We start from the raw sequence: 45,926 nt of genomic DNA, 5'->3' as shown, positions 1-45,926 counted from the left end.
CCATAGATTGTTGTTGTTGAATCATTTGACTCACCTGCTCCCTTTAATACCTTTATTATACAGGAAAAAAGGTACAGCCTCCTCAGTTTTCTTGAGGGTCTATACCTTTTTAAGTATTAAAGGGACTTCTTCAGTGGCCTCGTCGGATACCGGGGTGCTTTTTCGGGAATTGCCAGCATCAATGTTTCAGACAGCAATCCCTATCAATTAAAAAGACACATTGTTTTGCAACCAAAATTGGGCTTGTGGGGATTTAAACTTCTGCTGCTAAAAGTAGTTTTGCTGACCAAATTAGAACGCCTGTACATTTCTGTGCAAAATAACTTTCACATCAATGGTATACTAGTACCGAAATAAACCGGACAAAATCTCAGCAAGATTTTGTCCGGTTTTTCGTTATCATATAACCTCTGGCAGGGAACTTCTGCATTCCTGAATTCTGGTGACGGTAACCTCGTCCACATCCCGTTTTACGCGTAGCGCGTATAAGAAAAGTAGCACGTAGGGTAGTGGATTTTCCGGCCAAAAGCAATTGAAGAGCCGGAACATTGGACGAGTATTTCGCATTCTGTATGCATTCTATGGGATAATTTCTGAAGGTCCCGGTGCGGGCAGCTAGCCCCCGAGTATTCGCCTAAAATTATTTATTAGAAGCTCCAAACCAAACCGGAGGCGAAATTTTTATCAGCGCCTGTCCGTCCGTCCGCTTTTAAGTTCATATAGACAGCATGGAAGGATAGATTGTCCCTGATGGTACGGTTATAGGCGTAGGTAAAGCCCGAATATTTGGTATCACCGGTCCAAAGGTTGTTGGTGCTGTACGAATAGGCATAGGGGCTGATATTGCCGGCAACTTTGTCAACGCTGTTGTTTTCCACGTTGTTGTATTGTACGGTAAAACTATTCTTGTCCCAGCTATAGGTACTAGCCACAAAGTAGGCTGCATTATTAGTATCCGCATTAGAGCGGGTGTACTCGCCGCTAATGCCGATATTGGGCGTAGCCTGAATATTAGTATTTACAGAAAAGTATTTGCGGGAATCAGTAGCGGCATTATCCTGTTTGGCGGACGCAAAAGCAAAACCTGCTTGAACCTTTTTGCTCAATTGTTTACTGACGTCAAAACCATACCATTGCGCTGCGCCAGAATCGGGAATGTAGGTTAATACATTCATAGTTTTTCCACCAATTACATTGACGTTGTAGTCACCGAGTTTCTTGGTAAGGATGACACCATCAAAACGGTTGGTAACACCAGAGGCATCGGCACCAGTTCCTAAGATGGACCCTTGCCCGAGAGTTACAGCTTGACGACCGAGGCTGTAGTTCCAGTCATCCAGCTTACCTTTGATGCCATACCAGTCAAACTCAGTAGTCTTGGTGGAATCATTTGCCGACAAGGCAGGAGAACCAAAATTGCTACGGTTGCTGATCCGCCCGAAGAAAGCAGTATCCTTATCTAACTGGCCATTGAACATCAAACGGGCTCGAAACTGAAAAAAAGATCTTTTGTCTGTGACCGCTCCGTTTCCACTGGTCGTATCGTCATAGACACGGCCTTGTAAACGAAAGTCGCCAGTGAAATCAAGAGGCATCGCCATCGCTGTTCCGGCGGATAGAGCAAACATAGCCGCCAGAGCTAAAGTAATTATTTTTTTACTCATGTTTTCCTCCTAGGTTTTTAGTTTGTATTACAAGCTATAGTGGAGGGATAAGTGGCTTATATTTCCTTATCCGTTATACAGCTTGTCATCAAGAGTTTCGTGCAGTTAGGCAACCTAAGATTGCACCTCCTTCCCAGCCTAACAGTGTTTAAACTCATAAATGCGTATCACTACTTATAAACCCAACAATCATTGCTTGCTAATTCATAGTGCGAGCATACGATTCGGAGAAATTTATCTTTAATATTACCAAGTTATTATGAATAACTTATGAATAAGTTGTGAATAAATTATGTTTTTTTTATGAAGATAGGTGAAGCTTGGTGTCATTATTAATTTTTTCTGTTGGATCGAGACGGAAACGATATGTAGTATCTTCAGTTGAATTCCCATGTTTTTCAGTAGAAAATAAGTCTATCGAAAATTATCGCTAAGTAAAACGAGTGCTTTTTATTGAAAATCATAAGTTTTACACATTTCTTTCATAAGATTTACACATTTTTCTTTTATAATTAAGCATGAGAAACAAGATTAGTTTTGGCCGTAAATCTTAATGAAAGTGAGGTTACTAAAAATGAATATTTCCCTTGAGTCATCAGCGCGTAGCTATATTGTAAAGAAAAGTCCGGATAAAGCAATCACCCTCGGTGTTGGCAAGCGAGAAGGATCAAATTGCGGGTGTAGTGTAGGGGCAGGAGTATACCCAACTGTGAAACTAGGTGTAAGTCCTTTTGATATTAATATATATAACAAAAGAGACATCGACGGCATCGAAGTTTATTATCCAGATACTGTTTCAGATACGTTTAAAGCTGTTACAGTGAAAGTAGAAGGAGTATTTTTTTATAAACAACTATTGGCCCTGGGGATTTGATCTGCCCACCTTAAGACTCTATTTAGCATTGTTCCACCGGCAATTTTTACAGGCTGGGCGATCATATAGGTAGCCAAATTCCGGAATTTTTTTGTCTATTAAAATACCGAGACTATAAGTATCCTTAGAGGTCTTATATCTCTGAAAAAACACCATAACCTCAAATAAAGAAAGGACAAGCGCCTACACGTTTGTCCTTTCTTGCATTCCAGCTATGCCAATAGAGTAACTATTTCTGATTTTACTTTCCCCCTGCCGCATGTGTTCCCTTTTTGACAACGACTCCATCAACTGCGGTGTAAACTACGTCGTCTTTAATCCAGCCCTCGATGGTATGTCCATCAACTACCTGTTTGTTATATCCAGTAGGATTATGGTCGATCACGGCATATTGAGGACCGTTTTTACCGCTGCCCTGCCTGACCATGACTGTTTCGAGGTCCTTATTGATGCGATACGCCTTAGTTGTGACTCCGTCAATGGCGGTGTAAGCTACACTGTCTTTGATCCAGCCCTCAATGGTTTGGCCACCAGTTACCTTTTTGCTATATCCCGTAGGGTTACGGTCGATCTCAGCATATTGAGGACTGTTTTTACTGCTGCCTTGCTTGACCATGACTGTTTCGATGTTCCCATTAATGCGATAAGCCTTAGTAGGGACTCCGTCAATTGCGGTGTATGCTACACCGTCTTTGATCCAGCCTTCAATGGTTTGGCCGCCAACTACCTGTTTGTTATATCCAGTAGGATTACGATCGATCACGGCATATTGAGGACCGTTTTTTCCGCTGCCTTGCTTCACCATGACTGTTTGAATATCTGATTTAATTTTATTTGTTTCCGGGATAAACTCGTTGGCCGAAGCCACACCCGCTACCATCATGCTCATCAGTAAAGATGCGGTTATAAAAGTCTTTTTCATTTTCATTACCTCCTTGATTTCTTTATCCATATTATACCTAGCACGTCTTCGAGAACCACCTGTTCGATCCGCTCAAAATATTCTTTAGTTATTTACATATTGATTAAGCGGTGCCTGGTCGCTTTTTTTATCTACATAAAGCGTGCCGTCGGGATTTATAGTGGCTAACGTTACTTCATTTAAATCAGTTACCCCCTGTGATTGTAACCGGCTCTCCAACCACGGTCGGGTTAACCCGCTTTCCGTTAAGTTCTTTTCGATTACTGTTCCGTCAACCACCAGTTCCTTACCAACAAATTGGCTTGCTGCCGCGCCTTGAGAAGATAGATTTAAGTCCTTCGCCGTAACGGGTTGAAATTGAGCCTTCTTCAATATACTTAAGTGTCCGTTGGATTCCATTATGCCGACTTCTATTTCATTAGGGTCGAATACACCGCGCATTCTCAGTTGCTTTAAGAGATGGTGCACATTAAAATATCTAGTGCCCAGATTATCTTCCAGTATCTTACCGTTATGGATTACCATTATCGGCTCCGAATCAATCAGTTTTCTGGCAGGAACACTCCTTAACGTAATAAAATTGATAATCATAATCCATACAGTCCAAACCCCCAGACTTACTACGCCTGCTACGATGCCGATGCTGCTGTCAACCGCCATCGCTGCGGCGATAGAACCGATCGTAATACCATTGACATAGTCGAAAAAGGTTAATTGGGAAACTGCTTTTCGCCCTGCTATGTGTGTTAGTACAAATAATATTACAAAGCTTAGAGACGTTCGTATACCAATATCAACAATGTTTTCCACCTGAGTTCCCCCCCTTATGAAAAAAGAAAGGTAGTTGTTCTACCTCTCTTCTCTCCGTTTGACGTATCCGATTATTGTGTTTACCCTTGCCCCATCATGGTTTGAATTTCCTGCTGTAATTGCGAGAGGTTTTGCATTTTTGCATCTCGGAGTTGTGTAAAAAGCTGCCGTACTTCGGGATTGCTAATATCCATCATGTTCTTATTGTACATGGACTGCATCATTTTTTCATCTTGCATGACATCAGTTAAATAGTCAACAGTATTCATTTTATCCCTCCGTTCCTTTTATACAATACCAAGCTTGGACATGGCCTGTGAAAGCGTACTGTAGTGATTGCGAGCGCCCTGCTCCATCCCCTTGAGCATCGGCTGGAGTTTGGGATCGGTAATTTGCTGGGAAAGATCCGCATACTTCTTGGCCATACTCTCCTCATGAGCCAGCATTTCTTTCAATGCGTTATTCATTATTTCCTGTTCGGTGAGCATGATGATGATAACCTCCTTAGCCTTGGTTTTTTACTGAATAGTATAATTCACCGGCGGCATCTATCAGCGCAACATAAACATCCTTGATGTTGGTGATGCCTTTTTTCAGCAGCTGCTCATTTAACCATTTTTCATCATAGCCTAATTCATGCAGGTTTTCTGCTAAAACCTTTCCCTCAGTAATTAGAATGGTCGGCAGACCACCTCCCATGGTTTTCCTGTTTAAGTCCTTGGGTGTTACCGGCTGATAATCGGATTTTTTTAGAACGCTGACATGACCGCTGGTTTCCAGCACCGCTACCTCTACCTCATTAAGATTCGGAGCGTCTACTGTCCGCAGGTCTGATAACAAAAGTTCCAAGGGAAAGAAAGTTTTGGCCATATTCTCGCGTAGAATTTTTCCTCCCGCAATCAATGGCACCGCTTGCCCCAATACAACCTTGGCAAAAGTCCTGTTTTTTACGGCTATGTAGGAGATGAGATAGTGCATAAGATAAATCACTGTTACTACCGCAACCGTATTAATGATACTTATCTTGGGTTCAAACAAAGGAGCGGCGGTAAGTCCGCCCATCATCCAGAAAAAAGCGAAATCATAACCGGCAAATTGACCGCCCGACCGGTGGGGCAAGACTTTACCTTCCACATACAGCATGATTCCCACCACAAGAGTCCGTAAAACAAAAATAAACGGGCTGATTTTCTCAGCAGTTCCGAATACATCTTGTAATAGTTCCAAATTCATCCCTTCTTTACACACTTATATAGACTGTACCCTGCGCCTCCAGCATGGCCAGAAACACATCTTTCGGATTAGTAATACCTTTTTCGCCTAATTTTTTTAATAGCCACACATGATCTAACCCCAACTGATGAAGATTTACCTCGTCGATGACTCCATCATAGATAAGAATAGTAGGCAGTGCTACCGGCTTCGGCGGCAGGTTCATTTGCTTTCTGGTAACAGGTAATGCCTCGGGTTTCTTAACAACGCTGATTTTGCCGTAAGGCTCTAAAACAATGGTATCAATTTCTGAAAGATTATGTGCTCCTTTAAGCCTTAATTGCCCTAACAGATTGTCCAGTGTCACATGACAATCCAGCAAATTTGCTTTGAGCAAGCGTCCGCCTTGCATCAGGACGGTGGCCTGCCGGTCGATGCCTTTCGGCCATTTTATATCCAAATAGGATAACAAAACGTTGACGCCAGCGTAAACAAAAACAATTACCAAGCCAGCAGTGAGCGAAGATTCCGGGGAAACCATGCGGACAGCAGCCAAGCTCACGATGCCGGCTGCTACCAGATAATTGTGGCCTGATAAAATGCCGACCTGGCGGTGCCCCATCATTCGGGTGGCAGCAATCAAGGCAATATAAAGGATAATAGCCCGGATAACCAAGGCTAAGGTAGATATATCCTTACTTCCTTCCCAAAAGGACTTCCATTCCAAAGTATTTCCTCCTAAATCAGCAAACGTGATTCATCAACTTTTTTCCAGTAATGCTGACAGAATAACCGCCAGAATGACAATGAGAACACCGGCATATAAATGAATTTTTGACAAATTGGTGGCTGAATTGGAGACTCGCGTCATTTGCATTTGGTTTTCTTGGTTTTGCGGTGTCGACGGGTTAATCAGACTGCTCATTTTGGGGCCTATACTAAAAACCTGGATTAGTAAAATGCCAATCATGATTGCTACCAGAATTAGTTTGATCGTCAAAACAATACCTGACGGTTCTTCAAGCAGTGGAGTAAGTTCCTTTTTCTTATCCAGGGTCGCATAACTGCCGGTAAGGATAAGAATGATAAGGCTGGTCCAAGTGAGTGTGGAAAAATTTTTCATAGCCATGCCATTAACCGCATGGGCCTTCATATCGGGCAACGGTTTTAATGCCGGCTTAACAGCAAACTCGCTGTATATCATGCTGCCGATCCAGGTAACGGCGGCCAGGATATGTAATGCGCCGGATATTGTGTGTAAGAGCTCTTTTCCTTCCATAGGATAAACCTCCCCTTGAAATATCCATCATTTGGCTTAAGATATCAAACCTGACTTTTGAACAGCTTCCTAAGCTATCTAATAATATCGATTTTTGTTCTCGAAATAGTGTAAACAATTACTATGCCAAGTACCAGATGAGAAAATAAGTTTATAACAAAACTTCCTATCCCCATCGACCAAGTAGGAGTAGCTATTCCTGACACAATAAAGAAAATATTCATAAGTGCCCAGAGAACTATACCTAAAATGAGTCCTGATGAAAAATAGGAAACTAAGTATTCTTGAGATATCAGCCTAGCTGCAAGCCATCCGGCAAACCCAGTGACTATTACGTAAATAAACCACCCCATGCCGGATTGTACGAATAATAAATTAGAAACTGTGCCTATTGTATCTACACTCGAAATTCCACTAGCAAAGGCTAGCTGATCCACCACCAATTTGACAGCCCCACCAATCACGCCACCGATAAGGACAGCTATATTTCTTTCCACAGGCCAGTTCCCTCCTTAAGATTTCAGTTATTTTCACACTATATTGTTTATCTTTTACACATAAGTTATACGGGTTTGCTACCCACTGTCAGACCCCTATGGATGTACCAATGGTACAAGACAACTTTCAGTTGGTATATACATGCTCAAACATTAACGGTAAGTTATTGTTAAGCCCTTTAGAAAACAGCAATTGATGATATTGAACAAGCCAGTGCTTTTTCAAGACTGGCTTGTTTAACTTTAAGTTATACCATAGCTGGGGTCTGAAGCTGACTTAACGAATATTGACATTCCTCGATGCACAGATCAAGATGATGCGCTCCTTCGTTCAACATCATCTTTACCTGTGTATTGTTCTCCTGAGTTGCCATTGAACGAAGCTGCCCGGCTGTTTGCTGGCATTGCTGCACACATTGTTGGATGTCATTAGCAGGATTAGCTGCCATACATGGTTCACCTCTTTCTTTAACGATTGTATCTTATTGGGCTTGCATGGATGCATGTTCACACTGGCGAATACACATTTCAACATGAGTTGCGCCGAATGTAACCATTTCCCTCACACCGGCGTTAGGAACAGCGTTAGCCGCTGTTCGCAGCATATTGGCCGTGTTGGTACAATTGGTGATACATTGTTGGATCTGCTGTTTGCTTGCCATGATCTCACCTCCCATCCAGGTATAATATAACCATTTCGGTTGCATTTAAGCCTAGATGTCGTTTAAAAAAAGAACAGCCAGCAACGCCTACTTCCGGTAGGAACTGCTAGCTGCTTGTGCTTAATCGCTTTCCTTAGGCAAAGGTTCCTGAGTAATGTCGAACATGGCTTTGGTAAGCTCGGCCACATGTTCTTTTTCCTCATTCATCAGGTGACAAAAAAGGTGCTGATTATGAACGTTTTCTGACTTTTCCATATAGCATTGGTATTTATTGATCGCATGAAACTCGGAGGCTAACGCCTTGGTCAGATAACAAACTTCCTCCATCTCTTCAGCATCGAGCGGCGACACCGCTATATCTTCCGGTTCGGGCGTGACAGGCTTTTTCATCCATTTTGCCCGCTTTTTTTTCATCATGCCGCTCATAGTCAGTTCGTCAAGTCCCTCTTCTTTGAGCTTTTCGGCCTGCACAGGGTCAAGCATGCTGATATGATGCATAACCATTACATAATGCTGCATCTCATCTTCAGCTATATCCAGAAATAGATCAGTCATACACGTTTGCCGAGCTGCCTGAAAATACATGGCAATGGCTTCCCTCTCATCAGCCGCCGCATCCCGCAACAGAATTAAGTCTGGATGATTCGGACACTCCAACTCTTCCATATCCATCATCATCGAATTACAGCCCATCATATTGGAACCACCCATTTTTTTGCTCATCATCCCTTTCGGTGCCATCAGTTACTCCCTCCCATAAACTAGTTATGTCATACTACTATACTCTATTCAGTCTGGCTACTTATTGAAACTTGTCTTCTTGGCAAGTTATTGTATTGAGTAGCATATACTGTGGAAAACCGAAAGGAGCTACTGGCATGCTTATCGCTAACTGTGCTTAATCCTAATTTTCAGAGGTTCAACTTTCTGGATATTCCCCAATCCCTTTGTTGTACGCGACATAAGAGGTGCTTTTTTTCTTTCTGCCCCATTTCAAAGTGTCCTTTCCTCCACCTCGCTTTTCTACATGAATGCCAATTACCGGGATTATATTCTAATAAGCGACTAGATTATCTAGGTATCTTTTTTTTTGCTTTTGGCGATAGCATATACCCCAAGTAGAAATGCGAAACCAGATTCACAAAAAAACAATATATGTCTTCCCAATTAATTATTTTGAAATAGAGCAATAGAGCTATTTTTTTACCTGCCGAAAAATTTTTAAAAACAGATATACCGTTGCCCCTAATGAGACCAGCAGGAGATAATAACCGGTATTGTGTATCTGCCACTGAATCGGTCCTTCGCCGGAATGCATCATAATCGCCGAAGTCAGGAGCATACTGGCAATAATCAGACTGTAGGCAATGCGGTTGATGGACTTGTCCAGCTTGTCCCCGATAAAGTCCATACCACTGATGGCCAACGGAATTTTTTTGTCTCCCCGGGTTAAACCGGAAAGAAACATAGGCAGTTCGCTAAACACAACCCGTAAATTTTTCTTAATGTTCAGAATGTTAGACAGGACGGTCGCTTCACTGATCTCTGGAATGATATTTTTACTCAGATACTCCTCAATTATCGGCCTTGCTATCTCCAGGAAGTTCACCTCCGGGTCGATTTTCCGGGCGTTGCCCTCGGCAATGGTGAAAGCCTTCCCAAGGAGCAACAATCTCATCGGCATCCTGATGCCGTGTTTTTGGGATATCTGCATCATACCGAAAATCATTTGTCCAATCTCCACTTTACCCTGGGCCATACCCTGAGACACAAACATGAGTTCCGCCATATCCTCATAATAATTTTGCCAATTGGTCTGTCCTGTGGATTGCCCCATCTCCAACGCCACATTCATTAGCGCTTCCACATCCGTGTTCTTGATGGCAATGAAATTCTCCACCAGACGTTCCGTCATGCGCGGGTCGATGCGTCCGACGATACCGAAATCAAAATATACGATTTCACCCGAATTGGTCAGTCGAATATTACCGGAATGGGGATCACCGTGAAACACGCCATAGAGTAATACTTGGCGTAAAAAGCTTTCTAAAAACTTACGGGCCAGTTTCCGCCGGACTGCTAAATCGCTTTTCTCAGCCGCAGCCTCAATGCTTATCCCCTCAATGTATTCCATCGTCAGCACATTCGCGTTGCTCAATTCCCATTCCACCCGGGGAGTGCGGGCCAATCCCGAACCGGCCAGCAAACGGCTAAAAAGCTGAATATTACCGGCCTCTACGGTATAGTCAATTTCCTTACGTAACGAGTGAGCAAAAATGGCAAAACTGTTTTCGATATCCATTAGCCTACTCACTTCCGGTTGATCGGCCAAAAAATTCACCATTTTTTGCAGCACCATCAGGTCCAGTTCGATTTGATTGATAACCTCCGGCTTGCGAATTTTCAAAACCACCTTGCGTCCATCCCGCAAGGTCGCAACGTGAGTCTGGGCAATGGAGGCCACCCCTAACGGTTCCGGGTCAATGAAGGAAAATACGTCCTGCCAGCCGGGCAGTGCCTCGGCAAATTGCTTCTGAATCTCTGCAAAGGGCGTGGGCGTCACTTGTTCCTGTAATCGTTTTAATGCATCTGTCACGAAGACCGGCACTATATCCGGCCTGCTGCTCAAAAACTGACCCAGTTTGATAAACGTCGGCCCCAATTCTTCCAGCATTCCCGGCAACCGCTCTGCCAACCGCCGGAATTCCTCACTTTTAAGCGCCTTTTCCAGACCGTCGGCTCCTACCCATGAACCAAAGCTAAGAAACTGCCGTAGACCTAAGTCTTTCACCAAAAAGCCAAATCCATGCCGCATAAATACGGCGGCGATGTGGCGAGCCCTTTCCCTCACCGCGTCTTCTCGCTGCCAAATTGCCATCCAATCTCCTCCCACAGCAGATGTTGAGCCTTAATCCCACTAATCGGTTTTGCCCTGCGGTATCACCGGCGGCTCAGTTGATGGTATCCCAAAATAAGCGTCCAGCACTTTACGAACGACCGGCGCCGCAGCGACCGAACCTTCACCACCGTCTTCGACAAAGGCGGCCACTACAACTTCGGGGTTCTCTGCCGGCGCGTAGCAAGCAAACCAGGAATGCGTCGCCCGTCGTCCGGTTTCGGCTGACCCGGTTTTACCAGCCACCGTTTTGGGAAAACCGGCAAAGACTTTTGACGCCGTCCCCTTGGTTGTTACCCCCACAAGCCCCTGGCGTATGGTGTCCCATATCTCCGGTTTTAGATAAACGGTACGCAAAACTTCAGGCTCAAATTTTTCTAGCGTGGCACCATCAGGGGAAACTATTTTATCCACCAGCATGGGCCGGTACACAATACCGCCATTGGCTACCGCCATGAACGCTAGCGCATGCTGAATCGGCGTGACGAGATAATAACCCTGGCCGATAGCCGCGATCAGCGTCTCACCTGGGTACCACTGTTCGCCGAACGTCTTCTGCTTCCACTCCTCAGTCGGTACGTTGCCATGCTCTTCACCGATAAGTTTAATTTCGGAGAGTTTTCCGAAGCCGAAGGTTAGCGCATAGGAAGCCAGAGTATCTACTCCCATCCGATTGCCCATTTCATAAAAGAATGGATCGCTAGACCAGACCAGGGCATCCACAATGGTGAGACGGCCTAAACCTTTCGGTTCCCAACCGTAAAAGGGCCAATTGCCTAACATGTACACGCCTTTATCTTCAAATACCTCAGTTGGGGTGGTAAACCCGCCGTCCAGCGCGGCCGCGGCTGTGACGATCTTAAATACCGATGCCGGTGGATAGGCGCTCTGGATTGCCCGGTTGGCCAAAGGATTGTTCGGATTGGCTATCAGGTTGTTCCAGTCCTTACTGCTAATTTCACTGGCAAATAAGTTCGGATCGAAAGCCGGCAGACTGGCCATTGTCAATACGCCGCCGGTTTTTACGTTCAAAACAACGACCGCGCCGCCTTTCGCCGGTTCACCGATTTTTTTACTTGTTTCAATTTGGGCAGCTAATGCCTCTTCCGCCGCCTTTTGCAGATTGGCATCCAGTGTCAATACCAGTCCCTTACCGGGAATTGGCGCTTTCTCGCCAACAACTCTTGTCTCTTCCCCTGCCGCGTTCATCTCTACTTGTTTGCCGCCTTCAACACCCCGCAGCGTATCTTCCCATATCCGCTCCAATCCATCTTTACCGACAAGGTCATGAGGATGATAGCCTTGCGCTTTGCGCTTGGCAAACTCTTCCTCGTTGATGGCCCCGATATAGCCGAAAATATGAGCGGCCAGTTGCTTATAGGTATAGTGACGCACCGGTATTGCTTCAATGATAACCCCTGGCAGGGAACTTCTGCGTTCCTGAATTTGGGTGACAGTAACCTCGTCCACATCCCGTTTTACGCGCAGTGGCGTATAAGGATAGTCTTTGCTGTCAGCAAGCATTTTGGTAATCTGTTCGGCTGAAAGCCTGGTCAAAGTTGCTAAAAACGGGGTAACTTCAGCTGGATTTGTGTATTCATTAGGGATAATGGAGATTGCAAAACTAGGCCTACTGCTGACAATCACCGCCCCATTCCGGTCATACATAGTCCCTCGTGGCGCATGTGCGGCAATTTGGCGAATGCGGTTTTCCTCGGCCAACATCTTAAACTGAGGCCCTTGCAGTAGCTGCAGCCAAGCCAAGCGCCCGATCAGGATTACAAATACACCAATAATAATCAGTAAAAATGACTTGGTGCGATTGTTCTCTAACCTATCCCACATGATGACTTTCACCCAATTCCAGTATTTTATCCTTACTCTCTTTATTATGGTTTCCGCAAACATGCTATTCAACTCATAGCATTAACACCTATATTTGTCTTCTTTGCAAAATACTCCCATTGGCATGAATAATCACGCGGTCATCATGGTGGCTAACTAGTAACCCAACAGCAATTCGCTCACCTGGCCTATGCCCTAATTTTCTTACTTAACCAGCTTCCCAAAATTGGAATGCCCCAAGCTTTCGCAAATGAAAGCTTGGGGCATTCTGACTGTGAATTTTAAAACTTCTACCGCACAACCCGCCGGGCACCGATAAATCGTGGGCCCCAGTATGGGCTGTCCAGACGGTCAATGGCTACACCACGACTGGAAGACGCGCTAATAAACCTGCCATCGCCAAGGTAAATACCATTATGGGACGGGCCAGGCTCATATGTGCTGAAAAACACCAAGTCGCCTGGCTGCAGTTGACTTCCTGTTACCGGAAACCCAACTTCAAACTGAACATCGGCCGTCCTTGGCAGGGAAATGCCGTTTAGACCGAATACATATTGGGTAAAGCCTGAGCAGTCAAACCCGTTGGGGGTGGTGCCACCCCATAGATAAGGAACTCCTTGCTGCCGTTTTGCTGTCGCTAAAATGCGGCTAACGGCGACACTGTCACCTCGTCCTCGACTTACCGGCGTACCGGGCAGCCTGAGTACACTCCAGGTAGCTTCACCAACGATACCGTCGGCTTCCAACCCCCGGTCAGCCTGGATGGCCTTGACCGCCGCTTCGGTTTGACTACCAAAGTCACCGTCGGCACCGCCGACGCTATATCCCAAGCTTTGCAGCCTCTCTTGTAAAAGAGCCACATCAGAACCGCTGTCTCCCAACCGGAGGGCAGCTGCTTCTGCACTACTCATGAGCAGCCCACTCGTAAGTACAACCAATAATGCTTTTTTTGCTGCTTTTTTCCATGAACCTTGTATCAATTTCGAACCGCCTTTCGTCGCCTCCGGAGTTAGCTGCCGGGTTAGGGCCAGGCTCAGCCCCGCGTTGTAGCGCTTCACCCCCAAAAAGGGTCCTCCGTACCTATCCAGGATTCGGCGTATTTACCTACTCGCCCCAGTGTCACCTCCTTCCTGTGCATTATAACCAAATTCACCTAAATTCGACAAGACCTATTTTACATGCCGCATCGTTTCGGTAATCCTTACCAAAGGTTTTGGCTTGGTTGTGTCGAATAACCTGATATACGGTAAATAAACGCATACCGTTTACGTCCGCTAAACTAGAAAGCAGGAACCTAATGTTCAAACGCAAACTGTATAAAACATTGACCTTAAGTCTCCTGACCCTGTCTCTTGTTACAACATCTTGGGGTGGAGCATGGGCTACCGCTTGGGCGGCTGCCGCCGATGAGCAAGCCCCGGAAATTGCTGCGCCCAGCAATGGAACAACTAATACCATTCTCGGGGGGATATTGGCGATAGGTCTCATCGCCGCCCTAACCAACCAGGGCGATAAAGCCGATAGTGCCGCACCGGCGAAAGGCACCGCGCCTGCGTCCCCACCGGCCACCAATCCAACACCCTCTGTACCACAAGCACCTAAGGCTAGCGGTGTCACTGCCGACGAAAAATTGGCCTTCAATTTATTAAATGCTGACCGCGCCGCCAACGGACTGCCGCCGCTAAAACTTAATCTTGTAGTAACCGCTGTAGCCGAACGGCATGCGCAGGACGAGATTGACCGGAATTTCTTTGCCCATGTTAATCCTGACGGCAAGTCTCCCTTTGACCGGATGCGCAGCGCCGGTATCTCCTTCGGCTATGCTGGCGAAAACCTGGCCATCAACCGGAATGTGACTGCGGCCCAGCAAGCCTTCATGAACAGCCCCGGCCACCGGGCTAATATCCTTAACCCCAACTACAAACAAGTCGGTATTGGTGTGCGCTATAGCCCGCAAGGTTCTGTTTATATAGTGCAAAACTTTATTGACTAGATAGCCTAAAATATCCTGTAGGGAAATTTAGCCTACAGGATATTTTTCATACATAGGGCTTACTAAACTTTTAGCATAAAATCTATAACGGCAGGTCATGCTACCATTGATTAACATATGCGTGAGGTGAATTATGCGGACACTGTATTACCTTACCATTAGTTGCATGATCTGGCTAGCAGCACTCATTGTCAACCAAAGTGCAGCAGCGCCGGTTGACATTGCCACCGAAGTAAGCGACGGTTTTGTGACAATCATGGATATAGAGGGTCATCTAGTCTTTCAAACCGGGCTTGCCGTTCATCCTGGTGACGAGTTTATCAATGAAGATAACCGGGTCTATACTATTACTGCCGTTCAAGGTACAACAGCAACAGCAGAATATGTTCGTGAAGAGTCTTTTAGCAGCCTATGGCCGGAAACTGTGCCTGTGCAAGCACCAACACAGCCTGAGGGTCAACTGGTGAGCATCTATCATACGCATACAGATGAATCCTACATCCCTACCGACGGTAAAGCTACCGTGAATGGCAACGGCAGCATCCTGCTTGTAGGGGATGCCTTTAGTAAACGGTTGTCCGAACTCGGTTACCAGACCAATCATGACAAAACCCTTCACGATCCCCATGATGCCAACGCTTATCAGCGCTCCCGGCGCACCGTGATGAAGCTACTTCAGCAGCAGCCGGCGGCTATATTTGATATCCATCGCGACAGCGCCCCCGCATCCATGTACAACGTCCAAGTAAACGGCCAGGATGCGACCAAAATATTACTAGTCGTTGGGCAACAAAATCAAAATATCAATACCACCATGAACTATGCCAAGACCATCAAAGCAGCCGCTGATGCCAAATACCAAGGCTTAGTACGCGGTATCTTTATCGCGAAAGGCGGTTATAACCAGGATTTAAACCCTCGTAGTATTCTTGTTGAAATCGGCACCCAGTATAATAACCGGGAAGCCGCCGACCGCAGCGCCGCTCTATTTGCCGATGTGATACCCTCTTTTCTTGCTCCCAGCACTGCAGCTCCGCCAGCTCAGGCTCAGGCGGCTCCGGCCGCCCCTTCACCAACAGCTGCCATATCTCCAGACATTGCTACCAATAATGATCCCGGTCCACGCCAAGATACCCTGCTCATCATTGGCGCACTGGTTGTGGGTACAGGTGCTTTCCTTTTTCTCAGCACAGGCAGCCTGCAAGAAGCCAAGACCAAACTCCTCCGTTTCGGCAAATATGAGTTTGGTGACATATTCCGTTCACGAAAAAAACGTAAATGATGAGGAGTATTTAATCCATGAAAAATAGCCGATTTTTCTGTATTCCTCGTTCTGTATTAGCAATTGCTTCCATACTGCTGGCCGTAAGCCTTGGCTTATATGTGACAAGCCGTCCCGCTCCGGAGCAAAAACCGCTGCCGTCACCGCAGCCGCAAAGCTATACTTCCTACCTCATCTTAGAGGAAACAACCGGTGAAACCTTGATGCAAATCTCGGTACCGCCTACCGTCGGTGATGAACTGATCACAGACACTAACAAGCGTTACACCATTGTCAAAGTAGAGGAAAACCGGTCATATGCCCGCTTTGTTGAGGACGTTAATCTGAAAAAATACCAAAACCCCAAATAATTACAGGACAAACGCCTTACACGTTTGTCCTGTCTTGCGTCCGGCCACACCAAGCAGAGCAACTATTTCTTATGCTACTTTCTACCTACCGAATGGGTTCCCTTTTTTACAATAACTCCGTCAACTGCTGTGTAAACTACACCATCTTTTATCCAGCCCTCGATGGTATGTCCGCCAACTACCTGTTTATTATATCCAGTAGGATTACGGTCGATCACGGCATATTGAGGGCCGTTTTTAGTGCTGCCATCCCTCACCAGGACTGTTTCGAGGTCCTTATTGATGCGATACGCCTTAGTTGTGACACCGTCAATGGCCGTGTATGCTACACCATCTTTGATCCAGCTCTCAATGGTACGCCCGTCAACTACTTGTTTGTTATATCCCGTAGGATTACGGTCGATCACAGCATATTGGGGACCGTTTTTACTGCTGCCCTGCCTCACCAGGATTGTTTCGAGGTCCTTATTAATACGATACGCCTTATTTGCGGCTCCGTCAATTGCGGTGTATGCCACACCGTCTTTGATCCAGCCCTCAATAGTACGCCCGCCAACTACCTGTTTGTTATACCCAGTAGGATTACGGTCGATCACGGCATATTGGGGACCGTTTTTAGTGCTGCCTTCCCTCACCAGAACTGTTTGGATGTCTGATTTAATTTTGTTTGTTTCCGGGAGAAATTCGTTGGCTGAAGCCACACCCGCTACCATCATGCTCACCAGTAAAGATGCGGTTATAAAAGTCTTTTTCATTTTCATTACCTCCTAGATTTCTTTACCAAAATCATACCTAACTAATGTGAATATCTGATGAACAACTTATGAAAAACTTGTGTTGTTTTACCAGTTTATCCAAAATCGAGAATGGCTTCTGAAGTATGGTACGAAATGAGCATGAGCCGTAAAGACAACTGCTATGCCAATGCCTACATTTGGTCTCCCACCGCTTTGGTAAGTAAAAAATCCCAGCACCACATGCCAGGCAGTCGCAGCAAATATATTCTTATTTCATATCCCTTATTGAACCTCTATTTTTACTTTACGGCTTAAAGGTAATTCCATTTAGGGATTTTACCGACCTCGACCTTGCCGATAACCTTGGTGTTTGTATTATCAAGGATACTCACCGTATTGTTATACATATAGGAACTCTCCCGCAGCTCAGCCGAATTCCTGTTATTTAGCACTTAACTTGCCGGAATATCTTAAAGAACAGATACACCATGGCAATCAGTGAGACTACTAACAAATAATAACCAGTGTAATGAATTTCAACCTGTAGCGACCCTGTGCCAGATTCATCATAATGGCTGAAGTCAGCTCTTTCTAAATTACCGCACCAAGCAGCGCACCAAAGGCCAAAAAAAACCGTTTTTAATAAAAGTACCGGCAGTTTCCCTCACACGTTCGCGGACTGCATCATTTCTGTTCCATATTGTCAAATTAATTCCCCCAACCTACCACAAATCAATAGACACCCCAAAACACACTATAATGAGCTATTTGCGTGATAGCTCTAAAGCGTGCTATCTCAAATAAAAAACAGTCAGCACACGCTGACTGCTTTTTATAGATAATCTAGTTGTCCAGAACCTCTACCTGTTTAGCTACTATGACGGGAGCTTGAGGCGTAGCCTTCTTAGCCTTAAACACCTCCCACAGTCCTCTGGCCAAGAATACCGAACCGCCAATTAAGAGCGCCCAGAACAAGAGTGTAATGGCTAAACCGGCTAAGCTGCCAAGTAAGCTTTCAAAACCTGAACCAGGCATCATGCCGGGCGTATTCGCCATGTTAGTCATATTCGCCATATTCCCATGATTATACATAGCCATGTTGCTCATTTGGCCATAAGCATCTACGCCATGATTCATAACACCCATGCCTTGCCCAATACCGTTCATCCCCTGGCTCATGCCTTGATTTATGCCACCCATACCTATGTTCATACCTTGGTTCATGCCTTGATTCATCATCATTTTAGAGTCCTCCTTATATTTCGTTTAATAGCGGTATCAGTGGTTCTGTTTCTGTTATTAACTATATCAAATTAGAATGAATATCATATGAATACCCTGTGAAAAACTCATGAATTTTTTTAAGTCTCACAGCACTGCTCCCAATTTTACCAAGTATGGGGTTACAACCCATTGTCTGCCAGCTAAGAGATAAGAAAAAGGCTGGCTTGTGCCAAATCCTTTGGACACTGGCGAAAGTCTTGATCGGTTCTGGCTCATAAGAAAAAACCTTTGCGCTGTTGCAAAGGTTTTTTCTAACCGTTAATGGGCCATAGTTTTGGCTGGAGCTTCTTTTATTAGCCCCCTTACTGTTTCGACTTGCTTGTCTACCGCTGTCTTATCAGGTGAGGGCTTGTTGACTTCGTTATTTAAAGCCATAATGGCTTGACTTAGCCGGTCTCGAAACCCTGCATCTGAGAAATGAGCCGACAGGCGATTGTTAAGCGTAACCAGATTACTTGCCGAAGGTCTGGCTTCGGTTAGTTTATTGGCTTGTGACTTGGCGGCCACATCATCAAGCGCTTGGTTCATTTGCGCTATGATAGGATTGGGGTCTTCCATGTTAGCCATGTTGTGCTGAGCTTGTTGTCCGCCTCCCTGCTGCTGAACAGGAGGCGTAGCCGGCGGCGGGTTCTTTTGACCGCTGCAGCCGTTTATCACTATTAGGCTTGCTAAACAAGCTACCAGAAACGCTTTACGCATACTACATCATACCACCCATACCGCCGCCGGAGGAACCACCCGACGAACCGCCACTGGAACCGCCTGACATACTACCGCCAGAACCGCCACCAGACATGTTCATCATGCCCATGCCACCACCGCCACCGCCACCTTGCATATTACCCATACCGCCACCTTGCATACCCATGGGCATTTGGCCCATCATTCCCATACCGCCGCCACCTTGCATATTACCCACCGGCATACCCCAACCCCAATTTTGCATGCCCATTGGCATTTGGCCCATACTCATATTGCCCATCGGCATTTGGCCCATCATATTACCCATTGGCATACTGTTGACAGGTACCATAATGACCGGCACCATCATACCACCGTTAAATGAGGCATTACCATACGGCATTTGCATGTTACCAGCAAAACCGGCATTCATGCCCGGCATCATCTGACCGCGGCCATACGACTGGCCATACATCGATTGTTGATTAGGAGCGAGCAGACCGACAACAGCCATCAACAGCAAGATACCCAGAAACGAATACAATGCATACCTCAGCCACGGATTGTTTTCCATAAAATTATATCCTCCCTTAAATTTTGTAGTGTAGTTCATGTTGGAAGGCACAGTATCAGGCTTGCCTAGAATACTAACAACGCTGTGAGCCAAATAATTAGCCCCTGCGCCCAGCGCCACTACCAACAAGGCGATCAGGAAAAACATATACATGGATCCCAGGAATCCCAGACTGCTCAATACATTCACCTCAAGTGCCACACGATTAACAAGAGCATGGTAATGGATAAAATAAACGGCGTGAGGAAAAAAATGATGCTCGTGGTGAAATCATGCACCCACCGCAGATATCCTCCCTGGTCCTGCATGGTCATAGTCATAGATTTTGCCATTTCCTGCTTCCAGACCAAGAGATCAGATAATGTGATATTGGATGCATGCATCATGCGCATCATGTCCCCCATGCTTTGCCCCATCATCTGGGTCATCATGTTACTGGTCTCAGCCTTATGGTTCTGCCACACAGTACCTAAAGCCAGGACGACAATAAGCAAAAATATAAAGGATAGTTGCCAAAAGTGAAGTTTAGCCTGGTTCATTCGATTTCGCGCTCCTCCACACCAGGTAAGCCGCCAAAACCAGGGCTATCACCAGTAAATTGGTAAATAGTGGCACAGACAGCTCCACTACACCACCTTGCCCACTTGAATCCATAGCGGCTATGCCCATCAGCGAGTTTTTCATGGCTTGCATCATGCCGGCCATGAACGCCTCAACCTGCTGCTTACTCGGGTCAGGTCCGCCAACCGATACCATGACGACTGCCACCGCAAAGAAGAAGGCAGAGGCAATAAACCATATTCCTACCTTGAACCAGCGCTGGGTCATCAGATTACCGGACAACTGCTCTGTAGACCAGAGCAGGGCGTGTGCCTTCTGGTACATGTGCCATACTAAACTGGCCAGTACAATATAGGTTAGCTTTTCGTGCACGAACATAGCAAACGCAATGGCAGCTTTGTTGTCATGGCTTTTCCAGAGGATAATGCCGGTGACAATAAACAGAAGGGTTGTCAGCAAAGTAAATAACCCATACCCTTGTCTGCCGAATATCGACCAACCCAAATCGAGCCGGCTGTCATCCTTTAGCACCCGGCTAAATTCCTGGCCAAGAGCAAGGAAGGCCAGTACTACATAGGGAACAGCGATTACCCTGTGGATGAAGTCGGCGGTGGCGATATCGTAGTTAAGCAACCAACCAAATCGGGCACCCACCATCGCCAAGCCACTGATCGTGAGCACGGCAAAAATAACAGTTAGCAGCCAATGCAACACAAATTCCAATCGAAGTTTCACGGTTATCAACTATTTCCCTTCGCGTTTATCTCCCGGTTTATCTCCTGGTTTATTACCATTTGGGTTAAAAGCAGGCGGCGAAGATAGTTGTGCCGGCGGTTCAGCCTGAATCACACTAGCGCCATTTGCCTGTTGACTAACCTCCTGTTCGTTATCAAATTGGGCTTTCAAATACTGCACCAAAGCCACCGTTAAGGTGATGACAAGCGCCAGCATTAACAGCTTAACCAAGAACCCAATGAGCATAAACAGCATCACCTGTGGTGACGCGCTATAACCACCGCCAAACTGCATGCCATTAAAGAGCGCCGTAATAAAGTACAGACCAAACACTACGGCTAACACGATGGCCATGGTTCTAAGCACTGGATCTTGATTGACATATTCCACAGCCTTGGACGACTTGAGAAACCCATCAGGCTGGTTAGTGAATTTGCGGACACCCATGATTAAACCGGCAATCAGCGCAAATACCAGCACTAGAATTAACAGATGCATGAGAAACCCGATGAGCCCTGGGATTATCCCGCCGAAGAAAGCTCCTCCTCCATAGCCGCCAGCAGTAGTAGCCATACCGTGATGACCGACATTATTGCCAGCATAACCAGTACCGCCGAAATTGGTGCCAAACAAGAAACCGAAGACAAGCAGCCCTACAAAGACAATGAGGACTACTCTCAAAATGGGATCCCCTTTTGTCGTATCACCCATACTGTCCCTTCCTTTCTTTTTAATATATGGTAAATGGTTACTGGGAGGCTTTAACATCATTAATCAGCCGTTTAATGAGAATCAAGACCCCCAGTACCATACCAAACGCAATGATAATTATCGCTAGATTGAATATCCATGAAGTGTCTCCCCCAGTCATAGAGCCCTGCTGCATATTGGTCATAGTATTCCTGCCAGCCATGCCGCTCATACCGACCATGGAGTTGGCCGGCATTTGCCCCCGGGCTAACCTGGCCTCATAGGCGATTTGGGTCATCTGCTGGTTCAAGTCATCACTCAACCGGCTCAAGATCAGCGCACTGCGGGCTAATTCGTATATTCCCTGATGGAGCTGCTGCATTTTCTGGGTATTATACACATACCCATCAGAGGGAGCATATGGGTTTACGTTAGCCATGGCTACCGATTCCTGCAGCAGTCGATTGGCCTGAACCAGTTTAGTCCGGTTTTGCTGGATTAGGTTATATTTGACAACATAGGTGTCAACCATAGGCGGATTGGCTTCAGGCATAACACTCTGGTCTGTTAAATCGTTATTGAGTTCGTTAAGCAGCATCATGGCCTGCGAAAACTTAAATATTCCGTTGTGCAGCTGCTCTAGCTTTGTTTGGTCATACACAATGTTTCCTGTATTGGGCGGAAAATCCCGCCTCTGACTGCCTGGATTAATATTAATAGTCACGCCCTCACGCGGCGGTACAGTAATGGCACCTGTGCCACTGTCCCGCGCTGGCGGAGTTGGCTGACTAGGCTGCGTAATCTGAGAATATGGGTCATTAGTTATAAGCTCCATAGCCTGATTAAGTATAGTAGTGGCTTGAACCAGCCTATCTTTATTCTGACTGGCTAAATTATTGAACGGGCTGGGCGGCATCAGATTCCCCCCCTGCATACCTGCCATCTGATTCCCACCATGCCCGCCGCCAGGGGCCATATTAGCAAAAAACTGGGATACATAAGGAATCTGAATGCCCATCATCTGTGCGCCGTAGAGTGCCGCACCGGCAATTAATACAACAACAACGAGAACTAACAGGAACCTCATCACATCAACTCCAACTCATGGTTTCAATGTTAATATGAGAAATTTTTATTAGCTTTATGCGTATTTTTAAATAAACACTTACGCGCCTCCCGACGGTAAAAGCAAAAAAAAACAGGCCTACGCCCGGTTATCAAAAAATCAATATATGGCTGTTTAAAATCTACAATGTCCTTTTAAATCTTCAGGATGCTTATGAGTCCATTATCAACAACACCCGTGGGTTGTAGATTGTTAGCTTCCTGGTATTTTTTTACTGCCTCCTCGGTGGCTTTACCAAATATTCCATCAGCCCTGTCGGAAAGGTAGCCCAGGTCTTTTAATTTGCGCTGCAGGAGTACCACATCTTGCCCTGACATCTTATGTTTTAATTCTCTCTTCACTTTGTTTATTGGCCCTTCAATACGAACTATTGTTCCTATCGGCACCCACTCAAATAACTGTTCTGCATCGCTGTTTCTCATACGGATACAGCCATGACTTGCGAATTTTCCAATAGACCATGGCTTATTTGTACCGTGTATTCCATAGATTCCCCACGGTACATTAATGCCCATCCACCTTGTACCAAACCCTGTACCCCAATTATAATCCTTCCAGACTACCTTCCAGTCGCCTATCGGTGTGGGGGTATCACTTTTGCCCACCGCAATCCGGTATTGCTTATATAATCCGTTACTGTCGTAGAGTTCAAGTACACGCTCAGGTATCTTGACAATTACACTAACTTCTCCTTGTGGCGGTTGGCTAGGCTGCGTTTGAACTGCGGCAATAGGCTGGTTCTCCAGCGGGTCTTCGGCCAGCAAGTTAACAACAGGCAGTAACACTAGCAGTAACGCAATTGAAAACAACCTGAATCGATTTATAGTTACTGTAGCCAGACGCATTTTTTTCAGTCCCCTATACTCAAATATGGGCTATCGTATTATTGATGATATGAAGGCAGTGCCTAGAATATGACATTACAAAAAAAAAGCAAACAGCGCCGTTAGTCACAACGCGGTTTGCTTGGCTAGCTCTACTTGTTACAAAAAGAGTAGTTCAGCCTTTATGGCTAAATACTCTTCCCGGCTTATTTCACCGTTGGCATAACGCCTTTTAGCCGTTTCTAGGGAACCTGCCACAGGTCTTTGCGGGCCAAATTTTTCACCGGCCAAGTCCCACGCCCATCGTACAAGATAGGCGAAGCCGACTATTACTAACCCCCAGAAAAGAAACGAAGCCAGAGTAGCTAACAGGCTTCCTAAGTACCCGCCTGGATAGCCTCCCAAATAATACATATATCATCCCTCCAATTAAAATATTACATTCCCATACCGTTTCAGGAACGCATACCCATTGGCATCTGGCCCATACTCATGCTACGCATCGGCATCTGACTCATGTTCATGTTGGATGCCAGTCCGCCTTGAGCCGCATTCATGCTCAACGCCGGTAACACCGCTGACGTTACAATCACGAGCAGTAACAAGCCGAAAAATGAGTACACCTCGTAACGAAACCATGAGTTCTAACCTTGCTCAACCCCAGCCAGTTCTTGTTTGATAGCAAGATACTGGTCACGGTCAATTTCCCCACTGGCATAACGACGCTTGGCTAACTCCAGAGCATCTATCTCGAATTGGGGAAGCCGCAGCTTGTGCCCATAAGCCTCCCAAACCCGCCTAGCTAAGTAAACCGCACCTGCAAGCGTAGCCACCCATAATAGTAACATAATAATCATGCCAAACCTCCTCGTATAAACATAGTTAAAACTTGGCTAGTATCGGAGACGGTTTTCTGCCTGTATCGCTTTACCCGCCACCATCCTGCCGTTACTGTTATTGTACCAAGTTTATATGAATATCTCATGAAGGTTAGATGTAAATCCTGTGAAACTTTACTCGTCCAAAACCCATTCAAACTGGCGAAGCAACAATAAGCTTGATTATTTTCCCTGAATATTCCTCAATGGAATACGTATGTAGGCCTGCCGCATTCACGTTCTTTACTGTTTCCCTGTTAATATTCGAACCGATGACATGCAAAGCTACCGGATTAAGGACATCCATCACCCATCCCAATAATGGGTTTTCGCTGCGTACATGCTCAAGCAGAACAATCCGCCCGCCTGGCTTACACACCCGCTTGACCTCTTGTAAGCCTTGGACCGGGTCAGGTACTGAACAAAAAACGCAGGTAGCAATTACAGTATCAAAAGAATTATCAGGAAAGGTCATGTCTTGAGCATCCATCTCCAACAGAGTAACAGGTATCTTGGCTTTGGTCAGTTTTTGTTTAGCTTTTTGTAGCATGCCTGGACTAAAATCAATCCCTGTCACTTGGCATCCCGGCAGATAAAATTCCAGATTGGCGCCTGTGCCTACCCCTACCTCTAATACCTTCCCTGTAGCTTGCTCAACGGCCTTACGCCGAAGCTTAATTGGAATCATTTTATCCATCCAGTCATAAAATAAGGCAGTCCGGTTATACCTTCTACGGATAGTATCAGTTTGGCTTTCAGGTATTTTAGTCATAATAGTCTACCTCCTAGAACATGTATATCCGTTATCCATTATCCCCGAATTAACTACCGGTCAGACAGTATCTGACAAAATGTCCTATGCAAACGAGCCAGCCGGGTCACCGGCTGGCTTTGCACGTAGTTTAATGTGTATGAGAAGCTCCATCACTATGTACATGAGTCTCCCCTGACTTCGGGACACTAGGTGCACTGGGATGGGGTACCGTTGAAGTGCTGTTAGATGCGGGGGCTGGTGGGGATTGATGATGGTCTGAGCCTTCACCATGACTGTGTTCATGTGTTCCGGTCTCTTGCGGTACAGCCGTCACCCCGATACCGTATTCATAGACCAGCCGCCCGCCCAGATGAGCACCATATGCCATTGTGCCTACGGCCAATACGCCAATAGCGAAATATATAACCAACTGACTTACCGTCCCAGGCAATAATGTTCTTTTTAAACTACGCCAAACCAACATTAGACCAAAAAGAACTGCGGCGACATACTCAATATTTTTATGTCGCTCCATAATAGCATGAGAAGCATCGTTATGACCAGCCGTATTTTCTGCATAAATTCCTGAACCAATGGCAACGGCCATAGACACAACGCCTATAAGTAGACACCACCAGCCAGCCCCGCGCAGCGAGTCTTTTTTTAGTATTACACTTACTGTGTCAAACAAAAAACCAATTAACAGCAAAGCGATAGGAAAATGTATCACTGCAGGATGAAAGTTTTGCATACAATGACTCCTTTTCATCATAATAGATAGGGTTATTCTCTACGGTGCAAGCTATTCTTCCTGTGACCTTAGCCCCCTCCCAGCCTAAATTACTAACAAGCCATTTTATTATACACAATCAATATGAATTTCTAATGAATGTGCGTAGAAATTTAGGGTCTTAGTAAAAAAAATCAGCCGCGGCTGACTTTTTTCCTACTATACTAGTTAATCAAGCACTTCTACGACATCATACTAGACATGTTTGCCATGTTACCATGGTTATACATAGCATCAATATTCCCTATTTGGTTGTAAGCATCTACACCATGATTCATGACGCCCATACCTTGGTTCATACCATTTCTGATGAATACGAGATGAAAAATTTATGTAATTTCGCCTTAACCTTTATACAGAAATATCTACAGCTTTACCTAGTCTCGGATCTACACTGAGCGGCTTGGCAGTACTCGCCGTATTTTTTTCAGCTGCTGCTGTACTTTTGCCAGCAGCCATCTGGCTATGCTGAGACCCGCTGCACCCGGACATACCTGCCATGCCACCTGCTGCACTTGCTGAACCACTTGCTGAAACACCTGACATATTCATTTTCTATTCCTCCCGTTTTTTCAAGCTTGGCTGGAAATTTCCATCTGCCTACATATATTGTAACAAAACAATATGAATATCTAATGAAGATAACTTTGCATATAACAAAATCATTACCATTTTTGCGCAAAAAATAGCCGAGAGAAATTCCCGGCAAGCTGCTCTGGTTTAGAAAAGCAAATCAATTATCAGTTACTGAGGATGTATTTAGTATATCAAACAAAAATGAATATCTAATGAAGATTCTCTTAGAAAGAATATACAAAAACGAAACCCTTTATTTTGTGGCAAAAGGTTTCGTCTTGTTCAATGTGTTCTCATTTTACTGATAACTAGGATGTTAGTGGTGACCGCTATGCTCGTTTGACTGATTATTGCTATCGGCAGGCGGTGGCGCTTGCTGCTCATTTTGCTGGGTATTGGTTTGCTCAGCGAGCACACTCGGTGAAACCATCCCTGATGTCGCTATAAATGCTCCCAGCATTAAAGCCACTACCAACTTAGATACCCTCTTATTCATACAATCCATCTCCCTTTTTGAAAATGATATTAGGGCTTATCGTAAGCACCCACCATTTACTTATATAAATATTACCATAAAAATGTGAATAAGTTATGAATTCGCTATGAATATTTTGTGGAGCATGAAAAATAATGCGGTCCTGTTAGCCAGAACCGCAATCGCTGTAATGCGTTAAAACCTTATTGTCTATCAGTATGGCCTGATATATGGATTGTACATTGGCATAGAATATCCCTCCATATACTGGCCATACATTCCCATATGCCCAGAGCAACTCCAACCTGAGCCGTTAGTATCCATGACAGATATATGGCCTGGTGGCACAACACCATATCCGGCTCCGTACATACCATAGCTGGGAGTAATGGCGTCAAGTATAGCAGCTACAAGTAAAGCCCCCAACAAGAAGTAAGCCGCCTTAGTAAACGAATTAAACATATTAAGCATGGTAAAACCTCCCTTTATAATTATTATATTATTTCCATGTTTACTTTATTTATCCGATGACTAAGTCGCTGGATAAGTTCGACTAAACTTCAGATGGGGTTAAAACCCCACCTGAAGCTAAGTCTCACTTTATTATAGCTATAAAAAAACAGCGCCTGCAAGGACGCTGTTTTTTACGGCTATACTTCTGCAGTTAAGCCAAATCTTGTTTAATACGTTCAAACTCTTCACAACTGATTTCGCCACGAGCATAACGCTGTTTCAGTATTTCGAGCGCTGAGAGAGTTGCAACAGGCGCTGCCGGAACCAGACAGGCAGATTTACCTGAAACGGCTTCTATTAGCCACCGCACTAGAAAGTATAGCCCAGCCAAGAGCAGTCCCCAATAAAGCAGGCTAAACACGCTATGGAAGAATCCGCCAAACAGTGAAGTGCCGTAACCGTAGCCCTGCCCTGCATAACCCATCATGCCATAACCCATACATTACACCTCCTTATCGTTAGTCGGGTAGAATACAATTGTACGCCGCCGTCTTACACCTCCACTCACACTAAAGTAATGGAAGCCTTATATATAGTATAGCAAATATTTATGAATATCATGTGAATTCTTAGAAAATGTTACACTTTAGCCTCGCAAAATGACAAGGCTTTTCCATATTATTGTTCTGCGCTAAGTCATTACCGCTCAGTACTATAAGGTAGATATACAAAAAACGTAGTTCCCGTTCCCTGTTCACTATCGACTATAACTTTACCACCGTGGAATTCCACCAATTGCTTCACAATCGCTAGTCCCAGACCAGTGCCGCCGCTTTTCCGGTCCCGGGATTTCTCTCCCCGGTAAAAATTGTCAAAAATATGGGGAATAACGTCAGGCGCAATGCCTGGCCCGTTATCACTGACAGCAATCTTTACCCATTGCTGTCCTTGATTTTTCTCTAGCGCTGTTGTTACCAACACTTTGCCTCTATCCGGGGTATACCGGAGCGCGTTGACAAATATATTGCTGAAGACTTGACTAATTCGGTCAGGGTCGGCGTTAATCTCTGGCAATTTTTCATTTAATTTGCACTCGACAGCCATTTTCTTTTCGTCTATCGTTGTTTTCATGAGTTGAATGGTCCGGCGTATCAGATGGTTAATGCTGGTTGGCTGCTTATCCAGGGAAAGCTGCCCAACTTCAGCCAATGACAAGTCTTTGAGGTCGGTGATGAGGCGATTGAGCCGCACGGTTTCCTCATGCAGTGACGCCACTTCTTCTTTATTTAAATCAATCACATCATCTAACATGCCTTCCAGATGTCCTTTGATAATAGCAATGGGAGTGCGTAATTCGTGAGCAATATTAGCCAATAGCTGCTGCCTTAACTTCATGTTGCTTTCGAGGGTTGTGGCCATCCGGTTAAAGATTTTGGCTAAATGTCCCACCTCATCTTTCGAGGAAACGGGTACCCGTTGCTCAAAATACCCCTGCTCAATAGCCTCGGCAGCAATGCTAAGTCTGCGCAGTGGTACGGTGATACTGCGTGCTAAGGAATAGCTTGCCATTAGCCCTAGCACAATGAGTACGGCCCCGACCCAGTTTAGCGAACTATGGACAGAGGCTAAAAATGTCAATTCGGCCTGCCCCATTTGATGCATCATGCCGCTGCGCCCCATAAGCACCAAATATTCCCGAAACAGCTGGGTCATTTGATAATCGGCAAGATAGATAAGTAGTACCACCGTAAAGGCCACAAACAAAAACATGAGGCCGGTAATCCGGTAGACAATACTATTCATCCTTCGCTACCCCGGCTAATTTATAGCCCATCCCATAGACGGTCTGAATATATACCGGTTCTTTCGGGTTGGCCTCCAACTTGCGCCGTAAGTTCTTAATATGGGCATCGATAGTCCGTTCGTACCCTTCGAAAGTGTACCCATGGACTTGTTCGGCGATTTGGAGGCGGCTATATACCTTTCCCGGGTTTGTAGCAAGCAGTTCTACTATCTTAAATTCGGTGGGTGTTAGTTCTACTGCTTCACCGTCCCGGCTTACCTGATACGAATCCATATTAATCGTCAATCCGCCAATTTTTATCGCCTCTTTACGCAAAACAGACCTATTAGTACGCCGTAAGATAGCCTTGGCACGAGCCACCACCTCTTTGGAACTGAAGGGTTTAGTGACATAGTCATCGGCGCCAATTTCCAGGCCGACCAGCCGGTCACTTTCTTCATCGCGGGCGGTAAGCATAATAATCGGAATATCATTATCTTTGCGCAACCGCCGGCATACTTCCCAACCGTCAATACCAGGCATCATCAGGTCAAGCACCATAATGTCCGGCTTGTGTTCGCGCACAGCCATTAATGCATCAATGCCATCTGCCGCAGTATAGGCGATAAACCCATCCTTCTCAAAATATATCTTTAACAATTTTACCAGTTTGGCATCATCATCCACTAGTAACACTGAATTCTGTACCATTGTATGCCTCCTCGTTCGCTCTATTATCCTTGTGACTCATATTACTGTAATGTAAAATATGGTTTAGTAATTGCCCAAGTTTACCTTGGTTAACACCAGTATACACTTTTAATGTGAAGAACTTTTGAAGAATCTGTGAAAAACTTATGTAAATTGAATTTTACTAACCATTAAATTAGATAAAGAAAACACGGCTTGCGCCGAGCCTTTGGCGAAAGCGGAAGCCGATGTTGCCCTTATCCAGGAGAAAGTTATACTTTCTATCAGGACAACAAAGGGCGGCTGCGCCGCCCTGCCCGATATGCCTAACTAAGACCATCTATACTTTTCTCAAAAGCTGCTACCACCAGAGGGTCAAACTGCTTTCCCGCGCAGCGGCGAATTTCGTTTAGCGCAACCGCTTCTGCCATGCCTGTCCGGTACGGTCTATCAGACACCATCGCCTGATAGGTGTCGGCTGTCGCAATAATACGCGCACCTAACGGTATAGTGTCTCGGGACAGAGCCTCTGGATATCCATGTCCGTCCCAACGGGCGTGATGGTGTCTTACACTCTCAGCTACCTCTTTAAGGGCAGGAATGCCAGCTATAATCTTAGCGCCGGTTTCGGGATGCTGCTTAATAATCGCCCACTCCCACTCTTCCAGCCTGCCCGGCTTATTGAGTATGTGGTCAGGAATTCCTATCTTACCAATATCGTGGAGTAGCGCAGCAATCCGCAAGGTTAATAGTTCGTCCTCAGAAAGCCCAAGTTCACGTCCAATAGACTCAGCTATGCTGGCAACTTGGGAGGAGTGTCCATAGGTATAAGCGTCCTTAGCTTCCAGGGCCGTTACCAGTGATTCAATAGTAGACATCATCAAGCTTTCCCGTTCGCCATGCAAGGCAGTGGCCAGACTATTAATCCGGGCGGCAAGTAAGGACACTTCGTCGCTCCCCTCTACACTCAGATCAATATCATGTTTTCCGGCCGCAATTTGATCTATGGCTATATCAAGATTTCGAATTCTGGCTGCAAAATTCCTAGCAAGAAACCAACTGCACACCCCAACCAGAGCTACCGCTCCTAATGCGACTATCAACACCCGCTCAGCAAAATGGCGGGTATCGTTGGCAACAGCGGCCGCATCCACCTCTAGCGCCAACCAAGCCACCGTTCGCGCATCGGCCTTTACCGGAGTGTATACAGTGACAGTACCGTTTTCATTATTATCCGTTACCAATAGGCGGTTGGCATCCCAAAAAGCAATGGTCTGGTCGTTGTATATAGTACCAGCTTGCCGCCCGGACTCATTCCGGGCATCCCATTCACTACGTACTACCAATTCATTGTCTGTTGAGCGGCGCAGCAGAGATACCCTCGCAATATCAGGACTATTTTTTCCAATCGACTGCAAGAGTTGCCACAGCCGCTTGTCTGCCGTCTCCTCCGGCACCTGTCCGGTGAGTTCCTGCTGGGCATCACCGCCAACATGCATGGCCGCCATATTAGCCATTACAATAAGATCACGTTTTAATATATCCAGATGATTAGTGCGCATATGTAGAAATAGAGTATAGGAAATAGCCATAGTAATGATGGCCGATAGTAGAAAAAACGCTGCAAACAGCTTAGTCTGTAAAGAAAGCTTTAGTGTTAGCATAGGATAAACACCCCTTCAATAGACAGTAACAAGACAAAACGTAAAGCTAGAGCTTTTAAAAAATATATAGTCAGTTTCGAGACGGTACAGTATAATAAAGTCACCATCCTGGGATATTTAGGCAAAGGACTGTGATTATGTATCCACACCGCACTATTATGTTAAAAAGTCTTCCCGTCATCTTAGGTATTCTCGGCCTATTATTCGGATTAAGCTGTTATCTGTTAGAAAAGCACGCCATCAGCAATGAGTGGCACTATTTTTACTGGTCAGTCTTTTTCATTATTCAGACTATTGTCGGGGTGGCCTACGGGTTACTTATCCGAAGGCTCTATCATTTAGTCTATACCGACAGCTTAACCCAGCTTTGGAACCGCAAGTATTTTTTCGAAATGCTTAAGCAAGAATTACGTTGTCCTGACGCCAATGCGACCACCTTCCTCTTTATGCTGGATATGGATAATTTCAAGTGTATTAACGATACCTATGGTCATCAGGCAGGCGATGAAGCGCTCAAAACCCTTGCCGCAGTATTGCAAGACAATACACACCCCAGCGGTTTTGCGGCTCGGCTGGGTGGAGACGAGTTTGCCCTCCTCCTGCGAAATACAACAGAAGAAACCGTCTATGCCAGGGCTGATACCATCCGAAAAACGGTAAACTCTCAGCTTGCAGTGTATAATTCGACCATCAGTATTGGGATAGTCTCCAGCACAGCGGCCACTAGCAGTGATAAGCTGCTTGCGCTTGCCGATCAGGCCCTGTACAGTGCAAAAGTTCATAAAGATTGCATTGTATTCTCAAAGTAACAATGCCATAGCAGAAAGGTTATAGGCCCGGCGATTGCCGGGCCTATCTTATTCCGAGAGTGAGCTTACTAAAACTTCACCTGCGGCACCTGTTTTGCACCCTCATCGGCTTTAAAATACTCTTTGGGACCAAACCCCATCGGGCCGGCAATGAGGCTGGTTGGCAGTGAGCGAATGGAAGTGTTATAGGCTTGAACACTCTCATTATAATCCTTACGGGCAACAGCTAGGCGGTTTTCTGTGCCTGCCAGTTCATCCATAAGTGCCCGAAAGTTTTTGTCTGCTTTTAAGTCAGGGTAGTTTTCCGATATTACCAGCAGCCGGCTTAAGGCCGAACTCAGTTCGCTATTGGCCTGCGCCTTGGCAACCGGACCTTGAGCACCGCCCAGTTTAGCCCGTGCATCGGCTACCGCTTGAATGGCTTGCTGCTCATGACCGGCGTAGCCTTTTACTGTATTAACCAGGTTGGGAATCAAGTCGGACCGGCGTTGAAGCTGGTTTTCGATTTGACTCCACTTGCCATTCACATTCTCGCTCATACCAACTAAGTTGTTATATCCCGAAAAAACACTAACTACGATTACCGCTACAACCGCCAAAACAATCCACACCGTTTTATTCATACTGATTCCTCCCTGAAGTATTCTTGCTAACAGCCTCTGTATCATGCGTAGCTGACCGAAGGCTGGGTTGCTTGAACTTATTTATGCTTTCAGTATACACCATAATTATGAAGAACTTTTGAAGAAGCCATGAATAAATTGTGATATTTTTCAGGAAATAAGCCCAAGCAGATTCCTATAAGACATCAAGTAAAAAAGCCTAGCGGTTAGAGCTAGGCAGAAATATAGTACACGTTATGAGGCATTGCGCATCCCTGGACGGCTAAACGGAATGAACCCGGGGGTAACTGCTGCATAACTGGCATATTCCTCACCGAATTGTTCCAGGGCTTCCTTTTCTTCCTGACGCGCCAACCACACATACATGCGGATGAGCACCGGATACATTAGTATTGTGAGCAGCGTTGGCCACTGGATTAAAAATCCGGTCATGACAGCGATAAAGGCAATATACTGGGGGTGGCGTACATAGGAATATGGCCCGCTGTTCGCAACAACGCCCTTACGCTGGGCTCGATATAAGAACATCCAGGTAAACCCAAGAAAAATCATCCCACCAGATATCAGGAGATTGCTAACTCCGTGGATAGGGTTACTATGCGGGTCACCGGTAAACCCAAGCAGCGTATACCAAAGATGCCCGTAATCGTGGGAAAAGATATCCAACTCCGGATAATGGCTTCCCAGCCAACCTGAGAACAAATAAATTGTCAACGGAAAACCATACATCTCGGTAAACAGCGCAACCACGAAAGCCGAGAAAGTACCAAAGGTACGCCAATCTTTCAAAGAACGCGGACGCGAAAAGCTAAACGCAAATATGATAATAATCAATGAGTTGATAATGACTACCGGCCACAATCCGTAATGTGCCACTGGTACATACATCCCTTCGTTTCTGATACAGCTATCTTGTTCAATATAGCTTACTTCCGGGTCCCAACCATCTTAGTCCGAGTTGCCCACCATCCCCACAGCAGACTGGCCGCCAGTGCTGTGAGTAAAGCGGTTAGCTGCGCAGCCTTGAGTCCGCCGATAAGGAGACTATCTGTGCGCAAAAATTCTAAACCGAACCTAGCCAGTGAATACAGTACAAAATAGGCTAGCGCCACCTGACCGTCAAATTTCTTGCGAGGAAATAAATACAGTAATACGCCGAGAATGAACATATCCAGCCCAGCCTCAAACAGTTCGGCCGGCACTAACGGCACATTACCCCAGGCGGCGTACGCGGGAGTCCCCGGTTGATATACTACACCATACCAGGCATCGGTAGGTTTGCCATAAGCATCGCCGTTAAATAAGCACCCAATACGCCCAATGGCCTGACCCAGAATCAGCGCCGGAGCGCCAATATCGACAAACCGCCTAAACGCCAATCCCTTGCGGGGAAAATACCACAATGCCAGCAAGACATTAGCCATGACGGCCCCTTGAATGGACAGGCCTCCTTCCCAGAACATCAGGGCATGCAGAGGATTGGCAGCATATTGTTCCCAGGAAAATGCAACCTCCCATAGCCTGGCCCCCAAAATACCGGCAAATAGCCCATAAAGTACATATTCTTGCAGCACATCTTCAGTAAATTCACTGTTCTTTCCCAGCCGTGTCGCCAGCCATAAACCAGCCAGCACCCCTACAGCCAACATTAGCCCCCAGGCACGAACTTCGAAACCGTTGATACTAAATAAAATGGGATGCAAGTAGTTTCTCCCCTTTCCCCATCTTTAAGAATGCATGGCATAGACCATCGCCATTGCGGTCGTTGCCCATGCCCCCCACTTTAACAATTGAAGAACCACCTTCTGCCATCGTGTATATGTTTCTGTATTTCCCGCCTCAGGCAGTTCGGATTTATTTTGTTCCATTGTAATTCCTCCTCGCCAAGCACTACACTTGTTGTTATAATCATACCATTTAGTTTTGAAGAACCTGTGAATGCGCTGTGAAGAAATTGTGTTTTTTTATAAAGAATAAGCAGCCCTCCACCAGTTGGAGGGCTGCTTGCGCAATGTCGTTTATCCGATGACTAACCCGCTCCCTGTGCCCTTTAGGGTATAAGACCCCCATCTTCTAAAAGTGGGAGTTATACCCAAAGGGCACAGGCGAGCAGCTAAGTCTCTCTCTTTATTGTCGTGGCTCGACTTTATCCGTGATGGCTACTATGCGCGTTTGAAGGATTACTCGGAGATTTCTCAACCTGCTGAGGGCCGCTGTGATTGCTGCTCATGTCCACAGAATTCACCAAATCAGACATCATCTGATGAAAACTCATATCCTGCTGGAGCATTTGTTTCATAATCCCTTGCATCTCGGGAGTTTTCATGACGTCTTTCATCGCCTTTTGCATTTCGGGATTTTTCATCATTTCAATGCACTGTTTTTGCATTTCCGGTGTTTTCATCATTTCAGCCATAGCCTTAGGATTCATGTTCCCCATCATAGCACCCATCTGATTTGTCTGCGCTTCACATGCCTGTGGTGCTTTCTCAGCCGCGCTGGCTATTGTAGGGCTGACACCTAAACCAAACACAGAAGCGGTTACAAGACCACCAACAACCCAAATTGCGAATTTCTTATTCATTACAAAACCCTCCATAAGTATAATATTTTTTGAAACTCCATGATTTCTTTGTTAAATTATAACACTCGCTTTGCCCCATAATATCGTTTAACGAAATAGGCGTCATTCATATCACCAACAGCCACTATTCCCTGGGAAAAGGAAGTATGGATAAATTTATCGCCACCAATATAGATGCCCACATGAGACGCGCCTGGCTCATAGGTGGTAAAATAAACCAAATCACCCGGCTGCAATGCTAACGGCGATACCGTCCGCCCGACCAGAAACTGTAGGTCGGCGGTACGGGGTAGATTGATGCCGGCCTGGCGGTAAACATACTGCACCAACCCGGAGCAGTCAAAACCCTGGGAAGGGGAAGCCCCGCCCCATACCACCGGCTGACCAAGCATATTCCGGGCTGATGCTAAAATTTGCGCAGTCTGCCCGTTGGGTAAAGCTGGACTACGAACGGCCATTTGCAGCTCATCGGCGACCGGCATAACGGCCCCGGCCAGAACGGAGTCAAGTGACTGGACAAACTGGTTATACCCGGAAGCCGGAGCGGCCTGAGCCGTTGCCGTTCCGCTTAGCAGCGCGCCGGCCAGTACGGCGATCAGTGCCCATCTGGTCATTCGCTCCTCCTTTCCGAGCCAATTAATGACTCATGCCCTGCAGGTGAGTCATAGTTTGCTTCATAAGGTCCTGCATGGCTTTTGCTTTACCCTCTAAGGCACCTGGATCTGCTTTCCCAGAGTTTACACTGTCTTTAATCTCAACTGCTGCTTTACGCAGTTTATCTTTTAAACCGGCATCCATCATATGAGGCATAACCTTATCAGTGGTACTTACCAGTTGCGCAGCGCTCTTTTGCGCATCCATCGTTTGTCCGGCCTTCACTTGCTTAACCACGTCTTGCAAAGCTTTATCAAGGTCTTTCATCATGGGCATCGTATCTTCCTTGGGCATGTTCATGCTGCTCATGTCATGGCCTGATGACTGTTGGGCAGCTGGTTGCTGCGTAGCAGCCGGTTTGTCGTTAGAGCCGCACCCCGCCACCAGAGACATCACTACGGCAATGGTTAAAACGCCGAACAATACTTTACTTTTTTTCATAATTTACATCCTCCAATATGTTCTATATCTTATTTCAAAGGTTATGTTATTTGCTATGGGTGGGGGCACGAATCCCCCACCACAGCTTCGTTAGTTTAGTTAACCGCACTTACTCGGCAGTGTGCGAGTTACCGGATACCGGTGGATTCTTGCGCTCGCGCCACTGGTTCCAGACCAGATAGATGCACGGCAGCACAATCAGGGTCAAAATCGTGGAAGTAACCAGACCACCCACGACTACCGTGGCCATTGGCCGCTGGACCTCGGCACCGGTGCCGGTGGCAAAGATGAGCGGGAACAAGCCCAAACTGGCGACCAAAGCAGTAATCATGACCGGCCGCAACCGGGTAAAGGCTCCTTCAATAATGGCTTCTTCCAATGACCGGTGGTCTCGAAGGTGTTTAATATAGGTCACCATGATAACCCCGTTTTGCACCGCAATCCCAAAGAGGGCGATGAAGCCGACAGCCGCCGCTACCGTCAAATAGGTGCCGGTAGCATACATGGCCACAATACCGCCAACTAAAGAGAATGGGATGTTCATCAGGATAAGGAAGGCGTCGCTGGCCGACTTGAAGGTCATATACAGCAAGAAGAAGGTCAGCACGATGACTGCCGGCACCACTACTGCCAGCCGGTCTTTCGCCCGTTGCTGGTTTTCATACTGGCCGGTCCACTTCAGGGAATAGCCGGGAGGCAAGTCAATCTTTTCCTTGATGACCTTGTTCGATTCATCAACAAAACTAACTACGTCTCGACCCCGGGTATTCATCTGCACGATCATTCGATAAACCCCGTTTTCACTGCTGATCATCGATGGTCCGTCTACGACCTGGAACTGAGCCACTTCGCCCAGCGGCACATAGGCACCGGTGGCCGGTTTGGCCGCCGCAGCAGTTGCACCGCCCCCCATGCCAGCCCCCATACCGCCGGCACTTTGCGCCGTAGCGCCGCCACCGGTTACCGGAATGAGGATATTTTGCATAGCATCAATGGTTTCTCGGTTTTCCCGGTTGTAACGCACTAGGACGTCAAAGCGTTTGCGGCCTTCGATAGTGGTCGTAGCGATTTTACCGCCTACCGCTAATTCAACGGCATCTTCGACATCGGCGATGTTAAGGCCATATCGGGCTGCTTTGTCCCTGTTGACCTGAATTTCGAGATAAGGAGCACCAAAGACCCGTTCGGCCAGCAAATCGCCGACGCCCGGCACTGTTGCCAGCGCTTTTTCAATGTCAAAGGCTTTTTGCTGCAGCACCTTGAGGTCTTCCCCATAGAGTTTGATCCCTAATTCGGTACGAACCCCGGTGGTCAGCATGGATAACCGGCCGGCAATCGGCTGGGTAAAGGCTAGGTTAAGTCCAGGGATGTTGGCGAGTTTGACCATCATCTCCTGCTCAATGGCCTCTTTGGTCATGCCGGGGCGCCACTGGTCTTTCGGTTTTAAGGTGACAATAGTTTCAATCATGTTGATCGGTGCCGGATCCATGGCCGAGGCAGCACGGCCCACTTTGCCCACCGACATGTCGATTTCCGGAATGCCCATGATGACTTTATCCATGGTTTTGGCTGATTCCAACGCTTCCGTGAGTGACACACTGGGCAACATGGTCGGCATAACTAGGAATGTCCCTTCATCCAAAGCCGGCATAAAGGTGGTGCCGATCAGCGGCAACAGCGAAAATCCGGCGATCATCACGACCACTGCGATGACAATGGTGGTTTTATGATACTTCATTACCGTTTTTAGGAGAGGTACATACCATTGATGCATTTTAGCGACAATCCAGGTATCTTTTTCCTGAATTTTACCTTTCAGCATCAGCGTGCACAGCACCGGTACCAAGGTGAATGCCAGCAGCAGTGATCCGCTCATGGCAAAGGATTTAGCCCAGGCCATCGGGGTATACATCTTACCTTCGGTACCGGTCATGGTAAATACCGGCAGGAAGGTGACAATGATAATGGTGATGGAAAAGAAGATTGGCTCGGCCACTTCTTTGGCCGCTTCCAGCGTCACATCGACAATGTTGCGCCGGCCGCGATCTTCGGCTAAATGTCGAAAGATGTTTTCCACCATGACAATGGCCGCGTCGGTCATGACGCCGATGCCGATGGCAATCCCGCCAAGTGACATCAAGTTGGCCGACAGGTGAATCTGTTTCATGGCAATCAGCGCGATCAAGATACCAATGGGGATGGCGCTGGTAACAATCAGGCTGGACCGTACATTGCCTAAAAAGGCAACGACAATGATCGATACTAAAATGAATTCTTCAATCAACGCCCGGGTCAGCGTATTGACCGCCTTTTTTACCAAATCGGTTTGGTCGTAAAAGGGTACAATCCGCATGCCCTCTGGCAAAGTCGGCTGAATCTCGGTTATCTTGGCTTTCACTTGGTCGATCACGTTGAGTGTGTTTTCGCCCATACGCTGAATAACAATGCCACCGGCCGCCTCATAACCGGATTTAGTCAGCACGCCCCGGCGAAAATCGGGGCCGGCGGTCACGCTGGCCACATCTTTGATATAAATCGGTACATTGTTATTTTGGGTGATTACAATATTTTTAATATCGTCAATGGACTGGATTAATCCTAGCCCACGGATAATAAATTCCTGACCGTTTTGCTCGACAACTTTCGCCCCTATGTTGGCATTGTTGGCGCCAAGCGCCCCAAATACCTGGTTGAAAGTGATTCGGTAGCTTTGCAAGAGTAGTGGATCAAGATTGATCTGGTACTGCATCACATAGCCGCCAATGCTGGCAACTTCGGCTACCCCGGGCACGGCGCTCAGTTGCTGCTTGATGGTAAAGTCCTCAACTGTGCGTAATTCAGCCAGGTTGTGGCGATCACTTTCCACAGTATACATAAAGACCTGGCCCATCGGTGTACTGACCGGTCCTAAAGCTGGTTGCACACCGCGTGGCAGGCGTGGTATGGCTTGCTGCACTTTTTCATTTACCACTTGTCGGGCAAAGTAAGGTTCAACACCGTCTTCGAAGATTACGGTAATGAGTGACATCCCAAAAGACGAAGACGAACGTACTTGTTTGACCTTCGGTAGTCCCCGCAAGGCCGTTTCCAGTGGATAGGTCACCTGATCCTGAATTTCCTGCGGACCGCGGCCCATCCATTCGGCTGAAACAAGTACCTGGTTTTCACTCAGGTCAGGAAAGGCGTCGATAGGGGTGTCGCGCACGACAAAGATTCCCCAGACAATGACCAGCGCAGAAAGCACTAGGATAATCACGCGATTTTTCAAAGAAAACTCGATTAATCTATTTAACATGCCGCTCCCCCTTAATGACCGCTATGTTCGCCACCGGCAGCCGGAGCTGCTGTGCCACTATTGGTGCTGCCTGGAGCAGGTGCCGGCGTAGCGGCTCCCTTAGCGGCTCCCCCGCCACCATGACCACCATGGCTGCCAAAGCTGCCTAACTTGGTCTGAGAATCAATGAGGAAGGTAGCGGCAGTGACTACCGTTTCACCAGGCTGCAGTCCGGACAGGATTTGGACATAGCCATCGGCTTGTTGCCCGATAACCACCTCCCGTTTAACAAAGGTATCTTCGCTTTGGGCCACAAAGACGATTTTACGACTGCCGGTATCAAGGAGACTGGATTCCGGTATAACTAGGCTATCCCCCAGTGGGATTTGCACATTGGCGTTAACGAACATATTGGGCTTTAGCTTTCCGCCAGGGTTAGCCATTTCGACCCGCACTTTGACCGTCCGGGTAGCATCATCGAGTACCGGGTTAATAAAGGTCACATTCCCAGTAAAGGTTTGCCCCGGATAGGCACCACTGGTTACCACGACCGGTTGACCGGGAGTAATGCCGGCGATGTCTTTTTCATAAATATCGGCATACAACCAAACGGTAGATAATTCCGATAGGCTATATAGTTTGTCGCCAGGCATAATGAAGGCTCCTGGCAGCAATTGTTTCTCCAGCACGGTTCCGCCGAACTGGGCATAGATGGTCATATGATCCTTGGGCTGCCTGGTATGCTCCAGATGAGTGATCTCACTGTCAGGCACATTTAAGAGTTGCAGTTTGCGCCGGGCTGCTTCTAGCAGGCGGTTGTTGAGCAGGACTACATCTTTGCCGGCGTTTTTCAGTTTCTGTACATTTTCCAGTGTTAACAAATATTCTTCCTGGGCCGCAATATAGGTTGGGCTATATACAGACGCAATAGCCTGTCCAGAAGCAATATATTGCCCCTCAGCAGTTATGTACAGTTCATCCACCCGTCCTTCGACCCGGGACGTAATATACGTCCGGCCGCTTTCATTCATGGCAATTTTGCCGGTGGTCTTGATTTCCTTGGCCAGCGACTTAACGATTGCTTGCGCCGTTTGCACCCCAGCCAATTGTCTGGCCTTGGCGTCCAGTGTGACTGTATCGCCCATGGCCATAACCGGGCCATTCATTTGATGTCCGGTCTGGCCTACAGCCGACGGCTTATTGTGTTGCGCGGTATAGTAGTAGCCGGCACCGCCAATTACCAGAACACCGGCGGCCACACCAATGACAAGTTTCTTCTTGGCCTGTAATTTTTCGATCATGCTGTCCTCTCCTTTTTCCGGCTTACTCATTATGGCTGCGCTCCACTGGTGAATAAGGGCTTCCCTACTGCTTTTTCCAGATTGGCTGCCGCTTTTTCATAATCCACTTTAGCTTTATATAGGCCCAATTTGGCATTGCGGAGGGTATTAACTCCTTCCAGGACAGTCATAAGGTCTACTTTGCCGTTGGTATACCCTACAACAGCAGCCTGATAGGTCTGCTCGGCCTGGGGAATGATGGTATTCTTATATAGTTCAATCTGACGCCAGGTCGCCTGGGCTTCGGTAAGCGTCATTTGGACATCTAGTTCAGTCATGTTTTTCATATTTTGAAGGGCAGCTTGAGAAGCTTCGAAGCTGGCCTGCGCTGCTTTTATTTCGGCTTTATTTTTACCTTGCCAGATGGGTAGCATCGCCATGACTTCAATTTTCCACGTAGGTTTCCGCTCCCCAAGCATCAAGGTGGTTTTCATGGGGTCCATAGGATCTACTTGTGCTTCCACCATCGGCTCCCTATTCTTTTTGTACCCTAAACGGACTTCAAAATCAGGCAGTTGTTGCTTTTTTGCTAATTCGATTCCGTTTTTAGCCATTTCAACCTGATACTGCATCCCAGCTACTGATGGCTTGCTTTCAGTAGAGGTTTGAATAAGGCCGGCCAAATCAAAGTTGGGCGGAGGAGCTGTAAACTCTTCCTTGACTTCGAAGCTGGTATTCGTGCTACGCCCCATTAGGTTGTTAATCCTGGCTTTCGCCACAGCCTCCATCGATGCCATATTTAAAAGATCAATTGTCATACGCGAAAACTCAGTCTGGGCTTTCAGCGTATCCTGCAGTGGCACCATGCCGGTGGAGTAATTAACTTGTGCTAATTTTGCTAGCTGACCCATGAGCTGCTGGCTCTCCTTACCAATTACCAGAGCTTGTTTGGAGTACAGATAATCGTAATAGGCTTGTTTTGCCTGTGCATAGACCTCAACCTGTTTCTCACTCCAGCCGGCTTTGGTCATGTTAGCTTCACTCTCTGCCATCTTACCCATTGCCTTAAGTTTAGCCGGATTCATAATTTCCTGGCTGAGACTAAATTCGGTCATCATACCTTTACCTGGATTCAAAGTTGAGGTCGGGATGTCGTCCTTCATAATGCCGATTTTAGGATTAGGCTGTGCTGTGACTGCGGGAATGCGACTGGACTTCTCCTCCCATTTTTTTTCGGTTTCTACAACCGATGGGTTGTTTTTGATAGCGGTGCTTACGATTTCCTGCAGAGTCATAGGCTGCTCCTCTGCAAGCACTGGCTGTAAATTAGCTACGAGCATAATACCGAATACGATACATGCTCTTAAAATGCCAGCTTTTGGGATACTACTCATTGTTCAACCTCCTTGGATTTTAAGTTACTAGCTCTGGATCTAAGAGCTTATGTAGAGGTGTATGTCTTAGCTACACCGGCTAACCGCTAATTTTCCTCCAACATGGTACTTGACCAAACTCTTTACTATACTATACCTTAAAGTTTTGAAGAACTAATGAATAAACTATGAAAATGTGATGAATTTCCGCAAAAATTGTACTGGTATTGCTATAGAAATCTGGTAGTACTGCGGCCAAAGTCATCAGTAAATGAACTCTACATATTTGAAAAAGCTAATATTTAACGAATCTGGCGATTTTATTCAAAACTTCAATAGAATTGCCAAATTTACACATAGCGTCACAATCACGGCGGACATCAGAAAATAACAGATATGAGATCAAGTTCCTTTGCCCGCGAAATGATGGCCGCAGTAGCTGAGCCTGTATCTCTTTTTCCCTTTTATCGGGAGCAACCAAATACATGTTACAAACGCCGATAGAAAGCGATAAATCGTAAAGCCGGAGCATCCCTGAGTAAATAGAGGTAATTTTCTCAACCTCAAAAGCAGCGATGATTTTTCCAGCTTGATCCAGCCAAATGATATCAATTAGTGCTACTGTATCGCCTATAGAATCGGCTATATCATTCAATGGCAGATTAGATATTGAGAGTTCTCCCAATTTGGTGCTGTTCCATTCCCTTTTATGGTCATTATGAGCGACCCAAACGATACATCCGAGTGATTTCCCCAGTTTAGCAAGATGGTACTGCATTTCACTGTGCTCATTGTCGGCTAAGACATCCTCTAAAACTTCTCTATGTCGTTTACTCCTAGACGCTATTAGTTTCTTCTCTTCCAAGCTAATCACTTGGGAATAATTTTGTTCAGTTACAATCCTTCCAGCCCCTATTTCAAAGAGCATACCGGTTATCATGCCAAGATCTTTCGAAGTCATGTTGTGATAATTTTGGTTCGCACTAATTATGGATTCTCTCATTTCCAAATAGGCAGTCCAGGACCCTAGTTTTAGTTTTTTATTGAATAATAAATTGAAACCATTCACAATCGCCGTATTAAACGGTGGGAACAAGGATGGATGAAGAAAATATAGGATGTTGGCTACTGCCGGACCCAGGCCCTTTATCTGCTGCCGATCCAATTTAACTATTTCTTCTACTATTTGCCTCTCGTTAGATGCTGCAGAACACGCCTTTAAAAATCGTCCAAAAGCCTGTTTATTTGCTGCGTTTTCATATATATCCGGGATACGGAGCTTGGGTTTCCAGTAGAACGCATGGGCTGCGCCTTCGAATACCTGCTTTTGTTCCGCTATTGCCGTTATTACTGTCTCGAGGGATGAGCCTTTAAAATCATTGCCGAATGTGTTGTCTTCAATCTCTTTTACTACTACTTTTACGCCATTTTTTATTGTGCGAAATGCCTTTAAACGCTCCTGGTTATCTAAAAACCATGTTTGATAGACAGATTCCGGGTCTGACTTATATTCGTGAATTGCTTTTTCAATACTCATAATTCCTCCCCTCCGCGCATCCGGTTCCTAATATAATTCGGATAGGACAAGAATACTCCTGCACGTTTGACAACGCAAAAATTAAAATTCGCACAAATGACCAGATATCACCAGAGTGCGCTAAGAAATAAATTGCGGGATATAAAAAAGCTGCACAGCCTCCGTAGGGAGAGCTAGACAGCTTTTTCTCGTTGCGTACTCTACTATCTGTTCCCGGATGTTCAATTAGCTACTATTGTTTTGGAATGTCCGTGCTTTGCTGATTGGAGTGACAGCTCGCAGTGTCACTCATCATGCCTTGGCCTGTCATGCCGTTCATCATAGAACCCATGTTGGCCATATGCTCATCCATGGCTTTGGCTTGTTCTGGCGTCAGGACACCGTCTTTTACATGCTGCTCCACCATTTTTTTATGCATCTCGTTCATATTTTCCATATTCATCATACCCTGTGAAGGCGATTCAGCAAAAGCGAAGGTGGCGCCCAGCGCGATAACCAGCGATGCTGCCAGACCTATAATTAAACCTTTTCTCATTTTGTGTTCCTCCTTGTTTGGATTTGTCTTTATTATAACAAGTCTTTATGAAGAACTTATGAATACTTCATGAAGAACTTGTGTGAATTAACTCTATAAAATTCCTATACAGTCATAGGAGTAAATAAAATACGCAAAAGCCTGCGATGCAGGCTTTTGCGTATTTTCTAGCCGGATCTTTAATTAAACCACGTCAAAGCCAGCCTCTTCTACGGCTTTCACAAGCGCAACCCGGTTAGCAGTGCCGGTTACAAGCGCTTCTTTTTTTGCCAGGTCAACACTGGCACTTACCACTCCAGGAATAGCTTGGAGTGCCTTTTCAACACTCATTTTACAATGTCCGCAGGACATACCCTCAATTTTCAATATCGTTTCCTCTTGACTCACAACATCACCTCCCCTCATATATGACTCAGCATAAAGTGAGACTTAGCTTCAGGTGGGGTTTTTACCCCATCTGAAGTTTAGTCGACCTTTTCCAGGGACTTAGCCGCTCTTAACTCCAACTTGCAGAAGATGGGAGTCTTAGAGCGGGTTAGTCATCGGATAAGTAACTTCCCTGCATCAAGCCCTGTACGGGTTGAACCGTTTCAGTCTAAGTGCATTGGTTACCACCGAAACCGAACTAAAGGCCATTGCCGCGCCTGCCAGCACGGGTGATAGAAATCCTGCTGCCGCGACTGGAATGCCAAGCGAATTATAGACAAGCGCCCAGAATAGATTCTGCTTAATGTTCCGCATAGTTGCCTTACTTAAGCGAATGGCAGCCACAATACCAGTCAGGTCACCCCGCATTAGCGTAATATCTGCCGCCTCAATAGCAACATCGGTACCTGTGCCAATAGCAAAGCCTACGTCGGCAGTTGCCAGCGCCGGAGCATCGTTAATGCCGTCACCGACCATAGCTACAACCTTACCCTCTTTTTTGAGTGCTGCTACCTTTTCAGCTTTATTCTCTGGCAGTACCTCGGCCATAACATTGTCTATGCCAACCGTTTGAGCCATGGCCTGAGCGGTACGAATATTATCTCCTGTTATCATCCATACTTCTATGCCCATCTTTTGCAGCTCGGCTACAGCTTGAGCCGAATTCTCTTTCACGGTATCAGCTACAGCGAACAACCCTCTGAGCTTATTTTCTAAGGCAAATAACATGACCGTCTTACCCTGAAGTTCCAACTGTTCGATTCGAGGAACAGCTGATTCATACTCAATATTGTTTTCCTTCATTAGTTTGCGTGTACCCACCAAAATT

At 46.2% G+C, this 45,926-nt stretch carries 55 protein-coding genes and 1 riboswitch; of the genes, 5 read left to right on the top strand and 50 right to left on the bottom strand.

The window, feature by feature from the left end; genetic code table 11:
- Positions 1 to 647: 647 nt before the first annotated feature.
- Entirely contained in the window at positions 648 to 1,664 is a 1,017-nt protein-coding gene (locus VN447_RS10235; RefSeq protein WP_325525238.1) for a hypothetical protein, read from the bottom strand.
- A 574-nt stretch (positions 1,665 to 2,238) separates the two neighbouring features.
- On the opposite strand from VN447_RS10235, the gene VN447_RS10230 reads away from it, so the two are divergent.
- Positions 2,239 to 2,538 carry a CC/Se motif family (seleno)protein gene (locus VN447_RS10230; protein ID WP_325525236.1) on the top strand — a complete coding sequence of 100 codons (300 nt, stop codon included), beginning with the start codon at positions 2,239 to 2,241 and terminating at the stop codon, positions 2,536 to 2,538.
- A gap of 241 nt (positions 2,539 to 2,779) precedes the next feature.
- On the opposite strand, the gene VN447_RS10225 is transcribed toward VN447_RS10230, so the two are convergent.
- From VN447_RS10225 to VN447_RS10160, 14 genes are all read right to left on the bottom strand, one after another.
- Positions 2,780 to 3,460 carry a hypothetical protein gene (locus tag VN447_RS10225; RefSeq protein ID WP_325525235.1) on the bottom strand — a complete coding sequence of 227 codons (681 nt, stop codon included), beginning with the start codon at positions 3,458 to 3,460 and terminating at the stop codon, positions 2,780 to 2,782.
- An 84-nt stretch (positions 3,461 to 3,544) separates the two neighbouring features.
- Positions 3,545 to 4,270, bottom strand: coding sequence for a DUF421 domain-containing protein (locus VN447_RS10220; protein ID WP_325525233.1), 726 nt, complete (start codon positions 4,268 to 4,270; stop codon positions 3,545 to 3,547).
- Positions 4,271 to 4,350: 80 nt separating this feature from the next.
- Complete coding sequence (locus VN447_RS10215; protein ID WP_325525232.1) at positions 4,351 to 4,539, bottom strand: spore coat protein; 189 nt, start codon at positions 4,537 to 4,539, stop codon at positions 4,351 to 4,353.
- 18 nt (positions 4,540 to 4,557) lie between these two features.
- Positions 4,558 to 4,758, bottom strand: coding sequence for a hypothetical protein (locus VN447_RS10210; RefSeq protein ID WP_325525230.1), 201 nt, complete (start codon positions 4,756 to 4,758; stop codon positions 4,558 to 4,560).
- A gap of 16 nt (positions 4,759 to 4,774) precedes the next feature.
- Positions 4,775 to 5,497, bottom strand: a complete 723-nt coding sequence (locus tag VN447_RS10205; RefSeq protein WP_325525228.1) for a DUF421 domain-containing protein — start codon at positions 5,495 to 5,497, stop codon at positions 4,775 to 4,777.
- A gap of 13 nt (positions 5,498 to 5,510) precedes the next feature.
- Positions 5,511 to 6,209: a YetF domain-containing protein gene (locus VN447_RS10200; RefSeq protein WP_325525226.1), complete on the bottom strand. Its 699-nt coding sequence runs from the start codon at positions 6,207 to 6,209 to the stop codon at positions 5,511 to 5,513.
- 33 nt (positions 6,210 to 6,242) lie between these two features.
- Positions 6,243 to 6,761 carry a DUF4149 domain-containing protein gene (locus VN447_RS10195; protein ID WP_325525224.1) on the bottom strand — a complete coding sequence of 173 codons (519 nt, stop codon included), beginning with the start codon at positions 6,759 to 6,761 and terminating at the stop codon, positions 6,243 to 6,245.
- Between the two features lie 74 nt (positions 6,762 to 6,835).
- Positions 6,836 to 7,258, bottom strand: a complete 423-nt coding sequence (locus VN447_RS10190; RefSeq protein WP_325525222.1) for a hypothetical protein — start codon at positions 7,256 to 7,258, stop codon at positions 6,836 to 6,838.
- A 248-nt stretch (positions 7,259 to 7,506) separates the two neighbouring features.
- Positions 7,507 to 7,707: a hypothetical protein gene (locus VN447_RS10185; RefSeq protein WP_093792606.1), complete on the bottom strand. Its 201-nt coding sequence runs from the start codon at positions 7,705 to 7,707 to the stop codon at positions 7,507 to 7,509.
- A 33-nt stretch (positions 7,708 to 7,740) separates the two neighbouring features.
- On the bottom strand, positions 7,741 to 7,920 hold the full coding sequence (locus VN447_RS10180) for a hypothetical protein (RefSeq protein ID WP_325525219.1): 180 nt from the start codon (positions 7,918 to 7,920) through the stop codon (positions 7,741 to 7,743).
- A 120-nt stretch (positions 7,921 to 8,040) separates the two neighbouring features.
- Positions 8,041 to 8,661 carry a ferritin-like domain-containing protein gene (locus tag VN447_RS10175; RefSeq protein ID WP_325525217.1) on the bottom strand — a complete coding sequence of 207 codons (621 nt, stop codon included), beginning with the start codon at positions 8,659 to 8,661 and terminating at the stop codon, positions 8,041 to 8,043.
- 454 nt (positions 8,662 to 9,115) lie between these two features.
- The gene (locus VN447_RS10170) at positions 9,116 to 10,798 is read right to left on the bottom strand and encodes an ABC1 kinase family protein (RefSeq protein ID WP_325525216.1); all 1,683 of its coding nucleotides are present in this window, start codon (positions 10,796 to 10,798) and stop codon (positions 9,116 to 9,118) included.
- Between the two features lie 39 nt (positions 10,799 to 10,837).
- Entirely contained in the window at positions 10,838 to 12,661 is a 1,824-nt protein-coding gene (gene mrdA / locus VN447_RS10165) for a penicillin-binding protein 2 (protein WP_325525214.1), read from the bottom strand.
- 290 nt (positions 12,662 to 12,951) lie between these two features.
- Positions 12,952 to 13,572, bottom strand: coding sequence for a C40 family peptidase (locus VN447_RS10160; protein ID WP_325525241.1), 621 nt, complete (start codon positions 13,570 to 13,572; stop codon positions 12,952 to 12,954).
- 72 nt (positions 13,573 to 13,644) lie between these two features.
- Positions 13,645 to 13,768: riboswitch (cyclic di-AMP (ydaO/yuaA leader) on the bottom strand.
- Positions 13,769 to 13,958: 190 nt separating this feature from the next.
- Here VN447_RS10160 and VN447_RS10155 point away from each other — a divergent pair.
- The 3 genes from VN447_RS10155 (at position 13,959) to VN447_RS10145 (ending at position 16,286) form a co-directional block, all read left to right on the top strand.
- Complete coding sequence (locus tag VN447_RS10155; RefSeq protein ID WP_325525213.1) at positions 13,959 to 14,654, top strand: CAP domain-containing protein; 696 nt, start codon at positions 13,959 to 13,961, stop codon at positions 14,652 to 14,654.
- A 133-nt stretch (positions 14,655 to 14,787) separates the two neighbouring features.
- Positions 14,788 to 15,936, top strand: coding sequence for a stage II sporulation protein P (gene spoIIP, locus VN447_RS10150; protein ID WP_325525212.1), 1,149 nt, complete (start codon positions 14,788 to 14,790; stop codon positions 15,934 to 15,936).
- A 17-nt stretch (positions 15,937 to 15,953) separates the two neighbouring features.
- Positions 15,954 to 16,286, top strand: coding sequence for a stage II sporulation protein P (locus VN447_RS10145; RefSeq protein ID WP_325525210.1), 333 nt, complete (start codon positions 15,954 to 15,956; stop codon positions 16,284 to 16,286).
- Positions 16,287 to 16,360: 74 nt separating this feature from the next.
- Here the strand turns inward: VN447_RS10145 and VN447_RS10140 are convergent, their stop codons facing one another.
- The 21 genes from VN447_RS10140 to VN447_RS10040 form a co-directional block, all read right to left on the bottom strand.
- Positions 16,361 to 17,041 (bottom strand): hypothetical protein, encoded by a 681-nt coding sequence (locus tag VN447_RS10140; protein ID WP_325525208.1) that lies wholly within the window; start codon positions 17,039 to 17,041, stop codon positions 16,361 to 16,363.
- An 825-nt stretch (positions 17,042 to 17,866) separates the two neighbouring features.
- Entirely contained in the window at positions 17,867 to 18,265 is a 399-nt protein-coding gene (locus VN447_RS10135) for a hypothetical protein (RefSeq protein ID WP_325525206.1), read from the bottom strand.
- A gap of 300 nt (positions 18,266 to 18,565) precedes the next feature.
- Positions 18,566 to 19,006 carry a hypothetical protein gene (locus VN447_RS10130; protein ID WP_325525204.1) on the bottom strand — a complete coding sequence of 147 codons (441 nt, stop codon included), beginning with the start codon at positions 19,004 to 19,006 and terminating at the stop codon, positions 18,566 to 18,568.
- A 1-nt stretch (position 19,007) separates the two neighbouring features.
- A complete protein-coding gene (locus VN447_RS10125; RefSeq protein ID WP_325525203.1) occupies positions 19,008 to 19,751 on the bottom strand; it encodes a hypothetical protein in 744 nt (247 codons plus the stop codon).
- The gene (locus tag VN447_RS10120; RefSeq protein WP_325525201.1) at positions 19,748 to 20,101 is read right to left on the bottom strand and encodes a hypothetical protein; all 354 of its coding nucleotides are present in this window, start codon (positions 20,099 to 20,101) and stop codon (positions 19,748 to 19,750) included. The genes VN447_RS10125 and VN447_RS10120 overlap by 4 nt, the downstream gene beginning before the upstream one ends.
- The gene (locus VN447_RS10115; RefSeq protein ID WP_325525199.1) at positions 20,088 to 20,858 is read right to left on the bottom strand and encodes a hypothetical protein; all 771 of its coding nucleotides are present in this window, start codon (positions 20,856 to 20,858) and stop codon (positions 20,088 to 20,090) included. The genes VN447_RS10120 and VN447_RS10115 overlap by 14 nt, the downstream gene beginning before the upstream one ends.
- Positions 20,859 to 20,867: 9 nt before the next feature.
- On the bottom strand, positions 20,868 to 21,569 hold the full coding sequence (locus tag VN447_RS10110; RefSeq protein ID WP_325525197.1) for a DUF5326 family protein: 702 nt from the start codon (positions 21,567 to 21,569) through the stop codon (positions 20,868 to 20,870).
- 37 nt (positions 21,570 to 21,606) lie between these two features.
- The gene (locus tag VN447_RS10105; RefSeq protein WP_325525196.1) at positions 21,607 to 22,635 is read right to left on the bottom strand and encodes a hypothetical protein; all 1,029 of its coding nucleotides are present in this window, start codon (positions 22,633 to 22,635) and stop codon (positions 21,607 to 21,609) included.
- 173 nt (positions 22,636 to 22,808) lie between these two features.
- Positions 22,809 to 23,519 carry a L,D-transpeptidase family protein gene (locus VN447_RS10100; RefSeq protein ID WP_414714899.1) on the bottom strand — a complete coding sequence of 237 codons (711 nt, stop codon included), beginning with the start codon at positions 23,517 to 23,519 and terminating at the stop codon, positions 22,809 to 22,811.
- 138 nt (positions 23,520 to 23,657) lie between these two features.
- Positions 23,658 to 23,912, bottom strand: coding sequence for an SHOCT domain-containing protein (locus VN447_RS10095; protein WP_325525194.1), 255 nt, complete (start codon positions 23,910 to 23,912; stop codon positions 23,658 to 23,660).
- An 81-nt stretch (positions 23,913 to 23,993) separates the two neighbouring features.
- Entirely contained in the window at positions 23,994 to 24,137 is a 144-nt protein-coding gene (locus VN447_RS10090) for a hypothetical protein (protein WP_325525193.1), read from the bottom strand.
- Between the two features lie 5 nt (positions 24,138 to 24,142).
- Positions 24,143 to 24,355 carry an SHOCT domain-containing protein gene (locus VN447_RS10085; RefSeq protein ID WP_325525192.1) on the bottom strand — a complete coding sequence of 71 codons (213 nt, stop codon included), beginning with the start codon at positions 24,353 to 24,355 and terminating at the stop codon, positions 24,143 to 24,145.
- Positions 24,356 to 24,530: 175 nt separating this feature from the next.
- Positions 24,531 to 25,148 (bottom strand): class I SAM-dependent methyltransferase, encoded by a 618-nt coding sequence (locus tag VN447_RS10080; protein ID WP_325525191.1) that lies wholly within the window; start codon positions 25,146 to 25,148, stop codon positions 24,531 to 24,533.
- A 130-nt stretch (positions 25,149 to 25,278) separates the two neighbouring features.
- Entirely contained in the window at positions 25,279 to 25,881 is a 603-nt protein-coding gene (locus VN447_RS10075) for a DUF2231 domain-containing protein (protein WP_325525189.1), read from the bottom strand.
- Between the two features lie 390 nt (positions 25,882 to 26,271).
- Complete coding sequence (locus VN447_RS10070) at positions 26,272 to 26,472, bottom strand: hypothetical protein (protein WP_325525188.1); 201 nt, start codon at positions 26,470 to 26,472, stop codon at positions 26,272 to 26,274.
- A 340-nt stretch (positions 26,473 to 26,812) separates the two neighbouring features.
- Positions 26,813 to 26,992, bottom strand: coding sequence for a hypothetical protein (locus VN447_RS10065; protein ID WP_325525186.1), 180 nt, complete (start codon positions 26,990 to 26,992; stop codon positions 26,813 to 26,815).
- A 192-nt stretch (positions 26,993 to 27,184) separates the two neighbouring features.
- The gene (locus VN447_RS10060) at positions 27,185 to 27,442 is read right to left on the bottom strand and encodes a hypothetical protein (protein WP_325525185.1); all 258 of its coding nucleotides are present in this window, start codon (positions 27,440 to 27,442) and stop codon (positions 27,185 to 27,187) included.
- 193 nt (positions 27,443 to 27,635) lie between these two features.
- A complete protein-coding gene (locus VN447_RS10055; RefSeq protein WP_325525184.1) occupies positions 27,636 to 27,923 on the bottom strand; it encodes an SHOCT domain-containing protein in 288 nt (95 codons plus the stop codon).
- 200 nt (positions 27,924 to 28,123) lie between these two features.
- Positions 28,124 to 29,227: a sensor histidine kinase gene (locus tag VN447_RS10050; protein WP_325525182.1), complete on the bottom strand. Its 1,104-nt coding sequence runs from the start codon at positions 29,225 to 29,227 to the stop codon at positions 28,124 to 28,126.
- The gene (locus VN447_RS10045; protein ID WP_325525181.1) at positions 29,220 to 29,918 is read right to left on the bottom strand and encodes a response regulator transcription factor; all 699 of its coding nucleotides are present in this window, start codon (positions 29,916 to 29,918) and stop codon (positions 29,220 to 29,222) included. Before VN447_RS10045 ends, VN447_RS10050 begins: the two co-directional genes overlap by 8 nt.
- A 305-nt stretch (positions 29,919 to 30,223) precedes the next feature.
- Positions 30,224 to 31,561: an HD domain-containing phosphohydrolase gene (locus VN447_RS10040; RefSeq protein ID WP_325525179.1), complete on the bottom strand. Its 1,338-nt coding sequence runs from the start codon at positions 31,559 to 31,561 to the stop codon at positions 30,224 to 30,226.
- 137 nt (positions 31,562 to 31,698) lie between these two features.
- Between VN447_RS10040 and VN447_RS10035 the strand changes: the two genes are divergently transcribed.
- On the top strand, positions 31,699 to 32,370 hold the full coding sequence (locus VN447_RS10035) for a GGDEF domain-containing protein (RefSeq protein ID WP_325525178.1): 672 nt from the start codon (positions 31,699 to 31,701) through the stop codon (positions 32,368 to 32,370).
- Positions 32,371 to 32,438: 68 nt separating this feature from the next.
- On the opposite strand, the gene VN447_RS10030 is transcribed toward VN447_RS10035, so the two are convergent.
- From VN447_RS10030 to VN447_RS09965, 14 genes are all read right to left on the bottom strand, one after another.
- Positions 32,439 to 32,993: a LemA family protein gene (locus VN447_RS10030; protein WP_325525176.1), complete on the bottom strand. Its 555-nt coding sequence runs from the start codon at positions 32,991 to 32,993 to the stop codon at positions 32,439 to 32,441.
- Positions 32,994 to 33,227: 234 nt separating this feature from the next.
- On the bottom strand, positions 33,228 to 33,869 hold the full coding sequence (locus tag VN447_RS10025) for a methyltransferase family protein (protein ID WP_325525174.1): 642 nt from the start codon (positions 33,867 to 33,869) through the stop codon (positions 33,228 to 33,230).
- Between the two features lie 50 nt (positions 33,870 to 33,919).
- Positions 33,920 to 34,696, bottom strand: coding sequence for a prolipoprotein diacylglyceryl transferase (gene lgt, locus VN447_RS10020; protein WP_325525172.1), 777 nt, complete (start codon positions 34,694 to 34,696; stop codon positions 33,920 to 33,922).
- Between the two features lie 24 nt (positions 34,697 to 34,720).
- Positions 34,721 to 34,861, bottom strand: coding sequence for a hypothetical protein (locus VN447_RS10015; RefSeq protein ID WP_325525171.1), 141 nt, complete (start codon positions 34,859 to 34,861; stop codon positions 34,721 to 34,723).
- Between the two features lie 278 nt (positions 34,862 to 35,139).
- Positions 35,140 to 35,577 carry a GerD family protein gene (locus VN447_RS10010; protein WP_325525170.1) on the bottom strand — a complete coding sequence of 146 codons (438 nt, stop codon included), beginning with the start codon at positions 35,575 to 35,577 and terminating at the stop codon, positions 35,140 to 35,142.
- A 56-nt stretch (positions 35,578 to 35,633) separates the two neighbouring features.
- Positions 35,634 to 36,191 carry a C40 family peptidase gene (locus VN447_RS10005; RefSeq protein WP_325525168.1) on the bottom strand — a complete coding sequence of 186 codons (558 nt, stop codon included), beginning with the start codon at positions 36,189 to 36,191 and terminating at the stop codon, positions 35,634 to 35,636.
- Between the two features lie 22 nt (positions 36,192 to 36,213).
- A complete protein-coding gene (locus tag VN447_RS10000; protein WP_325525167.1) occupies positions 36,214 to 36,672 on the bottom strand; it encodes a hypothetical protein in 459 nt (152 codons plus the stop codon).
- A gap of 109 nt (positions 36,673 to 36,781) precedes the next feature.
- The gene (locus tag VN447_RS09995) at positions 36,782 to 39,967 is read right to left on the bottom strand and encodes a CusA/CzcA family heavy metal efflux RND transporter (RefSeq protein WP_325525166.1); all 3,186 of its coding nucleotides are present in this window, start codon (positions 39,965 to 39,967) and stop codon (positions 36,782 to 36,784) included.
- 11 nt (positions 39,968 to 39,978) lie between these two features.
- Positions 39,979 to 41,247: an efflux RND transporter periplasmic adaptor subunit gene (locus tag VN447_RS09990; protein ID WP_325525164.1), complete on the bottom strand. Its 1,269-nt coding sequence runs from the start codon at positions 41,245 to 41,247 to the stop codon at positions 39,979 to 39,981.
- 29 nt (positions 41,248 to 41,276) lie between these two features.
- Positions 41,277 to 42,620 (bottom strand): TolC family protein, encoded by a 1,344-nt coding sequence (locus VN447_RS09985; RefSeq protein WP_325525162.1) that lies wholly within the window; start codon positions 42,618 to 42,620, stop codon positions 41,277 to 41,279.
- 274 nt (positions 42,621 to 42,894) lie between these two features.
- Positions 42,895 to 44,136 (bottom strand): type II restriction endonuclease, encoded by a 1,242-nt coding sequence (locus tag VN447_RS09980; RefSeq protein ID WP_325525161.1) that lies wholly within the window; start codon positions 44,134 to 44,136, stop codon positions 42,895 to 42,897.
- Positions 44,137 to 44,368: 232 nt separating this feature from the next.
- On the bottom strand, positions 44,369 to 44,671 hold the full coding sequence (locus tag VN447_RS09975; RefSeq protein ID WP_325525159.1) for a DUF2680 domain-containing protein: 303 nt from the start codon (positions 44,669 to 44,671) through the stop codon (positions 44,369 to 44,371).
- 183 nt (positions 44,672 to 44,854) lie between these two features.
- On the bottom strand, positions 44,855 to 45,058 hold the full coding sequence (locus VN447_RS09970) for a CopZ family metallochaperone (RefSeq protein WP_325524103.1): 204 nt from the start codon (positions 45,056 to 45,058) through the stop codon (positions 44,855 to 44,857).
- Positions 45,059 to 45,235: 177 nt separating this feature from the next.
- Positions 45,236 to 45,926: HAD-IC family P-type ATPase (locus VN447_RS09965; RefSeq protein ID WP_325525157.1), on the bottom strand; the 691-nt coding region annotated here is incomplete at its 5' end.

The organism is Sporomusa sp. (genome assembly GCF_035561155.1).
Classification (GTDB): domain Bacteria; phylum Bacillota; class Negativicutes; order Sporomusales; family Sporomusaceae; genus Sporomusa.
Note: the sequence above shows the minus strand (reverse complement) of the source record. Positions and strands in the feature narration are given on the sequence as shown.

Bases quoted from the DNA above. Each gene is read 5' to 3' on its own strand.
- VN447_RS10170 (WP_325525216.1), bottom strand. From the start codon at position 10,798: ATGGCAATTTGGCAGCGAGAAGACGCGGTGAGGGAAAGGGCTCGCCAC.
- VN447_RS10005 (WP_325525168.1), bottom strand. From the start codon at position 36,191: ATGACCAGATGGGCACTGATCGCCGTACTGGCCGGCGCGCTGCTAAGC.
- VN447_RS09990 (WP_325525164.1), bottom strand. From the start codon at position 41,247: ATGATCGAAAAATTACAGGCCAAGAAGAAACTTGTCATTGGTGTGGCC.
- VN447_RS09975 (WP_325525159.1), bottom strand. From the start codon at position 44,671: ATGAGAAAAGGTTTAATTATAGGTCTGGCAGCATCGCTGGTTATCGCG.
- VN447_RS10060 (WP_325525185.1), bottom strand. From the start codon at position 27,442: ATGCTTAATATGTTTAATTCGTTTACTAAGGCGGCTTACTTCTTGTTG.
- VN447_RS10080 (WP_325525191.1), bottom strand. From the start codon at position 25,148: ATGACTAAAATACCTGAAAGCCAAACTGATACTATCCGTAGAAGGTAT.
- VN447_RS10090 (WP_325525193.1), bottom strand. From the start codon at position 24,137: ATGGTTTCGTTACGAGGTGTACTCATTTTTCGGCTTGTTACTGCTCGT.
- VN447_RS09995 (WP_325525166.1), bottom strand. From the start codon at position 39,967: ATGTTAAATAGATTAATCGAGTTTTCTTTGAAAAATCGCGTGATTATC.
- VN447_RS10095 (WP_325525194.1), bottom strand. From the start codon at position 23,912: ATGTATTATTTGGGAGGCTATCCAGGCGGGTACTTAGGAAGCCTGTTA.
- VN447_RS10225 (WP_325525235.1), bottom strand. From the start codon at position 3,460: ATGAAAAAGACTTTTATAACCGCATCTTTACTGATGAGCATGATGGTA.
- VN447_RS10105 (WP_325525196.1), bottom strand. From the start codon at position 22,635: ATGAGGTTCCTGTTAGTTCTCGTTGTTGTTGTATTAATTGCCGGTGCG.
- VN447_RS10175 (WP_325525217.1), bottom strand. From the start codon at position 8,661: ATGGCACCGAAAGGGATGATGAGCAAAAAAATGGGTGGTTCCAATATG.
- VN447_RS10055 (WP_325525184.1), bottom strand. From the start codon at position 27,923: ATGGGTTATGGCATGATGGGTTATGCAGGGCAGGGCTACGGTTACGGC.
- VN447_RS10100 (WP_414714899.1), bottom strand. From the start codon at position 23,519: ATGCGTCTGGCTACAGTAACTATAAATCGATTCAGGTTGTTTTCAATT.
- VN447_RS10110 (WP_325525197.1), bottom strand. From the start codon at position 21,569: ATGGGTGATACGACAAAAGGGGATCCCATTTTGAGAGTAGTCCTCATT.
- VN447_RS10145 (WP_325525210.1), top strand. From the start codon at position 15,954: ATGAAAAATAGCCGATTTTTCTGTATTCCTCGTTCTGTATTAGCAATT.
- VN447_RS10075 (WP_325525189.1), bottom strand. From the start codon at position 25,881: ATGCAAAACTTTCATCCTGCAGTGATACATTTTCCTATCGCTTTGCTG.
- mrdA (WP_325525214.1), bottom strand. From the start codon at position 12,661: ATGTGGGATAGGTTAGAGAACAATCGCACCAAGTCATTTTTACTGATT.
- VN447_RS10180 (WP_325525219.1), bottom strand. From the start codon at position 7,920: ATGGCAAGCAAACAGCAGATCCAACAATGTATCACCAATTGTACCAAC.
- VN447_RS10210 (WP_325525230.1), bottom strand. From the start codon at position 4,758: ATGCTCACCGAACAGGAAATAATGAATAACGCATTGAAAGAAATGCTG.
- VN447_RS10230 (WP_325525236.1), top strand. From the start codon at position 2,239: ATGAATATTTCCCTTGAGTCATCAGCGCGTAGCTATATTGTAAAGAAA.
- VN447_RS09980 (WP_325525161.1), bottom strand. From the start codon at position 44,136: ATGAGTATTGAAAAAGCAATTCACGAATATAAGTCAGACCCGGAATCT.
- VN447_RS10000 (WP_325525167.1), bottom strand. From the start codon at position 36,672: ATGAAAAAAAGTAAAGTATTGTTCGGCGTTTTAACCATTGCCGTAGTG.
- VN447_RS10135 (WP_325525206.1), bottom strand. From the start codon at position 18,265: ATGATGATGAATCAAGGCATGAACCAAGGTATGAACATAGGTATGGGT.
- VN447_RS10130 (WP_325525204.1), bottom strand. From the start codon at position 19,006: ATGCGTAAAGCGTTTCTGGTAGCTTGTTTAGCAAGCCTAATAGTGATA.
- VN447_RS10035 (WP_325525178.1), top strand. From the start codon at position 31,699: ATGTATCCACACCGCACTATTATGTTAAAAAGTCTTCCCGTCATCTTA.
- VN447_RS10070 (WP_325525188.1), bottom strand. From the start codon at position 26,472: ATGAATATGTCAGGTGTTTCAGCAAGTGGTTCAGCAAGTGCAGCAGGT.
- VN447_RS10015 (WP_325525171.1), bottom strand. From the start codon at position 34,861: ATGGAACAAAATAAATCCGAACTGCCTGAGGCGGGAAATACAGAAACA.
- VN447_RS10010 (WP_325525170.1), bottom strand. From the start codon at position 35,577: ATGAATAAGAAATTCGCAATTTGGGTTGTTGGTGGTCTTGTAACCGCT.
- VN447_RS10040 (WP_325525179.1), bottom strand. From the start codon at position 31,561: ATGCTAACACTAAAGCTTTCTTTACAGACTAAGCTGTTTGCAGCGTTT.
- VN447_RS10215 (WP_325525232.1), bottom strand. From the start codon at position 4,539: ATGAATACTGTTGACTATTTAACTGATGTCATGCAAGATGAAAAAATG.
- VN447_RS10120 (WP_325525201.1), bottom strand. From the start codon at position 20,101: ATGAACCAGGCTAAACTTCACTTTTGGCAACTATCCTTTATATTTTTG.
- VN447_RS10045 (WP_325525181.1), bottom strand. From the start codon at position 29,918: ATGGTACAGAATTCAGTGTTACTAGTGGATGATGATGCCAAACTGGTA.
- VN447_RS10065 (WP_325525186.1), bottom strand. From the start codon at position 26,992: ATGAATAAGAGGGTATCTAAGTTGGTAGTGGCTTTAATGCTGGGAGCA.
- VN447_RS10030 (WP_325525176.1), bottom strand. From the start codon at position 32,993: ATGAATAAAACGGTGTGGATTGTTTTGGCGGTTGTAGCGGTAATCGTA.
- VN447_RS10155 (WP_325525213.1), top strand. From the start codon at position 13,959: ATGTTCAAACGCAAACTGTATAAAACATTGACCTTAAGTCTCCTGACC.
- VN447_RS10160 (WP_325525241.1), bottom strand. From the start codon at position 13,572: ATGAGTAGTGCAGAAGCAGCTGCCCTCCGGTTGGGAGACAGCGGTTCT.
- VN447_RS10140 (WP_325525208.1), bottom strand. From the start codon at position 17,041: ATGAAAAAGACTTTTATAACCGCATCTTTACTGGTGAGCATGATGGTA.
- spoIIP (WP_325525212.1), top strand. From the start codon at position 14,788: ATGCGGACACTGTATTACCTTACCATTAGTTGCATGATCTGGCTAGCA.
- VN447_RS10185 (WP_093792606.1), bottom strand. From the start codon at position 7,707: ATGGCAGCTAATCCTGCTAATGACATCCAACAATGTGTGCAGCAATGC.
- VN447_RS09985 (WP_325525162.1), bottom strand. From the start codon at position 42,620: ATGAGTAGTATCCCAAAAGCTGGCATTTTAAGAGCATGTATCGTATTC.
- VN447_RS10050 (WP_325525182.1), bottom strand. From the start codon at position 29,227: ATGAATAGTATTGTCTACCGGATTACCGGCCTCATGTTTTTGTTTGTG.
- VN447_RS10085 (WP_325525192.1), bottom strand. From the start codon at position 24,355: ATGATTATTATGTTACTATTATGGGTGGCTACGCTTGCAGGTGCGGTT.
- VN447_RS10195 (WP_325525224.1), bottom strand. From the start codon at position 6,761: ATGGAAGGAAAAGAGCTCTTACACACAATATCCGGCGCATTACATATC.
- VN447_RS10235 (WP_325525238.1), bottom strand. From the start codon at position 1,664: ATGAGTAAAAAAATAATTACTTTAGCTCTGGCGGCTATGTTTGCTCTA.